This window comes from Collinsella intestinalis DSM 13280, from assembly GCF_000156175.1.
Classification (GTDB): Bacteria; Actinomycetota; Coriobacteriia; order Coriobacteriales; family Coriobacteriaceae; genus Collinsella; species Collinsella intestinalis.
The window spans coordinates 61,099-118,769 of sequence record NZ_GG692710.1 but is presented as its reverse complement, the minus strand read 5'-3'; the positions used below and the strand labels follow the sequence as shown (position 1 = coordinate 118,769).

Here is a 57,671-nt window from a genome sequence, read left to right as displayed (position 1 = left end):
GCGGCCGCGCAAACCGAACTGCTCCTTGGCGAGCACGACGATGGAACGGCCCTCGGGGGTCTCGTCGGCCAGCGAGGAAAGCTGAGCGGCATCGGCCAGCTCCGCGGGATCGACACCGTCGACCGGGATGAACTCGGCGGCCTGGCGGTTACCCAGGGTGATGGTGCCGGTCTTGTCGAGCATGAGGATGTCGACGTCGCCGGCGGCCTCGATGGCGCGGCCAGACATGGCCAGCACGTTGGCCTCGTTCAGACGGCTCATGCCGGCGATGCCGATGGCGGACAGCAACGCACCGATGGTAGTGGGAGCTAGGCACACGAGCAGCGCCACGAGCGTGGTCACGGCCGTGGGGTTGACCATGTCGTTAAGACCGGCCGAGAAGCAGGAGTAGCAATACAGGGCCAGCGTGACCAGGATAAAGACGATGGAGAGGGCCACCAGGAAGATCTCCAGAGCGATCTCGTTAGGGGTCTTCTTGCGCGCGGCGCCCTCGACCATCGCGATCATCTTGTCCAGGAAGCTCTGGCCGGGCTCACTGGAGATCTTGACGACGATCCAGTCGGACAGCACCGTGGTACCGCCGGTAACGGCAGAGCGGTCGCCACCGGCCTCGCGGACCACGGGGGCGGACTCGCCGGTGATGGCGGACTCGTCAACGGAGGCAGCGCCCTCGATGACGTCGCCGTCGCCGGGGATCTGCTCGCCGGCGCGTACGATCACCAGGTCGCCGCGCGTGAGCTCGGTGCCGGGAACGACGGTGAAGTGCTCCTTGTCCTCAACGGACTCGATGCGATGGGCCTCAACATCCTTTTTGGCCGCACGCAGGGAATCGGCCTGAGCCTTACCGCGGCCCTCGGCAAGCGCCTCGGCGAAATTCGAGAACAGGTCGGTGAGCCACAGGATGACCGCGATGGCGACCACATAGTAGGTGGGCACACCCGCGTCCTGCACACCAAAGATGGAAGCGACGGCCAGGACGGAGGTCATGACGGCGGAAAGCCACACCAGGAACATGACCGGGTTTTGAATCTGGACGCGAGGATCCAGCTTGGCAAACGAGTCGCGGACCGCGCGGCCCATCATGTCTTTTTGCATAGCCATAAATCTGCGCCCTCCTTTACGCAATCATCTGGAAGAACTCGGCAACGGGGCCAAGCGCCAGGGCCGGGAAGAAGCTCAGGGCACCGATCAGCAGAACGATGAACACGAGCAGGAATACGAACATGCCGTTGGTGGTAGACAGGGTGCCGGCGCTCTCGGCGACCTTACCCTTCTTGGCCAGCGAGCCGGCGATAGCCAGCGTGCCGATGATGGGCATGAAGCGGGCGAACAGCATCTCGAGACCGAGCATGACGTTGATCCAGGGAATGTTGCAGTTCATGCCTGCAAACGCCGAGCCGTTGTTACCGCCGCATGAGGTGAAGGCATACAGCACCTCGGAGAAGCCGTGAGCGCCGCCATTGTTGAGCTGGTCGGCAAGACCGGGCACCATGCAGGCGATGGCCGAGCACACCAGAATGGCAAACGGAGTTGCCAGGCACAGGACAACTGCCCAGCGCATCTCACCCGGCTCGATCTTCTTGCCCAGGAACTCAGGCGTGCGTCCGACCATGAGACCGGCGATGAACACCGTGAGGATGGCGAAGCCGATCATGCCGTACAGGCCGCAGCCCACGCCGCCGAAGACGACCTCGCCCAGAGCCATCTGAAGCATCTGGACAAAACCGCCCAGCGGGGTGTAGGAGTCGTGCATGGAGTTAACCGAGCCGTTGGAAGCGGCGGTGGTGTAAGCCGACCACGTGGAGGAGGCGGCGATACCGAAGCGGCTCTCCTTGCCCTCCATGTTGCCGCCGGCCTGGCCGTCGGTCATCTCGATATTGACCGCTCCGCCATCGGCCAGCTGCGGGGTACCCGCATGCTCGTTGACGGCGATGATGCCGGTGAAGATCACCAGCAAGATGAACATGGCGGCAAAGATGGCCTTGCCCTGCTTGGTGTTCTTGACGCCGATACCGAAGGTGAAGCAGCAGGCGGCCGGGATCAGCAGCAGGCTGGTCATCTCGATGATGTTGGTGAAGGCGCTGGGGTTCTCATACGGATGGGCGGAGTTCACGCCAAAGAAGCCGCCGCCGTTGGTGCCGGACTGCTTGATGGCGACCTGAGGAGCCGCGGGGCCCTGGGGCAGGAACTGCTCGGTGACCACGCGTGCGTCCTCGACGACCTTGCCATCGACCTTGACCGTGTCGCCCTCGATCTGGGCGCCGTCGATGACGCTCCAGCCGCCGTCTGCATTAGGCTGGACAGCGACGGGCTCTACGAGCTCAGCCTTCTGAGCCGGCTGGAAGTTGGAGATGACGCCACCGGCAGCCAGGCAGACGCCCAACACGAGGTTCAGCGGGATGAGCACATACAGGACGGTGCGGGTGAGGTCGACCCAGAAGGAACCCAGACCCTGCTCCTTGACCTGACGGAAGCCGCGGATCAGTGCGAACATGACCGCGATACCGGTGCCGGCGGAAACGAAGTTCTGCACGGTGAGACCCATGAACTGCACAAGGTAGGACAGGGCGGTCTCGCCGGAATAGGACTGCCAGTTGGTATTGGTGATAAAGGAGGCCGCCGTGTTGAACGACAGGTCCCAGGGCACGCTGGGCAGGTGCTGCGGGTTGCCCGGCAGGACAGCCTGGAGCATCTGGAGCACGACGAGCACCACGAGCCCGATACCCGAGAAGGCAAGGACGCTCACCAGGTAGTGCTTCCAACCCATCTGCTCATGCGAGTCAATGCGGAGCAGGCGATAGACGCCCCGCTCGACAGGTGCGAGCACGGGTGACAAAAAGGTATGCTCGCCGTCCATGACACGGGCCATGAACCGACCGAGCGGGATGGCCAAAACGACGAGCACGGCGAAGTACAGGATGTACTGAATTGCAGCGCTCATAGGTTACGAATCACTCCTCATCAAAATATAGATGTAGTAGATCAACAGGCCGATGCACGTGATGCCTATGATCGGGATCAGGACGTTCATGTAACTGCTCCTTCCGAGAATCACGGATGGCACCCTTCCCCGAGTGCCTGGTAACAGTAAACGGCGAAGCGGATTAAAACGGTGTTAGGGTGATGCCCTCCGGCCTTAAGATGCCGTAAAGATGCAGCTGAGCGGATGCGGCGCCCCGAACGGAGCCCTATACTCATCGCATGCTCGAGGCGGCCCATCCCGCCGCCGCAATCGATCCACACCGGCGAGAAAGGCCTCGCAATGTCACGCGCTGCATCCGACGTACGGGCGAACCCCGACCTCCTGCTCAGGGCGCTCGAACAGGACGCCCACACACAGGAGCGCCGCGGACGCCGAGGGCACCTCAAAATCTTCTTCGGGTACGCCGCGGGCGTGGGCAAAACCTACGCTATGCTCCAGGCCGCGCACGCCGCCAAGAGGCGCGGCGTGGACGTCGTCGCCGGCTATATCGAACCTCATGAGCGCCCCGAGACGGCGCGCCTGTCGCGGGGCATCGAGCGCATCCCGCACATGTCCATCGAGCACAACGGCATCGAACTCGCGGAATTCGACCTCGACGCCGCCCTGGCCCGTGCGCCGCGGCTAATCCTCGTCGACGAACTCGCGCATACCAATGCACCGGGCTGCCGCCATGAAAAGCGCTATCAAGATGTCGAGGAGCTCCTGCGCGCCGGCATAGACGTCTACACCACGGTCAACGTCCAGCACATCGAGAGCCTGAACGACATGGTGGCCTCCATCACGGGCGTCGTCGTGCGCGAGCGCATCCCCGACCGCGTCTTCGATGACGCCGACCAGGTCGAGCTCGTGGATATCGAGCCCGAGGACCTGCTCGAGCGCCTCAAGGCCGGACTCGTGTACCGCGCGGCGCAGGCCGACCGCGCACAGCGCAATTTCTTCAGCATCGAGAACCTCACGGCATTGCGCGAGATCGCCCTGCGCCGCTGCGCCGACCGCACGGGACGCCTCGCCGACGCCGCGCGCGTGCTCGGCAACCGCGACTACTACACCAGCGAGCGCATCCTGGTCTGCCTCTCCCCCGCCCCCACGAACCCGCGCATCGTGCGGGCGGCCGCGCGGCTGTCGAAGGCCTTCCACGGCGAGCTCGTCGCCCTGTTCGTCGAGAGTCCGCGAACCCAGACCATGGACGAGGACGAACGTGCGCGCCTCTCATCGAACAGCGCCCTCGCCGAACAGCTCGGCGCGCAGGTGGAAACGGTGTATGGGGACGACATCGCCTTTCAGATCGCCGAGTTCGCGCGACTGTCCGGCATCTCGAAGATCGTCATGGGGCGCACCGGCGAGGCGCACGGCCTGCATCACGCGCTCTTCGGACGCAAGTCGCTCGTGGAGAGGCTGATCGCCATCGCGCCGAACCTCGACATCTACATCATCCCCGATCAACCGGCGCCGGCCAGGCGGGGCCACGACCGGCAAGCTGCCTCGGGACCCCATCTGCCGAGCAGGCGGGACATGTTACTCACGCTGGGCCTATCCGCCATCGCCACGGCAGTTGGCACCGCATTCCGCGGACTCGGGTTCGCCGACTCGAGCATCATCTCCCTTTACATCCTCACGGCCCTGCTCACGGCCGTCACGACCACGGGGCGCGTCTGCACCATCGTGTCGAGCATCCTCTCGGTGGTGCTCTACAACTTCTGCTTCGTGACACCGCTGTTCTCATTCGACAGCTACGACCGAAGCTACCTCGTGACCTTCGCCATCATGTTCGCGACCGCGATGGTGGCCGCCGAACTCACCGCGCGCCTCACCGACAACGCGCGCGCCTCGGCGAAAAACGCCTTCAGGACCCGCGTGCTCCTCGAAACCAACCAGCTCCTGCAACGGGCCCAGGGACCCCAGGCGCGAGCGCGCGTCGCCATGAGCCAACTCGTGAAGCTCCTCAGGCTCGACGTCGTCTTCTACCCCGCAGACGGCGACCTGCTCGGGGAGCCGCTGTATGAGAGCGCCGGGGCCGAAGACCACCGCACGTCCCTGTTCACCGAATACGAACGCGCCGTGGCGACGTGGACTTTCAACAACAACAAGCACGCCGGGGCGAGCACTCACACCCTGCCAGAGGCGCAGTGCCTCTACCTTGCGGTACGCGCGGGCAACGAGGTGTTCGGCGTCGTGGGCATCGATCTGAAGGGACGCGTGCTCGAGGCGTTCGAGCACTCCATCGTCCTGTCGATCGTCGGCGAGTGCGCGCTCGCCCTCGAGAGCGACAAGGCGGCGCGAGAGCGGGAGGAGGCCGCCGTGCTCGCCAAAAATGAACAACTGCGCGCCAACCTGCTTAGATCCATCGGCCATGACCTGAGGACGCCCCTCACCGCGATCTCGGGGTCGGCCGCGGTGCTGCGCGATGGTGGGGAGAAACTCGAGGACGCGAAACGACTCGAGCTCGCGGACGCCATTTATAACGACTCGCTCTGGCTGATCGACACCGTCGAGAACCTCCTCGCCATCACCCGCATCGAAGATGGCGACATGCAACTCAACCTCACGTCGGAACTCATGGACGAGGTCATCGCCGCCGCACTCAGCCACGTCGCCCGCGAATCGCACGGGCACCGCGTGACCATCACGCACACGGACGAGATCCTTTTGGTGAAAATCGATGTCCACCTCATCATGCAGGTGCTCACGAACCTCATCACGAACGCGTTCAAATACACGCCGAAGGGCTCGACCGTGACGATCGGCGCGCGACGGGAGGGTTCATCCGTCGTCGTAGAGGTCGCCGATGACGGCCCGGGTGTCTCCGATCGCGACAAGCCCCGCGTCTTCGACCGCTTCTTCATCGCCGAGGGCCCTCGCCCCGTCGACTCCCATCGAAGCTTCGGCCTCGGTCTGTCGTTGTGCCGCTCCATCATCGAGGCGCACGGGGGTATCATCGAAGTCGCCGACAACAAGCCCCATGGAGCGGTCTTCCGCTTCACCCTTCCCGCCGAGGAGATCGAGATACATGAATGACGCCGCGCACTCAAGCATCCTCGTGGTCGAAGACGACCCGGCGGTCCGTAACCTCGTGACGACCGCTCTCGACCTGCACGGCTACAGCGTCGAGAAGGCGACGGACGGCGAGACCGCCATCATGGACGCGGCATCGCGCAACCCCGACCTGATCATGCTCGACCTCGGCCTGCCGGACATCGATGGCGTCGAAGTCATCAACAAGATCCGCAGTTGGTCGGCCGTTCCCATCATCGTCATCTCGGCGCGCGTCGAGGACTCGGATAAGATCGGCGCTCTCGACGCCGGCGCCGACGACTACCTGACGAAGCCGTTTTCGGTTGAGGAGATGCTCGCCCGCGTCCGCGCCAACCTGCGGCGCTCGACCATGATCACCGCCGAATCCGTCGAGGCGAGCACCTTCGACAACGGAGGCCTGCACATCGATTACGCCGCGGGATACGCCGAGCTCGACGGCGAGCGCCTCTCGCTCACACCCACCGAGTACAAGCTCCTTGTGCTTTTGGCGAAAAACGTCGACAAGGTGCTCACGCACACCTTCATCACGCACGAGATCTGGGGGACGAGCTGGGACAGCGACATCGCGAGCCTACGCGTGTTCATGCGAACCCTGCGCAAGAAGATCGAGGCCGACCCATCGCATCCCACTATGATCCAGACGCACGTCGGAGTGGGCTACCGCATGCAGCGCCTCGAGCCCCGCTAAGCCTCGTCGCCGAAGGAGATGCCGAGGGCGCGGGCCTCACGCACCAGGTCGCTGGCAGGGTCGACGTGCTTGAGCTTGCCGGCGACCTCCGCCAGCGGTACGCGGCGCATCTCGCCGTCGCGCTGGGCCACCATAAAGCCGTACTCCCCCTCCAAGCAGCCCAACGCCGCCTCGACGCCACACTGTGTGGCGAATACGCGGTCCTGCGCATCGGGCTGACCGCCGCGCTGGGTGTGCCCGGGCACCGCCACACGGGTCTCGCGCCCGCAGCGCGCCTCGACCTCACGGGCGATGTCGTAGGCGATAGACGGCGACGTGCGCGCCGCCACGAGCTTCTTGTACTCCTTCTTGGACAGCGCCGCCTCCTCGCGAGAAATGGCGCCCTCTGCGACCACGATGATGGTGAAGCGCGCACCCGACTGCATACGGCGGTCGATCGCGGCGATCACGTTATCCATCTCGTAGGGGATCTCGGGGATCAGGCACACATCCGCACCGCCGGCGACGGCGGAATACAGGGGAATCCAACCGACCTTGTGCCCCATGATCTCGATCACAAAGACACGGCCGTGGCTGCTCGCGGTGGTGTGGATGTCGTCGATGCACTTGGTCGCGATCTCGACCGCACTCGTGAAGCCGAAGGTGATGTCGGTCCCCCATGTGTCATTGTCGATGGTCTTGGGCAGCGCGATCACGTTCAGGCCCTCCTGCGCCAAGCGGTTGGCGGTCTTGGTGGAGCCGTTTCCGCCCAGCATGAACAGGCAGTCGAGGCCGAGTTCGCGATAGGTCCCCTTCATAGCGGCGACCTTGTCCACGCCGTCGGCCTCGGGAATATCGAGGCGCTTGAAGGGTGTGCGGCTCGTGCCCAAGATCGTGCCGCCGCGCGTGAGGATGCCGCTGAAGTCGGCGGGGGTCATCTTACGGAATCGCTTGTAGATGAGGCCCTGATAGCCATCTTCGAAACCGAAGATCTCGACCGGCTCTCCCGAGCGATGGTCGAGAGTCTTGACGATGCCACGCATCGTCGCGTTGAGCGCCTGGCAGTCGCCGCCGCTGGTCAAAAGGCCGATTCGAACCATAGGTACCCCTCACGTTCATGGTGCGCGCCCGCCGATGGGACGGCATCCGAGGTCTTCTCACACGTTCATCAGTGTACGCCCAACGGCGCCTCACGCGGCTCATCCGCGCCCATCGCTTACATTCACGCGAGTCTTTAACACGTTCGAAAGCAGCGTGTAAAGAGCTCATCATGACTGCGCGCTACACTCGGGTTCAGTCCGGACACGGCGATAACCTTGAGACATTCATGTGACTTCGCAGCATCATCACTTCCAGGTATCGCCGCAACACACGAGGGGGCCATCATGGGCAATGACGGACACGATAAGAAGCGCGACATGACCTACACCCAGAACCGAGAGCTCTCCTGGCTCCGATTCGACGAGCGCGTGCTCGCCGAATCGATGGATGAATCCGTGCCGCTGTTCGAGCGCCTGAAATTCATCGCCATCTTCGAGAGCAACATGCGCGAGTTCCTCATGGTCCGCATGGGCGGGCTCTCGAGCCTGGCGACCCTCAAGCGCCAACCGCGCGACAACAAGAGCGGCATGACCCCCTCCGAGCAGGTCGCCGCCGTGTTCTCCGAACTGCCGGGGCTGTTCTCCAAGGCCTCGGCATCCTTCGACGCCATCGAATCCCTCTTGCGCGTCAAGGGCATCGAACGCATCACGCCCGCGGAGCTCATTGGGACCGAGCGCGACACGGTGCGGAGCTATTTCAACCGCAACGTGCAGCCCATCTTCTCCCCGCTCATCATCGACCCGCGCCACCCGTTCCCCAACCTCCGCAACGGGGCCCTCTACGTGGTCTGCACGCTCGCGTCCGCATCCGAGGATGAGCAGGGCCTGCTCGGCATCATCGAGGTGCCGACCTCCCTTCCGCGTGTGATCGAGGTCTCCAACGAGAACGGCCTGTTGCGCTACATCCTGCTCGAAGACACCATCCTGGCATGTCTCGATTCATGCTTCGGCGCCTACGCCCCGCAGGACAGCGCCGTGATCCGCGTCACCCGCAACGCCGACCTCGATCCGGACGGCGAGGGAGTCGAGGAGGACGAGGACTACCGCCAGCACATGAAGAAGGTGCTCAAGAAGCGTCTGAGGCTGCAGCCCGTGCTGCTCGCCATTCACGGCGATCTGGGCAGAGATGCCGTCAAATCCATCCGCAAGGCGCTGCACCTGACCCAACAGGCGGTGCTTTCCGTGACTATGCCCCTCGACCTCGGCTTCATCTTCTCCCTTGAGGGAAAGCTCCCCGCAGCGGCGCGCGAGAAGCTCCTGTTCCCCCCGTTCGCACCGCAGCCGAGCCCCATGTTCTGCCCGGGCGAACCCATGCGCGAGCAGGTGCTCGCCGGCGACAAACTGCTCTTCTATCCATATGAGTCCATGAACACGCTGCTCGACCTCATCAATGAGGCGGCGCACGACGACGACTGCATCTCGCTGCGCATCACCCTCTACCGTGTGGCCCGCCAGTCGCGCTTGTGCGAATCCCTGATTTCGGCCGCCGAGCACGGCAAGGAGGTCACGGTCCTCATGGAGCTGCGCGCCCGCTTCGACGAGGAGAACAACATCGCCTGGGCGGAGCGCCTCGAAGAGGCAGGCTGCACGGTCATCTATGGCGCCGAGGGCTTCAAATGTCATTCCAAGATCTGCCAGCTCACCTATCACGACCAGGGGCGCATCGAGCGCATCACGCTCCTGGGCACGGGCAACTTCAACGAAAAGACGGCGCGCCTGTACTCCGACTTCATGCTCATGACGGCGCATGAAGGCATCGGCGAGGACGCCAATGCGTTCTTCCGCAACCTGACGCTGGGTAACCTGCACGGCGAATACCGTTATCTCGGTGTCGCGCCCGCCGGTCTCAAACCACTCGTCATGGACGGCCTCGACCGCGAGATCGCCCGTGCACGCGCCGGCATGCCCGCGCACGCCTTCTTCAAGATGAACTCTCTGACCGACCGTGAAGTAATCGACAAGATCGCCGAAGCGAGCCGCGTGGGCGTGCGCGTCGACATGATCATCCGCGGCATCTCATGCATGCTGCCGGGTATCGAGGGCAGCACCGACAACGTGCACATCCGCTCGATCGTCGGGCGCTTCCTGGAGCACGCGCGCGTCTACTCGTTCGGCGAGGAGGCGGATACGGTGTACCTGTCCAGCGCCGACATGATGACGCGCAACACCGAGCACCGTGTCGAGATCGCCTATCCCGTCCTCGACCCCACCTGCCGCGCCATGGTGCGTGACTACATGGCCGACCAGCTGCGCGACAACGTGAAGGCCCGCGAGCTCGACGCACGCGGACGCTGGGTCCCCGTTGCCCGCGCGGAGGACGAGGCGCCCTTCAACGCGCAGGAGCACTTCATGACGCAGGCCATCGAGCGCGCCCGAACCGCGGAAGAGGAACGCGCGCGGCGAGCCGACGAGGTCGAACGCGCCACGCGCGACAAGATCGTGCGCTTCGCACAAGCCCCGGCCAGCACGAACACATGCGGGCCCGCTCCCGCCAAAGGGGAGATCGTCCAGGCCGAGGCGACCATCATCGCGCCGGCGCCCCATCCCGCCGAGGGCCGCTTCAAGCGCGGCTGGCGCATGATTGTGAGTGGCGTCAAGGAGATGCTCTCCTAAGGAACCCCAATGTGTAATTGGGGACGGGTGCGTTTTACACATCCAGACGAGTGCGCGCCGAGGATTCACCCCTCGGCGCGCTCATTTTCAACCTCAAAAAAGGACTGTCCCTAAATTGAGGTCTCTAGGCGCTCGCTCGCCTCGAGCCATGCCATCTCGAGCTCGTCGAGCTCGTCGCGAGCGGCAGCGACGGCATCCTGCTGAGCGGCGAGCGCGGCAAAGTCGGTGGGATCGATGCCGAACATCCCCCGCTCCAGCTCCTCGACCTTGGCGCGACGCGTCTCCATCTTGCGCTCGAGGGAGGCGACCTCCTTTTTTAGGCGCTGACGCTCCGCATTCGAGAGCCCGTTCCGAGGACCCTGAGCGCCCGTCTGCGGGACGTTCGAAAGATTGGGGTCACCCCCCTGACCGCCGTTGAATCCGGGGGCCTGAGGACGCGCGGAGCCGCCCGCGCTCAAGCCCTCCGTCAACCGGAGATACTCATCCACGCCACCCGGCACGTGTCGCAGGGTACCGCCGATGAGCGCCCACTGCTGGTCGGTCACGCGCTCCATGAGGAAGCGGTCGTGCGTGACCAGGATGAGCGTTCCGGGCCAACTGTCCAGCAGGTCCTCCACGAGCGCGAGCATATCCGTATCCAAGTCGTTGCCGGGCTCGTCCAGGATGAGCACGTTAGGCTCCTCCAAAATAGTGAGCAGCAGAGACAGGCGGCGCTTCTGACCACCGGAAAGATCCTTGATGCGGCTCCACATCTGTTGCTGCGTGAAGCCAAGGCGCTCAAGGAGCTTCTCGGGGCTCGTTTCCTTGCCCTCCACCATCACATAGCGCTTGCCACGGGCGAGCACCTCTCGAATCGCATCGTTCTCGACGGGCTTCAGCTCATCGAGCTGCTGGGAGAGAACGCCGAAGCGCACCGTGGACCCGATCTTCACCCGACCGCGGCGAGGGCTGAGCTTGCCCTGGATGACGTTGAGCAGCGTGGTCTTGCCCGCGCCGTTCTCGCCCAACAGACCGTACCGGTCGCCGGCGCCGATGAGCCACGTCACATCCGAGAGCACGGGACGTGGGGACGCGGGAGCGCCAGACCCGTCCTCCACCGCACCGTTCTCATATCCCGCATCGACGTCGATCACATCGATGACCTGCTTGCCCAAGCGGCTCACCGCGAGGCGCTTCAGCTCGAGTTCGTTGCGCACGGGAGGAACGTCGGCAATGAGCTCGCGTGCCGCCTCGACGCGGAATTTCGGCTTGGTGCTTCGCGCCTGCGCACCGCGCGAGAGCCATGCGAGCTCCTTGCGCGCCATGTTCCGGCGGCGCTCCTCAGTCACAGCGGCCATGCGATCGCGCTCGACACGCTGCAGGATATAGGCGGAGTAGCCGCCCTCGAACGGATCGACGCAGCCGTCGTGCACCTCCCACATGGAGGTGCAGACCTCGTCGAGGAACCAGCGGTCGTGCGTGACGACGAGCATGGCGCCATTGCCGCGCTGCCAACGGGACTTGAGATGTTCGGCGAGCCAGTTGATGGTGCGCATGTCCAGATGATTGGTGGGCTCGTCCAACATCAGGACGTCATAGTCCCCGATGAGCAGGCGCGCCAGGTCCACACGGCGGCGCTGGCCACCGGACAGCTCCCCCACCAGGCCCTCCCAGGGCACATCCGCGATGAGGCCGTCCAGGATCTGACGGACGCGCGGGCTCGCGGCCCACTCGTACTCGGGAAGATCGCCCACCACGGCCCTATGCACCGTGGAGGCGCTGTCGAGCGCATCGCGCTGCCCGAGCACGCCGACCGTCACATCGCGGCGGCGCGTCACGCGCCCCGCGTCCGGCGGAACCGCCCCGGAAAGCACGCCGAGCAAGCTCGACTTGCCGTCGCCGTTCTTGCCGACGATGCCGATACGGTCGCCCTCATTGACGCCCAGGGTCACGTCCTGGGCGATCAACTTGGTAGGAAACTCCAGATGCACGCTGTCGCAGCCGAGCAGAATGGCCATATCAACGCTCCTCGCTTATCTTTGCACAGCCCTTCATCTTACCAGCCGTCCATACTACCGAGCAGCGCGTATGGGTAGAAGCTATAGCGTTGTCATCGATAGGAGGATCCCATGACCATCAACCCCGGCGAGTTCACGTTCCGCGCCGCATGCCACGAGGACCTGGACGAATTCGCCGACCTGTACTGCACGCTGTGGACCAACAGCCTCCGCAACCGCGGCGACTTTGAAGACGCCATGTTGGCCGGGCGGTACAACATCTCCATGCAGCTCAACCGCTCCCCCATCACGATCGTCGCGGAAGCGGGCGGCAAGCCGATCGCCCTGTGCTGCGTCGGCGTGTTCGACGATGGCAAGCCGCGCGTGAACGAGTATTGGCACGAGCGCTACGAGGACCTGTTGGCACAGGCGACCGCGCGCCTCGAGCAAGGCGGCGACGAGCGCCTGGCCGGCTGCCTGTTCGGCGACACGCGTGAGAAGGCCACGGCCGACCGTTTTGCCGCCACGGGCAACGAGTTCGCGCAGGCGCAGATCAACCTGCTCATCATCCGTCCCGAATTCCAGGGCAAGGGCCTGGGAGGAGAGCTGCTGCGACGCGCCCGCACCGCGATTCGGGAAGCCGGTTGCACCAAGTTCTTCCTCATGACCGACAGCGAGTCCGATTGGCATTTCTACGACCATATCGGCATGACTCGCATCGCGGAGGACCACAGCCAGGATACGGGCGACGGGTTCACGGTGTACATGTACGGCGACGAAGCGTAACGGATACCCAACAGCTCGGACAGGACTACATAAGGTCCGCTGCTCAAACAGTCCTGCGCAAGACGAAGGCCCCACCGGGGCCTTCTTTGCGTGCGGAACTCGCGACGGACCTTATATGGTCCTGTCCGAGCCGACACTCGGTTGCAGCTGGCTTCGAGCACGCGTTCATGGGCAAGCTCGTATCCCACCCCGAACGCACAACCGGACCTTTACCTGGCTGCGACTTTGAAATCAAATGAACGTAGCTCGAGGCGGGGGCATATTTCCGCAAGGCGTTTTTGTGATGCCGAAGGCGAACCACGCCTGGAGGAATTATGCCCGCCGCCTCGAGCGGACGGGCTGATTGCCCCCCTACGAGAACATACCCGTAAGGTAATCGTTCAGGCGCTTATCCTTGGGGCGCTGGAAGATCTGGTCGGTCTCGCCGCACTCAACCATGTCGCCCATGTAGAAGAAAGCGGTGCGGTTGGACACGCGGCTCGCTTGCTCCATGTTGTGCGTCACAATCACGATGGCGCGCTCTTTGACCACGCTCTGCATGAGCTCCTCGATCGCCAGGGTCGAGATCGGGTCGAGGGCCGAGCAGGGCTCGTCGAACAGGATGACGTCCGGATGCATGGCGAGCGTACGGGCGATGCACAGACGTTGCTGCTGACCACCGGAGAGCGAAAATGCACTCTGGTTCAACTTGTCCTTAACCTCGTCCCACAGGGCGGCGCCGCGCAGAGACTCCTCGACCAAGGCATCGAGATTCTCCTTGCCACGCAGGCCGTGGCGCTTGGGCGCGAACACGATGTTCTCGTAGATCGTCTTGTGGAACGGGTTCGGCTGCTGGAACACCATGCCGATCGAACGGCGCAGGTCGTAGAGGTTCTCCTCGCGCGTGTTGATGTTGCGCCCGTCGTAGATGATCTCGCCCTCGACGCGGCAACCCTTGATCTCGCGATTCATGAGGTTCAAGCTGCGCAGGAGCGTGGACTTGCCGCAGCCGGACGGGCCGATCAACGCGGTGATCTCACCCTTGTGAAACGCCAGCGAGGTATCGTGCAGCGCATGGTTCGAGCCGTAATAGACGTTGACGCCATGCGTCTCGAGCACGACCTCGGAGGTGGGGGCCATCTCGGCGGCGGCGGTGCCGATGACCACCTGGTCCATGGCGGTCTCGCCCGTAATCACTTCACTCATTCGGCGGTCATCCTTTTTGCCAGGGCCTTGCCCGCGAGGCGGGAGAGCACGTTGAACAGAAGCACGCAGATCATCAGCAAGGCGGCGGTTCCCCACACGATATGCTGGGCCTCGGGGCTGCCCTCGCCGTAGATCTTGTAGATGTGCACCGCGAGCGACTCGCCGGGGCGGAAGATGTTCCAGGCGCACGTGGGGCTGGAGAAGTTGAGCGTGAGGAAGTTCAGGCGCACCGGGCTCGACATGCCGGAGGTGAACAGCAAGGCCGCGGCCTCACCGAACACGCGGCCGGCGGAGAGCACGACGCCCGTGACGATGGCGGGCATGGCAGCCGGGATGAGCACGTGAACCGTGGCCTCCCAACGCGTAAGGCCCATGGCCAAGCATGCGTCGCGCTGGTGCTGGGGCACGTCCTCGAGCGCCTGCTGGATAACGCGCACCAGAATCGGGATATTGAACATGGTGAGCGCCACGGCACCGGAAATGATCGAGTACTTCCAACCGAAGTTCACGGAGAACACGAGGAAGCCGAACATGCCAACGACGATGGACGGCAGCGAGGACAGGGTCTCGATGGCCGTGCTCGCAATCGCGGTGATAGGGCCGTCCGGAGCGTACTCGGTGAGGAACACCGCGGCCCCAAGGCTCACCGGCACCGAGATCAGCAGCGTGATGACAAGCAGGTAGAAGGAGTCGAACAGCTGATAGGCAACGCCGCCGGCCGCGCCGTTGGAACGGCTCGGCTGCGTGAGGAAGCCCGGGGTCAGCAGGGTGGAGAGGCCCTCGTAGAGGATATAGGCCACCATCGACACGACGATGAGCATGACGAAGCACGCGATGCCGGTCAAAACGGCGGTGGCGATGCGGTCGCCGCGCTGGGCGCGCAGGATGTGGCCCTCGTCGATGGCGAGCGGGCGGGGTGCACCGGAAGCAGGTGCCTGAGTGGTGGTGCGCTTATCAGCCACGGGACTTCGCCCCCTTCTTGCCAATCATATGGATGATCAGGATAAAGATGAGCGACATGCCCATCAGCAACAGGCCAAGAGACCACAGCACGTCCTTCTGCACCGAGCCGTCGGCGTAGATCGCCATGCTGGTGGTGAGGGTCGTGGTGATGGTCGAGGCCGGAGACAGCAAAGACAGCGGCATGACCTCGGCACCACCGATAACCATGCGGACCGCGAGCGTCTCGCCGAAGGCGCGCGTCATGCCGAGAATGACCGCGGTCATGAGGGAGGGCATCGCGGACTTGATCACGACGTGGCGAATGGTCTGCCAGCGCGTGTATCCGAGCGCGAGCGAACCCTGGCGATAGCCATCGGGCACGGCGCGCAGGGCGTCCATGGAAAGTGTGGTCACCGTCGGCAAGATCATGATGGCCAGCACGACGGCGCCGGGCAGGATGCCCATGCCGGTCTGCGTGCCGAAGATGGCCTTGCAGGCGGCGACGACCACGTGGAAGCCGATGAGGCCGAACACGACGGAGGGAATACCCACGAGCAGCTCGACGAGCGGCTGGAAGATCTTCTTGCCGAAGTCCGGGCGAATCTCGACCGCAAAGATCGCCGACCCGATGGCGATGGGCAGCGCGATGGCGGTCGACAGCAGCGTGACCGCGAACGACGTGACGATGAGCGGCAACGCCCCGGTCTGCGGCAGACCGGTCTCGGGATCTATGTTGGCAAGGCTCCAATCGGTCCCGGTGAAGAAGCCGACGAGGTCCACGCCGTCCTTGAAGAAGGTGGAGAGGCCCTTTTGCGCGACCATGACGATAAGCGCGAGGACCAGCAATGTCACGAGCGCGACGCACGCGCCCGTGACACCAAAACCGACCTTCTCAAGGTTGCGCTTGGGCATCTGTTTTGCCATGACGCACCTTTCGAAAGGATATGTGAAGAGGGTCTTACTTCTCGGTGACGACGCCGTTCGCGTCCTTCACCACGGCCATCTTGGAGACCGGGATGAAGCCCTGCTCGGCAACGAGCTCGGCCTGGACGTCATCGGAGAGCATGTACTCGAGGAAAGCCTTGGTGGCGTCATCGGCGTCCTTGGCGCAGTACATGTGCTCGGTGGCCCAAATCGGGAAGGAGTTGTCGAGGACGTTCTCGCTCGCGGGCTCCACGCCGCCGACCTTGATGGCGGTGAACTTGGAGTCATCGAAGTGGGAGAAGTCGATGTAGGAGATGGCGTTGTCGGTGGAACCCATCAGGGTCTGGACGTCGCCGGACTTGTCCTGCTCGGGCTGGGCGGGCTTGTAGGTGTTCTTCTCCTCGCCGAAGACGGCGGCCTCGAAGGTGGCACGGGTGCCGGAGCCCTCCTTGCGGTTGACGACGACGATCTCGGCGTCCTCGCCACCGACCTCGCTCCAGTTGGTGATGGTGCCGCCGAAGATGCCCTTGAGCTGCTCGAGGGTCAGGTCATCGACGGTGACGTTCTTGGAGACAATCGGGCCCATACCCACGACGGCGACCTCGTGGTCGACGAGCTTGGCGGCGGCATCGGCGTCGAGCTTGGTCTCGGCGAAGACATCGGAGTTGCCGATGGTCACGGTGCCGGAGGACACGGCGGTGAGGCCGGCGCCGGAGCCGTTGCCGGAGCCGGAGATGACGCAGTCGGGGTTCTCGTTCATGAACTGCTCGGCCGCAGCCTCGACGAGGGCCTGGAAGGAGGAGGCGCCGTCGTAGGTGACCTCGCCCACGACGCCCGCGGCGGCATCGGCGGAACCAGCGGCAGGGGCCTCAGAGCCACCGCAGCCAGCCAGGCCGAGACCGGCCACGGCGGCGACACCGCCGGCAAGGCCGAGGAAGGAGCGACGAGAGCAGGAATAATCGAACATGGTTCTCCCTTCGAGAGCAACATCGGCGTGATTTCGCGCCGGACGGAAAAACTGGGGTCCATCTTCATCCCCATGAGGCGTGTTCGGGCCCCATCCGTCGTACGGCAAGCACGATACCGCGCGCTCGCCGCCCATCCGCCCTCGTTCGCCGTCTCTTACGGCACTCTGACCGAGCATTACCACGTGCTTTGACCCGCCTTACAAGCGGCTTACATCACATGGAATGTCTTTCGATTTGACCCAATTGGGCACCTCTAATTCCCATGTGCCCAACGTCCCTTCCATTCGACCAGCGCCATACGCAAGTCCCCGCATCGCCCTGATAGCCTGCTTTTCCAGTCACGGCACTAGAAGGCAAAATATCTCCTCTCGCGGAATGCTCTGTCGTATTTCGGCTTGAAATAAGCCTCCCATTACCCGGACAGTAGTTTTCTGTCCAAGAAATGGGAGGCAGTCCAAGGTCAATAACCCATTTTGTTCGGTGGTCTAAAACCTTAGGCTCTTAATCACTCCAGGAGGCACTCATATGTAACGACAAAGCTCTCCCCCGTCATCAAATTACTGAGCAAAGCTCCGGTAGCAGCTCCATAAATATCCCGCTGAGGATCGAAGGGGACGAAGTCCCAATTCGTTTCAATCATTTTCTGCTTTCCATTAAACAGCTCCTGAATCGTTTCCCCAGCTTGGGATAGCGCGCACCAGGAATTTGAAAAACTGACAAGAGGGTTCTTCTGCGCCAATTGGAACTCTCCGAACTCTATTCGAACTGCCTCTTTGCCGTTCTCCCATGAAACACCCAAGCGAATCCGATAGATTAAATCAGATGTATCATCGCTCTCTTTTACAATTTCAGAGAACTGACCCTTTGCAATATCTTCCAAACTTAGACCGCCCGTCACAACAATGCCGCACTCCGCGCGCGATTGATTGGCGCCATAGGAAAAAAGGTTCAATCCTCCAGCTTCCATCTCGGGAACGAATGTCCTGCACTCACTTGCAATCTCTTTCCCATCAGCCACATCACAGATTCTTGCAGAAAGAGCAACCCTTGGATGTTCGGCCAAAGCACGGGCTCCCGCACCGTTAACGCCACCCTTCATGACACATGACGCCACCGATGGTACGATAAGGGCAGCATTAACAAACTGTCGCCTATTGATTAGAACGTTTTTCATAATTACCTCCTCAGAATTTGGAGAACAACCTCAGGGAAGCACATACCTTGGAGTATTGAAATCCTTTGGAAGATCGTGTTCCTCTATGTAATCCTGACTCACCCCAGGCCCATTAGGGTTAAATCTATAATAATTAGCCCGCCAAATATGCCAGGCAACGAAGATCGCGATGCACATGACAAGCAGCAACACGGCGGTTCGACAACCACGCTTCATTGCAATCCTAACCCTTGTAGCAAAAAACCCCAGAATGAAAACGGTATGGGGAAACATCGTATGGAAGGATTTCCAATTCAGCATCCCATCCATCGCACACCATCAGAGCGTTATAGTTCGCGCCGGTATAGTCGTTTTTCAAAGTAAGGTATCCGACAACCGCCATTGCATGACCATTGCCATTCGACTTTAGATTTGCAGCAAATTCCGACATTTGCTTGTCGTCGACAGCCTGTTTAAAAGATGACCATCCAGGAAATTCTTTGTATGTTGCCCGCACAGACATTCCCCTGCGCTTGCAAAACTCTGTTACGGCTGTCGGCACGTTTTTGGCGTATGTCGTACCGTAAACTACCTTTTCCGTAGTGGAAGAGATCTCGGTATCCGACAGGTCCCACAACTCGATATATTGAGATTTGATATTGCTGAGGCCGCCCATGTCGACATAATAGCTACACATTGTATACATAGATGACACTTCGCAGGCATAGCGACCGGTATTCACTTCCACAAACAATTGCGTTGGATTGGAATAGCCAGACAAGGCGTTGGCGGAAGTGACCTTATATCCCTGCTTGTACAATGTGGCGTGATCTGTAAACACCTCATCAAAACTAGTAGGATCTGATGAACGCGAAGAACGATCGCTTGAGGTACTCCACACATCGGTCACCTCAGGCAGAGAGACCAATTCGCCGGAATCAACCATAACGCCAGACCCACTCGAATCAAGCAGTGCATAAGAAAGGGCATCAACCGCAACTAGACGCAATCCATCGTTGTCGGAATAGCACGAGGGCAAACCGGAAAGAAAACTAGCTCCTTCGCTGTAGGAGAACTTTGCAATACACCAGTCACGAGAAAAATCGTAAACAACGTACCCGTGAGGATGCCCATCATGCAGGGCGTTCACAACATAACCGGTCGCATACCCATCAGGACCATACAGCTTTATTGCTTCGGAAGCAACGACATTGACAGGGAAGACGCCATTAAAAAATTGCTGCGCAAGTCCAGTTGCATCTTCAGAGGTAACTTCAACCGCATCACTAGGAAGCTCACTCGCTTCCATAGACACCGGCAATCCAAAGAGCATCAAAATAAGCAGCATCAAAGTCAGAGCGAGTTTTCGTAAAGCACAAATATGCATAATGCCTCCAACAATCGAGCCATTCTGCTGCGCGCAACTTGATTTAGAACGCTATCAAATCCGATGCGGTTCGAAGATAAGACTTCAATCAAATCGGTAAACGGTGTAAATCTTCGGCTCAACAGCTCTCAGCATGACCTATAGGGGCAAATACCGATTCTCTCAGCCGAAAGCAGCTCCGAAACTCAATCAGCGTGCCATCGTGCAACCAGTGAGGACCTAACACCATCTCTCAATTATTAAGAAGACGGCGTGCCGCAAATTGCAGCCCCATCCCCCAAAGGGCACCCCACGAGTGTCCCACACATGAAAAGGCGGCGTCACGATCGACCGTGACGCCGCCTTCACTTGGGCGCTAGTGCTTCTTTTTCGGGCACTTCTTCTTGGCAGGCTGACCCGCCTTCTTGGCGCTCGGAGCATCGTGGCGCTTGCGGTACAGATGCCCGCCGAACACCATCGACACGACGATAATGGCGATATAGAAGAGCTGCTCCCAGATATTCGGGGCCTCCATGCTAGAACTCCAATTCGTTCAAGCGTACGAGCGCGATGATGTACATCTTGAGGGCGTCTCGCAGGAGCTGCTCGTTGGCGGCCTCGTTCGGGCCATGCATGCTGCCCGCCCATGCGGGGAGCTCCAGGCCGTTGTCCTCGGGACCAAACGAGACGGCGCTCTTGAAGTTGCGCGCATAGGTACCGCCGCCCATGGAGAAGGGCTCTGCGGGCTTGCCCGTGACCTCACGGTACGTGTTGAGCAAGGCGCGAACCGCCGGGCTGTCAGCGGAGACGCTGAAGGGCTCCTTGGCGCGACCCGCGATGAACTCCGCGCCAAAGCGCGACGCATGGGCTCCGCAGATCATGGTCATCTCATCGGAGGTGGTGGAGTCGGGATAACGGACGTCGATGGTCTGAAGGATGTGACCGTCCGCGACCTCAATCGTGCCAGCGTTGCAGGTGAGGGCGCCAAAGGCATCGCTCTCAGCGGTGATGCCAAGCCCCTCCCCGGCCGTGCCCTCATGCACGACGGAGAGCAGGTCCAGATAGGAGCGCTCCGCGGGATCGAACAGGTCGGGCTGAGCGTCCATGACCTCGTGCAAGTAGCCCACCACGAGCGCGATGGCGTTGATCGTGCCCTCAGGAAGAGAGGCGTGCCCGCCGATACCCTGGGCGAAGATGCGTGTGCAGCCCTCGCCGGCATCCTCGAGCGTGATACGATCGGCGTTCGCCTGCGGAGCGGGAAGCTCGGACAGGGGCACGGCGATGATGCACTCGGACTGGCTGGGGATGGCGTTGGTCGCCTCGGCGCCGCTCCAAGAGCGAATGATGCCGCTCTCGATCTTCGCGCTCTTGAACGTGCCGCCAAAGCAGCCCTTCTCGGCATTGCACACGGGGAACTCGGCATCGGGGGTAAAGAGGAACAGTGGCTGCTCATGACCGGCCAGGTAGTGCTTGACGTCGGTCATGCCCACCTCCTCGTCGCAGCCGAGCAGCGCACGGAACGTGTAGCGCGGGGTGATGCCCTCACGCAGGAAGAACGCACCGGCATAGAGCGACAGGACAGCGGGGCCCTTGTCGTCGATCACACCGCGGCCGAGCAGCCAGCCCTCGCGACGCTCCATGGAAAACGGGTCGGTATTCCAACCGGGCCCAGCGGGAACGACATCGACATGCGCGATGGTGGCGAGGTGCTCTTCACGCTCGCCCGGGATGTCTGCGATTCCAACATAGCCGTCATCGTCGGTCACCTCGTACCCCAGGCGCTCGGCGATGCCCAAGCTGCAATCAAGCGCGTCACGCACGGACCTGCCGAACGGGGCGCCCGGATCGGCCGCCGAGTCATCGGCGACGGACGGACATGCCACCAGGGAGGCGATGTCGGAAACGACATCCTCCCAGACTTCATCAACGTAGTTCTCAACGCTCTCCATCACATCCGCGCGCATGGGCGCTCCCTTCCCTCAGATGATTCAACAATGAGTAATTATGCCCAATAACTCAGGCGGCAGGCGATGGCACGGACAAATGACCGATCGCAAATACCGCCAACGGCAAGCCGCACCGGCTACCACACTCCCAAAACGCGACCCACTTCGAGCATGTCCTTGCATACGGCGACTGCGCCAGCCTCCTCGAGCTCGCAAGGGACAGCGGCGCCCGAATAGATGCCGATACAGGGAATCCCAAGCTCGGCGGCACCCCGCACGTCATACATGCGGTCTCCCACCATCACGGCGTCGGCACTAGTCGCACCCAGGGCATCGAGCGCCGCGGCGATTGACTCCGCCTTGGTCTCGCGAAAACCGGGGATGCGCCCCGCAACGGCTTCGAATTGCGTGACGCCGAGGGAATCGAGCAACTTGCACGTCGGCGCCTCGACGCGCGACGTCGCCACAGCCAAACGCTTGCCAAAGGCCACCAGCGCATCGAGAAGGTCGGCGGTATGCGGGAAAAGCGGAATATCGGCCGGCGTGACCGTGCGCTCGAACAGCGCGCGATACTCGGCGGCAACAACCTGCACCTCTTGCTCCCCCATATCCGTGACGAGCTTGATCCCGATCTCAAGCGGCGGCCCAATCAAAGGCAGCATCTGTTCTTCGCTGAGCTCGTACCCGTGATTCGAAAGGACCGATCCCACCGCGCGCATAATGGCCGGCTGGGTATCGGCGACCGTACCGTCAAAGTCGAACAGCACCACAGGCCTCTCGCGTATCGGCAAGCCGTCGAATTCATGCATGGGCTCCACTCGCACCTTTCCAAACTTCCTTTTCTTTATGAAAAAGACCCCGGCGGACACATGCCCGTCGGGGTCTGCAGCGAACCTAGGGTTCAAAGGCGATATGCCGGAGATTTACTCGGCGTCCTCGGCCTTCTCCTCACCCTCGAGCGGGGTGACCTCGATCTCGATGCCGAGGGTCTCGGCAGCGGACTTCATGGACAGGGAGATGCGACGACGGTCGAGGTCGATCTCCATGACCTTGACCTGGACCTTGGAGCCCACAGCGGTGACCTGGGCAGGCTGATCCACGTGCTTGTTGGCCATCTCGGAGATGTGCACGAGACCCTCGATGCCGTCACCGAGGTCGACGAACGCGCCAAAGGGCACGAGCTTGGTGACGGTGCCCTCGACGATGGCGCCCACGGGGTACTTCTTGACCAGGGCACGCCACGGATCCTCGGTGGTCTGCTTGAGACCGAGGGAGATGCGCTCGCGGTTCAGATCGACGTCGAGCACCTCGACCTCGACCTCCTGGCCGACCTTGACAACCTCGGAGGGGTGGTTGACGTGGTTCCAAGAAAGCTCGGAGATGTGGATGAGGCCGTCGATGCCGCCCAGATCCACGAAGGCGCCGAAGTCCACGATGGAGGAAACGGTGCCCTTGAGGCGCATGCCGCTCTTGAGCTTGGAGAGGATCTCGGAGCGCTCGGCCTTGCGGGACTCCTCGAGGACAACGCGGCGGGAGAGCACGACGTTGTTGCGGTTGCGATCCATCTCGATGACGCGAGCCTCGATGCGGGTGCCGAGGTAGGAGGTGAGATCCTTCACGCGGCGAAGGTCAACGAGGGAGGCGGGCAGGAAGCCGCGCAGGCCGATGTCGAGGATAAGACCGCCCTTGACGACCTCGATAACCTCGCCCTCGACGTTCTCGCCGGCGTTGAACTTCTCCTCGATGCGGTTCCAGGCACGCTCGTACTCGGCGCGCTTCTTGGAGAGAACCAGACGACCGTCCTTGTCCTCCTTCTGGAGCACGAGCGCCTCGATGGAGTCGCCCAGCGCCACGAGGTCGGCGGGGTTGGCATCCTTGCGGATGGAGAGCTCGCGGACGGGAATGACGCCCTCGGACTTGAAGCCGATGTCGACGAGAACCTCGTCGCGCTCGATCTTCACAACGGTGCCGTTAACCAGGTCGCCCTCATCGAAATCGGTGATGGAGTTGTCGATGAGGTTGTTCATCTCCTCGGTATCGACGTCGTCGAGGGAGAAGATGGACGAGTTCTGAATCTCACTCAAAGGTGGACCCCTTTCGAACTACGGGGCCCCGATTACCTGACCTGCAGATGGTTGCTTGCAAAGAGCGGACGAGCCGCCAGCGCGCGCGCACCGTTTGGAACAATCTCGGGGGCCGACAGATACTGACGTGAACTATAAACATTCACGGTTCATTAGAGTACGTTGAAACGCCCCCGTTTTCAAGCGTCACGTGCAAATTTTTCGGCCGGGGCGACGTTGCTGTCGCCAATGGCACATCTCGGGCATAATAGTTGAATTGAATAGATTCAGTTATTGGAGTCCTCGTGCCCACCATTCAGGAAGTCGCAAAGCGCGCAGGCGTATCCGCGGGAACGGTATCGCGCTACCTCAACGGCCATCAGCTCAAAGCGACCAACCAAAGCCGCGTCGAGGCGGCCATCGAGGAGCTCGGCTATCGCAGCAACTACCTGGCGCGCAGCCTGCGTTCCAAACAGAGCATGTCAATCGGCCTGCTCATCAACAACATGCTCAACCATTTTGCCGTGAGCGTCGTAGCGCAGGTGGAACGCGAGATGGAGCTCAACGACTATAACATCATCCTCTCGGGTTTCCGCGAGGACCGCGAGGTGTTCATCCGCAAGCTCGAAAACCTCATCGACCGTCGCGTCGATGGTCTCATCCTCTTCGAGGCGATCGAAGACGAACGGGCGTACAAGCTCATCGAGCAGAGCGGGATCCCCACGATCGCCATATCCAACCCCCTGCCCTTCCACTACGTGGACAATATGCTCGCAGCCAACCGCAAAAGCTGCCACGAGGTGACGAGTCGCATGATCGAGGGCGGGCACACGCGCATCGGGGTAATTGCCGGCATCCAGGAGGAATATGTTTCCCGCGAGCGCCTGAGCGGTGTGCTGGAGGCCTTCGACGAAGCGGGACTCCCGCGCAACAACGCCGTGGTGCGCGTGGGCGACTACTCGAGGGAATACGGGTACCGGGATATGATGGACCTCATCGAGAAGGACCGCGTCGACTGCGTCTTCGCCCTCAACTACGGACGCGGCCAGGGCGCCCAACAAGCAGTGAGCGAACTCGGCCTTCGTATCGGGGAGGACATCTCCTTCGCGTGCTACGACTATCTCGACACCAAGACATACTTCCATCCAAGCATCACGACCGTCTGCCCCCCCTCGCTCGAAATCGGCACGAACGCCGCACGCGAGATCCTCTCCATGATCAAGGACGGCCGCCTGGGCACTGGTCGCACCACCTACACCGATGAGGACATCACATGGCTGCCCTCCATCATCGGGCTCAAGGAGCACTAGCCCCTTTCGGCGATGCGCGGCACAACGAAAAAGCCCCTGCGACCATCGTTTACGGTCGCAGGGGCGACGAACTCCGTCTTCAGGCGGCGCGATGCCGCAGGGAGCATCCCCAGCTAGGCTTTCCTCTTGGCAAGGTCGATGAACTTGCCAGCCAAGATCTTGAAGGTCTCGGCGCTCATGAGCTGGTCCTCGGCGTGGATGAGGATGATGCTCGGCTCGATGTGCTCGCCGCCGGCCTCCTGGCTAATCATCTCGCCGTGCTTGGCGTGACCGGTCAAGAAGAACTGCTCGCCCTCGGCAACGCGTGCCTCGGCCTCCTCGATCTTGCCCTCCCCTGCCAAATCGATCGCCTCGATGAAGCAGCTGCGGGCCGTGCCCACGTTGGCGATGATCTCGAAGCAGGCGATTTCCATCTTGTTCATATCGTCCATGGTTACTCCTCGCTTTGTGCGGCGGCGTCCGTCACCGCACACTCGTTTTCACCGGGAAGGGACGCCTCGGCGCCGCAATCGACGTCCTCACCGGCTTCCACACCCGGGTTCTGCTTGATGTAAGTCTCCATATCGCGGAGGCGGCGCTTGATCTTGCGCTTGGCGAAGGGCCCGTAGAAAAAGCCCACCAGCTTGCCGTTCAGGTCGTTCAGGGTCTTGTCGCCGGCATACCCCTCTTCGTAGGTGATATTGACGGCGCGCTCCCCCTCCACCGGGTCAAGCTCGTAGCGCACGGTGTTCTCGCCCTTGGACGAGGCGACCGACGCGGCGTAACGGAGCGGGGGCTCGTACTCCGTGATCTTGGTCGTCACGTGCTGGGCGCCGCCAATCTTGGCGTTCAGCATCTTCTGATAGGTGAACCCGGCCTTGAGCTTTTTGGCCGGGACCTTCTTGCCGCGCGCCTGCTCGGCGTCGTAGAGCACCGAGCGCGTGATCGAGGCGAAGAACTCCTCGGCGCTGACGTTGAGCTTGACCTGCACTTTCATGACATTCCTTTCGGCGGTACGCCTGAACTAGAAGCCGTGGTTCTCGGCGAGTTGCTTGTACCAGCGGCCGCTCTTCTTGATGCGGCGCTCCTGTGTCTCAAGGTCGAGCTCCACCAAGCCGTAACGGTTCTTGTAGGCGTTGAGCCAGCTCCAGCAATCGATGAACGTCCACAGATGATACCCAATGCAGTTGGATCCCTCGTCGATGCCGCGAGCGAGCTCGGTCAGGTGCTCCTTGATGAAGTCGATGCGATAGTCGTCCTGGATGGTGCCGTCCGGCCCGCGGAACCTCTCCTCGCCCTCGACGCCCATGCCGTTCTCGGAGACGATCCACTCGATGTTGCCGTAGTTGTCGCGAAGGTTGATGGCGATGTCGTACAGCGCGTGGGGGTAGATCTCCCAGCCACGGTGCGGGTTCATGCGACGACCAGGCATGGCGTACACGTCGTAGTAGTACGTGGGCATGAACGGCGCCTCGGGGTTGGGCAGGCTCGTACGGGCACACACGCGCAGCGGCTGGTAATAGTTCACGCCCAGATAGTCGACCACGTTGTCGCGGATGACGGCGAGGTCGGCCTCGTCGACGACCGGCATGAGGCCGTGCTTCCGGATGAGCTCGACCAGCTCGGGGTCGTAGGCACCGTGCACGCTCGGGTCGAGGAAGCTCTTGTTGGCGAAGAGCTCCGCGATATGGGCGGCGCGCACGTCGGCGGGGTTGTCCGAGCGCGGATAGGCCGGCGTGAGGTTGAGCACGATGCCGATCTTGGCGTCGGGGAGGACCTCATGGCAGGTGCGGATGGCCAGGGCGCTCGCGAGCGCGGTGTGGTAGGCGACCTGGGCGGCTGCCTTGGGGTCGACCTTGCACGGATAGTGGTACTGCTGCAGATAGCCGCACTCCACGTGCACGATGGGCTCGTTGAAGGTGTACCAGCGCTTGACGACGTCACCGAACAGCTCGAAGGCGATGCGGGCGTAGCGCGCGTACAGGTCCACGACCTTACGGCTCTCCCAACCGCCGCGCTCCTGGCAGACGACCGGCATATCGAAGTGGAACAGGTTCACGAACGGCTCGATGCCTTCGGCGCGAAGCGTGGTGAACACGTTGCGGTAGAACTCGACGGCCTCGGTATTGGGCTCACCCTCCGGGTCGGGCAGCAGGCGCGACCAGCTGATCGAGGTGCGGAAGGAGTTCTGGCCCGTCTCGTGCAGCAGCGCGATGTCCCCGCGCCAATGCTCGAAGAACGTCGACGTGTCGGCCGGTCCCACACCGCCGTGGAACTTGTAGTGCTCTTCCTCGAACCACAGGTCCCAGATATCGGGGGCCTTGCGGTCGATGCCGTGGGCGCCCTCGGACTGCGGAGCGCTCGTGGCGCTGCCGAAGTAGAACCCCTGCGGGAACTTTACGTCCATCGTTTTACCTCTTCTTTCTCGTCACGAACAGGTAGATGCCACTCACGATGACGACCAGGATGCCGCCGAACAGAAGGCCGATGCTCATCGGGGAGCCCGCCTCGGCTCCAAAGTTCGACATTACGATGAAGAACAGGCCGACGCCCAATATGAACACGGCCCAAGGCGATTTGAATCCCATGAGTGGCAACCCATCCTTTCTAAAAAGCCGCCGGTGCGTCCGCAGACCACCGGCGGCCGATGAAACTAGCCTCGCACAGCCTTACCGCACGAGGTCAAGCTGTGCACAGGGCGCGCCCATGCCTTACGCGGCGGCCTCGGCGTCCTGCTTCTCCTGCTCCTTGTTCGCCATGATGACGAAGGGCAGGTAGATGATAACCGAGATGACCAGGTTCAGCAGGGCCACGGCAGCGGCCAGGAAGTTGCCGCCGGTGGCGAAGAAGGCGTAGAGGCCGGCGGGCATGATCCACGGCACCTGGATGAAGACCGGCGGGATGATGCCGGCGTAAGTAAAGCCGAGCGCGATCGCGGAGGTGATGACCGGGACGATGATCCACGGGATGAAGTAGATCGGGTTCAGCACGATCGGCATACCGAAGATGACGGGCTCGTTGATGTTGAACACGCCCATGGGGCCGGCGATCTTGGCGATGGTCTTGGAGTCCTCGCGCTTAGAGAAGAACAGGATCGCGATGATCAGGCCGAGGGTAAGGCCGGAGCCGCCCATCATGGTGAAGGCGTCAAAGGAGCCGCGGGTCCACATGTAGGGCATCTGGGAGATGTCGCGGGTGGCCTCCCAGACGGAGAGGTTCTCGAGTAGGGCCGGGGTGTACACACCCTCGATAATGGGGGCGAGGACGTTCATGCCGTGGATGCCGAAGAACCAGAACAGCTGGATCAGGAACTGGACGAGCAGGACGGAGAAGAAGCCGGAGGACATGCCAAGCAGCGGGCGCTGAATGAACTCGGAGATGAGATCATTGGGGTAGGCACCCGTGGCGACCACGCAGATCTGCGTCACGGCGGCGGAGGTGAAGATGGCGAACACGCCGGGGATCATGGCCACGAAGGCGGCGTTGACCGCGGGCGGGACGCTGTCGGGCAGCTTGATGGTGAGCTTGGCCTGGATGAGCTTGATGTAGATCATCGAGCAGATGAGGCCGAAGATGAGCGCGGTGAACAGGCCGGTGGCGCTGGTGAGCACCGTCGAGATCATGCTCGATCCGACCACGTCCAGGGTGACCGCACCGGCGTCCGTCACGTTGAGGCCGGTGAGGCCGGCGGCCTCGAGCGCCTTGACGGCGTCGGCGCCAACCTTGGGCAGGGTGTAGGCGAACTTGGGGGCGAAGTTCATCGTGGCCACGACGGAGGCGAGGGACACGGCGCCGCCGGAGATGGGCGACACGTCGTAGGCCTTGCAGAGGTGGTAGCCGAGGGTGAACGCGAAGCACAGCGCCAGAATGGAGATGGAGCCGTTGAAGACGTTCACGTTGACGTTGATGAGCTGGGTGCAGGCCTCGGTGAAGCCGTTGCCCACGCCCCACCAGGTGTTGGGCAGGTCACGGAAGAACACGTTCAGCAGCGTGGCGACCGAACCGGCCATGGTGACGGGCATGATGGAGATGAACGCGTCGCGGATGGCGACGAGGTGACGCTGGTTGCCGACCTTCTGGGCAACCGGCATGAAGTGCTTCTCCATCCAGTTCATGAAACCATCCAAGGGAGTAGCCATTGCAATCTCTCCTCATGCTTGGGGTGATGAGTAGTACTACAGCGAATGCGCGCTCCCGCGCGCGGCGCCGGAGACGTGTCCGGCGAAGGGCCTTACTCGTGGCCGATGAGCTTGATGGCCTGGTCCAGGACCTTGGGCGCATCCATCATGCCGTACGCCATCATGTCGATGACGTCGACGGGCGTGCCGCCGGCGACGGCGCGGATCTTGTCCAGCAGGAAACGCACCTGCGGGCCAAGCAGAATGACGTCGGCCTTTTCGGCGTTCGCCTCGGCCTCGGCCTCGGGAACGGCCCAGATGGTAGCCTCGATGCCACGCTCCTCGGCGTTGCTCTGCATCTTGGAGACCATGAGGCTCGTCGACATGCCGGCGGAGCAGCACAGCAAAATGTTGACCATGAACTCTCCTCCTTCCCTTCTCCCGGGTTTCCGGGAACGTAGTGTCGCGTCTTAGGTGGACGCACGATATCCTCATCACCCCGCGTACGATGATACGCCGCTGGGCGAGAATACCCGATCGGGCTTCGAGCGATGGGGCCGGGCCATTGGGGGATGTAGCCGCACGGCCCCGGCGCTCGAACGGGGCCCCGCCCGCCTTAGGCGAACTGGGGCAGATACTCCCTGTGGGCCTCCAGAAGCTCGTCGACCACGACGTTGGCGAGCGCGTCGGAGGGGCACAGCGGGTTCATCTCAAGCGCCGCGACTGCCAAGTCGCGATCGCCGGTGATGGCGGCCTCGACGACCATGCGCTCAAATCCCTTCATCATCTGGACATAGCCGGCGATGCGGGGCTTGAGCTCGCCAGTGGCGAGGGGCTTGGGGCCGTCAGCGGTGATGCGGCAGGCGACCTCGACACAGCTGCCGCTGGGCAAGCCCTCGATGCAGCCGTTGTTGCGCACGTCGACGTACTGGATGTCGCCGCGGTTGGTGTGGATGGACTCGATGAGGTTACAGGCCGCGTCGCTGTAGCGAGCGCCGCCGCGCTGCTCGAGCTGCTTGGGCTTGATGACGAGGTTCTCATCGCGGTAGATCTCGAACAGCTCGTCCTCGAGACGCGAGACAACCTCGCCGCGGACGCTGCCCTCCTCGAACTCCTTGAGCTCCTCGGTGAGCATTTCGTCGGTGTGGAAGTAATAGTTGTGGTATGGGCACGGGATCGCGCGGATACCGCGGATGAAGGACGGGGAGAACGGGATGGACATGAAGTTCTTCATGGCGAGCGCCTCGTCCTCGGAGACGTGCGCGTACTTCTCCACAGCCTCGTCGAGGACGGACACGCCGTCCACGAACACATCGGTGGCGAACACGAAGTGGTTCATGCCCTGGAGCTGGAGCTCCAGGCGGTCCTCATCGACGCCCAGGACCCGGGCGATGCCGGCATGCATGTTGATGGGCACGTTGCACAGGCCGATGGCGCGGTTGAAATCGGTGTAGTTGAGGATGGCCTCCTCGATCATGCCCGAGGGGTTGGAGAAGTTGATCATCCAGGCCTTGGGACAGAGCTCCTGGACCTCGCGCACGAAGTCGAGGATCACCGGGATGGTGCGGAAGGCCTTGAACATGCCGCCAGCGCCATTGGTCTCCTGGCCGAGCATGCCGTGGGACAGCGGGATGCGCTCGTCGAGCACGCGGGCGGGCAGGCGGCCGATGCGGACCTGGGAGGTCACGAAGTCGGCGCCGTCGAGGGCCGCGCGGCGATCGGTGGTGAGGATCACCTTGGTGGGCAGGCCAGCGTGCTTGACCATGCGCTGCGCGAGGGCGCCCACGGTCTGGAGCTTCTCCTCCCCTTCCGGGATGTCGACGAGCCACAGCTCGTCCACGGGGAGGTCCTCATAGCGCTTGATGAAACCCTCGACGAGTTCGGGGGTGTAGCTCGAGCCGCCGCCGATAGTCGCAATCTTGATGCCGTCTACCATGTGTCCTCTCCTCAATCTCGATGCGCTCGGTGCCGCGCCCCATGCGAACCGCATGATCCACACGAGCGCTAACATGCGGGCGCGGAGCGATCTGCCCTACAGCAGGACGCCGAAGCGCGACCAGGAGTCCAGGTACTCCAGGAGCATCTGCTCGTGAGCGGGCAGCGTGCCGACCACATTGCGGGTGCCGTCGTCGGGCATGTCCTGGAGCACAAGCTGCAGCTCGCCCTTGTAGCGGGGGCTGGCGTTGTTGACGACCACGACGTCGCCGCGCATAAGGTCGCGGCCTACCGGGCGCGCAGGGATGTCGAGGTCCGCAAACTCGACTCGCGACCAAGTGCTGCGCAGCAGGTACGGGCTCAAATCGCCACGAACCTTGTGCTTGGGGTAAAGGGCGACCGTGCGCTCGTTGTCGGTCAAGCCCGGATCGACGACGGGGCGGAGCTGAACGAGGGAGCGGTCGATCTCCTCGACCGAGGCGAGCTCCTCCTCGGTTGCAAAACAGTTGGAGATGATGATGTCGTCGATGAGACCCATAGCGGACAGATGACGCGCCTGGAAGTCGAGCGGCAGCCCGCGATGGCACTCGAGGGTAACGAGGCCTTCCTTGAGCGGCCAGGGACCGAAAACGTCATCGCGAGGGATGCCGATGAACGCGGCAAGGTTCACGCCAAATTCTCGAACAAGGGCGCTCTCGCGCTCGAAAAAGGCGGCGTCAAGACCGCTGAAACGCTGCGGGTAGAAGTTATGGCAGGAGATGAGGCGCGCGCGATCGGGGTCGTGCGTGAGCGTCGCGGGCAGGATGCCGTCGGCGCAGCTGGCGTTGAGCTCGATCATGAGGCCGTAGGGGTTGCGCGTCATGTCCGCCACCTGGCTGGGCTGGAAGGGCTCATCCAGACGGATTCCGTCGGCGCCGATCTCGTGGAAGAACGAAAGATTGTCGTAGGAGATACCGAGCTTGGAGAAGACACTGGGGGCCACATCGAAGATGACCTCCATGCCGTTCGCATGAGCACAAGAGGTCAGCTGTGCAGACTCGCGCTTGACCTGCTGCGGATCCCCTTCGACCGACAGCAAGCATGAGAAAATGCGGTTGAACCCGTGTGCGGCGGCACGCTCGATGTACGAGCAATCCTGCTCGACCGTAGAATGCTCGGGATACAGGGAAATGCCCCACTTCATACGAGAACGTCCTTCCTTTGCGTGTCTTCAGTCGCCGCGCACGACACATCTCGTGCGTTTGACGATTTGAATTATATCGATTCAAGTTTTGAAGACGACCGAGAGGGCACAAGGCCATTCTTGTGCAGGAACGTTATTTTTACCGTATTTCCAGCTATTTATATCGATTTAATTTTAGAAAGCCCATCTCAATGAAACCGTGAACGGTAGCAATTTTCCGGCAAACGGTGACGTATATACCAGGGACAAGCACCGCAAGAGGGAAGGCAGCGGCAACCGATTCGCAGACTTAAAGGGCTAGACAAACGCCGATGGGGTACAAGTGGTTCAATGCGAGCGCGCGATTCCCTCACGCCCGATTTGCCCCGCCCAACACAGAACAAGACCCAGGAGACGCTATGCCCCAGCTCAAAGCCGTCGTCTTCGACATGGACGACACGCTGCTCAGCATCAATCTCAGCGCCTTCATCGGCGTGTTCGCGCTCGACGAGGCGAACTTGCTCGCGCAGGTCGCCCGCAAACCCATCGTGTCGCTCTTCTCCCCCCTCGGCTCGGCCATGCTCGCCCTCAACAACGGCGATCGCGCACAGGGGGACACCCGTACCAACCGCCAGTTCTTCGCCGATGAAATCGAGCGCCGCTGCGGCATCCCCATCCTCGAGCCCGCCATCGCCGACATGCTCGACTTCTACGAGCGGGAGGTCCTGCCCAAGAAGAACGACCGGACCATCTCCGCCCGCCCTCGCGAGGGAGCCCACGAGGCGGTGCAGACCGTGCTCGACCATGGCTTGCGCATCGCGCTACTCACCAACCCGAGCTTCTCGCGCTCCTGCATCGAATGCCGTATGGGCTGGGGCGATATGCTCGACATGCCCTTCGAACTTGTGACCACGTGGGAGAACTCAACGCGTGTCAAGCCCAGCGCCGATTACTACCGCGACTCGCTCGACAAGCTCGGCCTCGCCCCCGAGGAGACCCTCATGGTGGGCAACGACCCCAAGCGTGACTTCCCCTCCCCCTCGATCGGCCTTAAAACGGCCTACGTGGGCGCCGGCTACCAACCTCATGCGTTGTGGAACGGCAGCATGGCCGATTTCGCCAAGGACTTCGACCGCATCGAAGAACGGTTCTGCAACGGCGAATAGGCCCTCGCGGGGTCCAAACTCCTTACAGCCGGGTCTCGCCCGTCATGAGCTTCAAGATCTCGACATCGGTGTCCTTCATGCCCACGCGGCCGACGTAGCCCATGCTCGCGATGGTCTCCTCCACCGTGCCCATCACGATACCCTCGCCCGCGCGGAAACCGCGACCGGCCTGAGCCATATCGGCACCGAGGATCGCGGCGTCAACAGCTGCCGAGATCTTGGCGGCGCAGCTCGCCTTGGCGCCGTCGCACACGATACCGCCCACGTTGCCGAGGGTGTTGACGATGGTGGCGCCAACCTGCTCACGCGACCCGCCGCGCATCCACTCGATGGCAGCGCCCGCACCGCATCCTGCGCACACCACGCCGCAAAACGCCGAAAGCGCACCGATGTAGCTCTTCACATGAATCGCCACCAGATCGGACAGGGCGAGCGCGCGCAACAGGCGATCGCCCTCGATGCCGAGCTCCTCGGCGTAGGTCGCCACGGGCATGGCGCACGTGATGCCCTGGTTGCCCGACCCGCACACGATCGCGACGGGCAGGGCGCAGCCGCTCATACGGGCATCGGAACCGGCCGCAGCACGGGCGCGGGCGCGGCAGGCCACATCGTCACCGCGCGTGGCGAGCAGCGTGCGGCCCACCTCGGCGCCCCACTCGTTGACAAGGCCCTCCTCCGAGATGGCCGTGTTGAGCGTGAGCTGGCGCTCGAGGGACTCGCGTGCACCGGAGATATCGCCGCCCTCCACGAAGTCCAGGATGATGTCGAGCGTGAGGCCCTCGAGGGGCTTGGCGGCAGGCGCATCGGAATCGCCGGCGGACTGCACGGCGCTCATGAGCGCACAGGTGCCGGAGCAGGAATCCTCCACGTCACCGCCGCGGGCGGCGGGGCACAGCTGGTTGGCGGGCACGCCGTCGCGCGCGCAGCGAACCACGTTCGTGTGGTGCTCGGAAATGGCGACCTCGGCCACATGGCCCAGTGCGTGCGCCTTGATCTCGATGTAGAGGTTCGGCACACCCTCGATCAGCGTCACCTCGCAGTAGCCCTCCTGGGCAAGCAGGTCGCGCGTGCGCGCTATGTCCGCCTCGCCCACGCCCTCAAGGGCCTCGAGGGCCGCCGAGGCGTCGCCGCCGACCGCGCCGAGGACCGCCGCGGCCTCGACGCCGCGCATGCCACCGGAATTGGGGACGGTGACGCTCTTGACGTTCTTGATGATGTTGCCGGAGCAACCCACCTCGAGCGATTCGGGCTCGCACCCTAGCACGAGTCGGGCAAGCGCCGCGGCATATGCGACGGCGATGGGCTCAGTGCAGCCCAGCGCGCAGATCAGCTCGGAATTCAACAGGTCGCACAGCGCGCAGTCACGCTGCTCAAGCGTCATGTTGTTCACGTTCTTGACATCCACGGCGATCCCCTTTCGATGTGTCATTCAACTGCCTCCAAGTGTAGCAGCCCCATCCGCCCTTCTCACGGAAACGCGGCTCGGCCCGCAAAGGCCGAACCGCGTTGTAGGGGGGGGCATATTGGACGGTCGTCGCACCTAGCCGAAGAAGCGCTCGATCTCGATGGCCGCGTTTTCCAGGGAATCGGAGCCGTGGATGATGTTCGCGTTCACGTCGTTGGCAAAGTCGCCGCGAATCGTGCCGGGGGCCGCGTCGAGCGGGTTGGTGGCGCCCATGAGGGTGCGCATCTTGGAGACGGCGGAGAGGCCGGACACGACCATCTTCACCACGGGGCCGCTCGTCATGAAATCGACGATGTCGCCGAAGAACGGCTTGTCGGCCAGATGAGCGTAATGCACCTTGACGAGGTCCTCGTCAAGCTCGCACTTCTCCATCTTCTCAATGGTGAGGCCGCAACGCTCGATGCGGTCGATGATGAGGCCCGTCTTGCGGTCACGGACGGCATCGGGCTTGATCATGATGAAGGTCTTCTCGATATCTGCCACGGGTTCCCCTTTCGATGGGAGGGCTGGAAACGCGCCTTGCGCGCTGTATGTTCGCTACGCCATGGTACCCAAAGCGCAAGGGCGGAAACCCACATTTCGACAAAGGGCCCAGCTGAAACGTTTCCCCACGCGAACATACACCGCTCGCCCACGAAACCACCATCATCGAGCCCTCCGATTAGGCGCCCTCCCCCATGGGAACGAGAGACGAAATCCCCTCGAGATGCGCTTCATCCGCGACGAGCGACGCCCGAACCAGGCGCATCTGCTCCCTCACGGCAGAGGGAGACGTACCGCCCATCGTCGAGCGCGCACCGACGATGGCGTCGATATCGAGAGACGAGACGATATCGGGGCCGAACAGGGGGCTCGCCTCCTGAAATACGGCAAGGGGCAGATCGTCGAGCCGACATCCGCGCTCCTCGCATACAAGCACCAGGCGCCCGACAACCTCATGCGCCTCACGGAACGGCATGCCCTTCTTGGCGAGGTAGTCGGCGACATCCGTCGCCGCGAGATGCCCGACCTCGCAGGCTGCGCGCATGACATCGGCGTTGAACGTGCAGGTGGAGATCATCCCCGCCATGACGGCGAGGCTCTGGGAGAGCGTGCGGGCGGAATCGAGCATACCGCCCTTGTCCTCTTGCAAGTCCTTGTTGTATGCCAGCGGCAACCCCTTGCACGTCACCAGCAGCTGCAGGAGATTGCCGTAGACGCGACCCGTCTTTCCCCTGATGAGCTCTGCGAAATCGGGATTCTTCTTTTGGGGCATGATCGAGGAGCCCGTGGAATATGCGTCGGAAAGGGTGATATAGCCGAACTCCGAACTGCTCCACAGCACGATCTCCTCGGCGAGGCGGGAGAGGTGCATGGCCATGGTCGAGCATGCGAAATGCAGGTCCAAAATGAAATCTCGATCAGAGACCGCATCGAGCGAGTTGCAGATGACGCGAGCGAACCCCATCTCGTACGAGGCCGCGACGCGATCGATCGGATACGTGGTCCCGGCGAGCGCTGCCGCCCCCAGCGGGGATGCATCGGCTGCTTCGAAGGCCGCGGTCAGCCGATGGAAATCGCGCTCGAACATCCAGTAGTACGCGAGCAGATGGTGCGAGAGGAGAACGGGCTGCGCGTGCTGGAGATGCGTCATGCCCGGCAAGACCACGCCCTCGTTGTCGCATGCGGCCCCGATCAGGGCCTCGCGCATATGCAAATTCGCCTGCATGAGGTCGTGGGCGAGCGCCTTCGCGGCAAGCCGTGTGTCGGTGGCGACCTGGTCGTTGCGGGAACGCCCGGTATGCAGGCGCTTACCCGCTTCGCCAATGCGGCGCGTGAGCTCCCCCTCAATCGCCATGTGGATGTCCTCGTCCTCGATATGGAAGGGGAACGACCCGGCATCGATCTCCCCCTCGATATCGTCGAGGCACCCCACTATGGCATCGCAGTCCCCCTGGGAGATGATGTGCTGCTTGGCGAGCATACGTGCATGCGCCTTCGAACCAGCGATATCCTGCTTGTACAGGTGTTTGTCGACCGGCAGCGACGCGCCGAACTCCTGCGTGGCGACAGCAACGTCCTCCTTGAACCGTCCACCCCAAAGCGCCATCCTCATCCATCCTTTCCGCGGCAACCCGTCTCGGCCGCATCCGCCGCGCGGAAAACCATCCCCCACGCGGTCCATCCCCTCACGCATCCCGTACGGGCATCAGAAGTTCACCGCGCGGCTCGCGGTGTGGGAACCGGCCGTACCATCCAAGACATCGAAAGACGTGGGCGCGGACGCGCCTTCCTGCATGTGCGCGGCCCCCTTCATCGCCCAGGTCTTGATCGAAAGCCCCTGGATATCGATGAAGCCCTTCGCCGCCTTCTGGTCGAATGCCTCGTCGTTCTCGTAGGTAGCGAGCGCCGGATCGTACAGGGCGCAGGAGCTCTTGCGACCCGCAACCACGCATCCGCCCTTGTAGAGCTTGAGTCTCACCGTGCCGGTCACGTCGTGTTGCGTAGCGGCCATAAATGCGTCGAGCGCCTGCTTGAAGGGGCTGAACCAGCGTCCGTTGTAAACCTGGTCCGCCCAAAGCTGCTCGAGCGCGAGCTTGTGATGGAGCACGTCGCGCTCCAAGCACAGATCCTCGAGCGCCTTGTGCGCCTGGATGAGTGCAAGACCGGCGGGGACCTCATAGCACTCGCGGGATTTCAGCCCGACATAGCGGTTCTCGATCATGTCGATGCGGCCGTACCCGCACGAACCGGCGATGAGATTGAGCTTGGCGATAAGTTCTGGCAGCGGCAGCTCCTCGCCGTCGAGGCTCGTGGGCACTCCCGCAGCGAACCCGACCTCGACGTAGGTCGGGACATCGGGGGCATCGAGCGGATCGACCGTCATCGTCCAGATATCCGCCGGGGGCTCCGCCCACGGGTCCTCGAGCACACCGGCCTCGATGGCGCGGCCCCACAGATTGTCGTCGATGGAATAAGGCTTCTCGATGCTCTGGGAGACCGGTACGCCATGCTTCTCCGCATATGCGATCTCGTCGGGACGCATGCCGAGATCCCATTCACGCACGGGAGCGATGACCTTGAGCGACGGATCGAGTGCCGTGATGGATGTCTCGAAGCGCACCTGATCGTTACCCTTGCCCGTGCAACCGTGGGCGACGCAGGTGGCGCCGTACTTATGGGCCGTCTCGACGAGGTGCTTCGAGATCAGCGGGCGGGAAAGCGCGGAGAGCAGGGGGTACTTGTTCTCATACATGGCGTTCGCGGCAATGGCGCAGGTGATGTAGTCGGAGGCAAACTCGTCGGTCATGTCAACGACCTCGACGGCAACGCACCCGAGCATCCGCGCCTTTTCCGCGACCTTCTCAAGACCGTCGTGCTCCTGACCCACATTGCCCAGCATGGCGATGACGTCGAGGTCCATCTCATGTTGCAGCCATTTGATGCACACGGAGGTATCCAGGCCTCCGGAGTACGCGAGCACGACCTTTTCCTTGGATTGCTGGTTGTTCATGGACTCATCCTTTCACGATGCCTTGATGCAGTGGAAATGGGTTGAGCCCAACCGATATAGAGGTGCCCGCGGTCGCACCTGTGTCTGCGCGCGTCACGAGTCGCATGCGATGCGCGCATATGAAAAATCCGCCTCTCGGCGGATGTTCCCTTGACGATATCGGTTGGACTCTGCGTGGAGGCCGGGCCCCCATGCGAACAGAGACAACGATCTATCGTCGTCGGGAGATTGCGCGCTGGCGTCGGACGGCAGCGTCGGCGGCGATCTGGCGGGGCGTGATGGCGGCAATCGCCTTCCCCTCGTATGTAGCCAGAAGCTGTGCCACGGTTGCTCGTCCCCTCTAAATCCGGCAGCGCCAATCATTGGTTTGCTATAGTAGCCTAAAGTGCTCGCCTGAACATTCGAATTTTTCGAATATTTCGGCCCTGTTTCCCATATGCATAAGAAACAGGGCCGCATGAATACAATCTCGCTAATCCGAGAGATATCTGGATAGGAATTCCCGAGTGCGGGGGCTCTCGGGCGCGGTGAATATCCGCTCGGGCGCGCCCTGCTCGGCGATGACGCCGCGGTCCATGAAGACCACGCGATCCGATACGGTGCGCGCGAACTCCATCTCATGTGTGACGACCACCATCGTCATGCCGTCGCGTGCAAGGGTACGCATGACCTCGAGTACCTCGCCCACAATCTGCGGGTCGAGCGCGCTGGTGGGCTCGTCGAACAACATAATCTTCGGGCGCATGCACAGGGCGCGCGCGATGGCGACGCGCTGCTTCTGCCCGCCCGAGAGCGTGGAGGGTGCCGCATGGGCGAAGGCCTCGAGTCCCACCGAGCGCAAGTGCCCAAGCGCCACCTCCTCGGCCTCGGCCTTCGACATCTTCTTGCGGGTGATGGGCGCCAACGTGCAGTTGGCGAGCACATCCATGTTGTTGAACAGGTTGAAGCCCTGGAACACCATGCCGATGTCCTCGCGCAGGGCGTTCACATCCACATGATCCGCGGTCAGGTCGCTCCCCTGGAACCACACGTGGCCCGCGTCGGGCGTCTCCAGCAGATTGATGCACCTCAGCAAGGTCGACTTGCCCGAACCGGAGGCGCCGATGATCGTCACGACCTCGCCGGGGGCGACGTCCAGATTGACGTCGCGCAAGACCTCCAGGTCGCCGAAGGACTTGCGCAACCCTTCGATGCGCACCAGGTATTCGCCGGCGGGCGCCGTCGCGATAGTGTCACTCGTATGCATGATTCAGCGCTCCTCGACGTTGATGGGCTGATCGGATGTGCTGCCGAGCTTCACAGACTTGACGTCGAGTCGACTTGCGAGGCGCCCTAGCAGCCACGAGGCGAACATGGTGAGGCACAGGTACATCACGCTCGTCACAAGCGCAGCCTCGAACTTGGCATAGTAGATGCCGCCCACGGTGGTGGTGGCGAACATGAGGTCGAACGTACCGATGACCGAGAGCACCGACGAGTCCTTGATGTTGATGACGAGCTCGTTGGAAAGACCGGGGATGGCGAATTTGACACCCTGCGGGAAGACGACCTTGCGCATCGCCTCCCATTGCGAGAGGCCGAGCGAGCGGGCCGCCTCCATCTGGCCGGCGTCGACCGACTCGATGCCGCCGCGCAGCACCTCCATCATGTAGGCCGTGGAGTTGAGCACGATGGTCACAAGACCGGCGGTGAACGTGCTCCAGATTGCGTTGATCTGCGTAGTGGTAAGGTCGGTCATCTTGAATAGGGAGAAAACGCCGAAGAAGATGATCATGGCCTGGACCATCATGGGCGTACCGCGCACCACGGTGCTGTACGTGCGGGCGAATCCGCTGCCCACGACCTTCCAAAAGCGCACGAAGTCGTTGTCCGAACGGTCGATGACCTGAATGCGCAAAAACACGAGGAGCAGCGCCAGGAAGAACGCGATCACAGTGCCGAACACCGCGAGGGCGACCGTGGTCTTGAGACCCGCGACAAAGATGTCGCGGCCGTTGTAGAGCATGTAGAGCATGCTCTCGAGCGTGGCGGAGGGGCGCGTCGTTGCCGTGGTCGCGACCGCCCAGGCGGAGGCGAGGCCGCAGCCCACGCGGTCGATGGCGAGGACGGCGGTCATGGCGGTGACCGCATAGGAGCCGTAACGCAGGGCGCGAACGACGCCGGGACGCGTGAACGGCGAGGCGTTCGCATAGGCCTTCCACCGCGTGAGCTTGAACACCAAGGCAATGGCGGCGATTACGAGCCAGGCGGCGAGCAGATAGTACACGGCGACCTCAAGCGCATATGCATGGGTCATGAAGCTCAAAGAGGGACGGGGCGAGGCGGACAATGCCATACCCGCGGCGGCGATGGCGCTCGTGCCCAACAGCACGTAGCGATGATCGCTGCGAATAAACGAGACCAAGCGGCCAAGCGGACCCTCGCCCGCCGATACGGTGGTCATAGATCGACTCCTTTAATTGAGTGACGTGATATGGCCGCCGAGCATGAATCGGCGGCACGGCAACATGCACATAGCCTGAGCTCGGACATATTCTCGAAGGGCGTTTTGTGAGGCGAAGCGCAACCACGCCCGAAGAGATTATGTCCGCGCTCAGGCGGCACGATCCGTTAGGCCGGCTGGCGATCCATGCAGGCGGACCACATGTCCTGGCGCTCCTCGTCGTCGATGGAGGCGATGATTTCGTTGACCTTGTCGAGCGCGGCGTCGTTTCCCTTGGCAACGCCCGCGTTATCGGGCATGAGCGAGTCCTCGAAGGCGTCCTCCATGTCGAGTACGACCAAATCGGGATAGACCTCGAGCAGCTTGGGCGCAGAGAGCATGGAATACGTGATGATGTCGCACGTGCCGTTGCGCAGGTTCTCAACAACCATGGGCTGGGTCTCGGCGGGCGTCATGTGGTTGGCGCCCTCGATTTGGGCGATAACGTCGTCGTACATGGTTGCGGCCTGGCCCAGGATGGAGGCATCCGCAAGCTCGTCGAACGTGGTGGCGCCGGCATAGGCGGAATCGGCCCTGCAGATCATGACGATGTCATCGTCGACATACGAGTCGGAAAACGCCGCGGCAGCCGCGCGTTCGGGCGTGACGGACATACCGGCGCACACTATGTCGACCTGGCCGTTGTTGAGCGCGTCGATGAGCGAGCCGAACTCGAGCTTGACCGCCACGGGCTCCATGCCAAGGCCATCGGCGATGATCTTCGCAACCTGCACGTCGTAGCCATCGGCGTAAGCGCCGGGAACGTTCTCGATGGGGATGGTGAACTCGGACTCCTCAGAGACCTGCCAGTTGTACGGAGCATAGGCGGCCTCCATGCCGACGCGCAAGGTCTTGCCATCGCCGAGCAGGGTGCCGGACGCAGAAGCACCGCCATCGGCGGCGTCGCCGCTGCCCTGGGGGGCGGGTCCGCAGCCCGCGAGGAACATCATACCTCCCACGCTCAATGCCGCCATGCCCGAGAGCTTCAAGAACTCCCTGCGCGAACGCATGACAGGTTGTACAGATACAGAGACAGTCTCGTGAGTCATGATGATACCTCCGGTTTTTGCCTGAGACCCCTTCCGCACGACGCAACCAGAGGGGGCCCATCCCCCTCTCCCTTGCAACTTAATGCGTGAAAGTTCCGCGTGCTGCAAGGCAGAATACTCCGCTTCAGTGGAGCGCATGGTGGAGGTATGCCAAGAAATACATTGGTTACAAAGAATATTCATTTTGCTGTATGCGATTATGAGGCGCGGTATGGTGCGCGATGCGCGCGTGAATCGGGTTTTTAAACATCGAAGGGGCGCTTCGGACCTCAGCGCTCTACAATAGGCGGAAATCGCACCCCGGAGCCAGCGACGGCATGCTCGGCCCGGCATCCCGAAAGGAACCCATGCTTCCCTCCTATCTCGAAGACACCGACCTGTCATCCATCAAGCTCGTTGCGACCGACATGGACCTCACCCTGCTGGCCGACGACAAATCGATGCCCGAGGGCATCGACGAGCGCATCGATGCCGTTACCGAGCACGGCATCGTCTTTTGCGCCGCGAGCGGCAGGCCGGCCCTCGCCCTGCGCCAATCCTTCCCCCGCCACCATGCCAACATGGCGATCGTGGCCGACAACGGTGCGTCCGTCTATCTGCGCGACGAGCTCATCTATCGAGACCTGCTCGACAAGGGGCTCTATCATGAGGTCCTCGCGCGGTGCGTCGATTCGGGCCGCGGCATCCCGGTGCTTTGCGCCTTCGACGACGCATACGTGCTCGAGCGCGACCGCAAGCACGAGGACGTGGTGGGGATCTATTACCGTTCCATCACCTACGTCGACTCCTTCGACGAGCTCGACGTCGACTCCAACAAGATCTCGATCTACTTCCCCGGTTGGGACAGCAAGAAGAATCTCGATGAGGTATATGCCCCCGCGTTCGGCACCCGTCTGTATCTGACGTGCGCAGGCAACGAATGGCTGGACTTCATGAACATCGGCATCAACAAGGGGTCGGGCATGCGCCATCTCGTCGAGCACCTGGGCATCGACCTCGCAGACGTGGCCGCCTTCGGCGACACGTATAACGATATCCCCATGCTGGACATCGTGGGGCACAGCTACGTGATGGGCAACGCCGCCGAGCACATGCACGCGCACGGCAAGTTCCTCGCGCCGACCAACAACGAGGCGGGCGTACTCACCGTCATCGACCGCATCGTCGAAGCTGCGAAATAACAACGCGGCCACTTCGAATGGAACCGCCCCCGACGTACGCGTCGAGGGCGGTTTTCACATATAGGGGCGATTCTGCGACGAGTTACTTAGCCTCTGCCCACGTCTCGCCGATGCTCGCGTCGGCGATGAGGGGCACGCGCAGCTCGGCGACGCCTTCCATCTCCTCGCGAACCATGGCGATGAGGCGATCGACCTCGCCCACGGGACATTCGAAGTCGAGTTCGTCGTGCACCTGCAAGATCATCTTGGCCGTAAAGCCCTCGGCGCGCAGGCGCTCGGCCACGTGCACCATGGCGATCTTGATGATATCGGCAGCGGAACCCTGCATGGGGTGGTTCATCGCCGTGCGCTCACCGAACATGCGCTGCGCGGGAATACGCAGCTCCGGGATGGGGCGGCGTCGACCGTACATGGTCTCGGCATAGCCCGTCTGCTTAGCAAAGGTGACCGTTTCGTCCAGATACGTGCGAACGCCGGGGTACGCGCGGAAATACGCGTCGATCATCTCACGCGCCTCGGCCATGGGGATATCGAGCGTCTGGGACAGGCCGTATGCCTGCTGGCCGTATACGATGCCGAAGTTCACCGCCTTGGCGCGGCTGCGCAGCTGTGGGGTGACCTCGTCCACGGGGACGCCGAAAACGCGCGCCGCCGTCTCGGCGTGGAAGTCCTCGCCCTCGTTGAAGGCGCTCACCAGGTGTTCGTCGCCAGAGAGGTGCGCCAGCAGCCTGAGCTCGATCTGCGAGTAGTCGATCGCCACGAACACCGACCCCTCCTCGACCGAGAAGGCGCGCTTGACCGCATGGCCCAGCTCGGAGCGGGTGGGGATGTTCTGCAGGTTGGGACTTGAGCTCGAAAGGCGCCCCGTCGCGGTGATGGTCTGGTTGTACGTGGTATGCACGCGCCCGTCATGGCGGCGCAACGGCCCCAGCGTGTCGAGGTACGTCGACTTGATCTTGGTTTTCTCGCGGAACTCGAGGATGAGCCGGACGATCTCATGGTTCTTCGCCAAATCCTCGAGGACCTTAGCGTTCGTGGAGTAGTATCCGCGCTGCGTCTTTTTGAGGCCGGCCGTGGGCAGGCCGAGCGTGTCGAACAGGATGCGTGAGAGTTGCATGGGGCTCGAAAGGTTGAACTCCTCGCCGCCGGCGAGCTCGCGAATACGCGCCTCGAGCGCCTGAATCTGACCGACGAGCTCATCGGACTGTGCGGCGAGGCGAGCAGGGTCGACGTACATGCCCGCGCGCTCCATGGAGGCGAGGACGCGCACGAGCGGCATCTCGATCTTGGTGAAGATGGCATCCGCCCCCTGGGCTTCGAGCGCCGCGGCGAGTGGCTCGCGCAGGGTGCGGGCGAGCCAGGCCCCACGTGCGGCGATGCTCACGGCGTCCGCAGGGGCACCGTCCTCCCCCGCCGCAGACGGCAAGGACGCATGCAAGTAGGTCTCGGCCAGGTAGGCGTCGGTGAAGTCAGAGCGCACCGAATCGAGCAGATATGCGGCGACCACGGTATCGAACAGGCGAGTGGAATCCACCGCCAGGGGGTCAAGCAGCTCGGCTTCACTCGAATCGACCGGCGACAGCTCGTGGAGCAGCGCCTTGGCATCGGAGGAAGCAACGCGCCCCTCGGTCAAGACGAGCTTGAGAACGCCCGGGATGACACCTGCGGAAAGATCGAAATCAGTCGTGAATATCGCACGGGGGCCGAGGGGCTCCTCGAACGACAGCAGGGCGCGCTCGGTGGCGACCCACAGGCGGCGCGTCATGCCGAAAAGCGCGTCGGCCTCCTTGTCGTCCTCCATGGACACACCGAGCCACTCGCCCGCCTCGAGCGCACGGGACAGCTCGTCGAAACACGCGTCCATCTCCTCGTGCTCGCGAGCGTGCTTGGCCTCATCGAGCGCCGATGACGCATCGAGGGCCACCCGCAGGACCTCAGGCATCTCGAGGCTCGCCACGGTGGGAACCGCTGCAGCGCCCTCGCCTAACAGGGCGAGGAAACGGTTCTGCATGGCCATGATGCCGATTCCGCCCAAAGCAGCGGAGACGGCAGCCGCGTCGAAGGCGGGGAACGCCACCTCGGTCAGGTCGCACTCGATGGGCGCGTCCGTCATGATCGTCGCGATCTTGCGGGAGATGAGCGCATCGTCGATGTGGGCGCGCAGATTCTCGCCCATCTTGCCCTTGACCTCGTCGGCATGGGCGATGACCTCGTCGAGGTTGCCGTACTGCGCGATGAGGGCACTCGCCTTCTTGGGGCCGATGCCGGGCACGCCGGGGATATTGTCGGAAGAGTCGCCCTTGAGGCCGTAAAAGTCGGGGACGAGCTCGGGCGTGATGCCGTGGTATAGGTCATCGACGCTCTCGGGCGTCATGATGGCGATGTCGGACAGGCCCTTGCGGGTGGACACCACGTGCACGTGGTCGGTCACGAGCTGATACATATCGCGATCACCGGTGACGAGGTACATGTCGCACCCGGCGGCCTCACCGCGGCGGGCAAGCGTCCCCAGGATGTCGTCGCCCTCCCAGCCCTCGAGTTCCACAACGGGAATGGACAGACTCGCGAGCAGCTCCTTGATCATGGGGAACTGAGCTCGCAGGTTGGTATCCATGGGCGGGCGCTGCGCCTTATACTGCGGCAGCATCTCCATGCGGACCTTCGGACGACCCTTGTCGAAGGCGCAGACCACGCCGTCCGGCGTGAACTCGTCGACCATTTTGAGGAACATGTTGAGGAAGCCGAACACCGCGTTGGTGGGGCGGCCGTCCGGCGCGTTCATGGTAGGCGGCACGGCATGGAAGGCGCGGTGCATGAGCGAGTTGCCGTCGATCACGGCGATGACGCGGCGCTCGCGGGCGGAAGTGCTATCGGTCATGGGGATAACCTCATTTCGTCGTTGAACGAAACCAGTCTACCCCACCGCATGGACCTCTTGCCGCGGGTGTGCAAAAGGGGACGGGTGCAAATTGCACATCAGACTCGATGTGTAATTTGCACCCGTCCCCAATTACACGGCAAGGCGTGAAACTAGTTGAACTTGAAGATCTTGCTCGCCAGGTGGTACATGCCGACGGTGGTCTTCTCGCCCAGCTTGCCGGGAAGGTTCGTCCCGATGCCGATCACACCGTGACGCGCCTTGCGGTACATCTTCTCGTCGTAGGCCTTAAGCTCGGCCCACAGAGCCGCGAGCTCATCCTCGATGCCGGGCTTGTCCGACAACTTGGTGAACACCGAGCAAATGGCCATCATCATAGTGAAGTAGCCCATCATGTAAGAGCGCAGTTTCTCCTGAGGAACGTCCTCATACAGGTGATACGCCTGCATCATGATGCGCGTGATGCGGAACTGCTGGTCAAGACGGCCAACCATGATCTCCTCGTTCACGCTCTGGCCCTCGCGGCCGATGAAGTAGCGATAGAGGTCGATATCGGCGTAGTACAGCGTCTCGCAATTGGGCAGCGGCACGTAAGCGTAAATGTTGTCCACGTAGAAGGTATGAGGCGGCATGGGCAGTTCATGCGCGCGCAAGACGTCCGTGCGATAGCACAGCGAGTGCATCAGCAGGTTCTGATCCGGACGGAAGCGGCCGATATCGCCCCACGTGAAGACCTTCTTGCGCGGCAGGGCCATGCGGTAGCTGATGGTGGCGTGCGTGCCCTCGTGGACTTTCTCGTACACGTAGTTGGAGATGAACAGGTCCACGCGCAGGTCGCGCTCCTCAAAGCCGCGCAGAAGCTGCAGCATCGTGGCGAGCGCATCCGCGTCGAGCCAGTCATCGGAGTCGACAACCTTGTAGTACGTGCCGCGCGCCTCGCGCAGGCCGGCACGGACGGCCATGCCGTGACCGCCGTTCTCCTGATGCACCACGCGGACGATGCCCGGATAGCGGGCCTCCCACTCGTCGGCCTTGGCGCCGGTCTCGTCCTTGGAGCCATCGTTCACGATGATGATCTCGATATCGGAGGCACACTTGGAGCCCTCGAGAATCGATGAGATGCAATGGTCCATGTCCTTGGCGGCGTTGTAGCTCGGAATACCGAAGGAAAGGACCTTGTGGCCCTCCCCCGCCGGGGTCACAGACAGCGTCTTGATGGGAAATGCGGCTCGAGCCGCCTCCACATCATAGGAAGCGGCGAGTGCGGAATAGTCGACATTAGGCATGGCAGGCGATGATTTCGTCCGAAAGGTTGAGGGCAGAGGCGGTCACGGCGTCCATATCGTAATAACGGTACTCAGCCAGGCGACCGACCGGATGGAAGTTCGTGATGTGCGAGACGCGCTCGAGATAGCTCTCGTACAGCTTGCGGTTATCGGGGTCCAGAATCGCGTAGTACGGGGTCTGGCCGCTGCCCGGCTCGTAGGCGTGGCTGTACTCCTTCATGATGGTCGTCTTGCCGGGGACCTCCTGGCCGGTCATGTTCTTGAACTCGGTGATGCGGGTGAAGTCCTCGGAAACGGTGTAGTTCACGGTGCCCACGGGCTGGAACTGATCCATGTCGAGGGTCTCGAACTTCATGTCGAGCGTGCGGTACGGCAGGGCACCCAGATCGAGGTCGAACAGCTCGTCGAGCGGGCCGGTATAGATCACCTCGCCGCCGTAGACGTTGCCGCAGACCTTCACCGTGGTGTCGGTGAGCTCGAAGATGTCACGGGCGTCCACGTCACAGAAGACGTCGATGCAATCGTGATCGAGCATGTTCTCGAACAGGGAGGTGTAGCCCTCCGCGGGCATGCCCTGGTAGGGAGCCTGCGGAAAATAGCGGTCGTCATCGCCGACGAAGATCGGCACGCGGGCAGTGACGGAGGGGTCGATCTCGTCGGGCGTCTGGCCCCACTGCTTCATCGTGTAGTGGAGGAACACGTTCTCATACACGTAGTCGGCGATCTCGGCCAGGTCGGGGTCGTTCTTCTCACGCAGCTGCAGGATGGGGACCTTCACGTCCTTGCCGAACGTCTCCACGAGCTTGGCGTACAGCTCCTCGCCGCGCTCCTCTCCGAACGCGAGCAGCAGGCTCTTGTGGTTGAAGGGAACCGGCATGAGCGTGCCGTGGACGTTGGCGAGTACCTTGTGCTGGTAATCGGTCCACTCGGTGAAGCGGGACAGGAACGTGTGCACGCGCTCGCTGAAGGTGTGGTAGATGTGCGGACCGTACATGTGAACGAGCACACCGGCCTCATCCAGGTAGTCGTAGGCGTTGCCGGCAATGTGGTTGCGGCGCTCGAGGACGGCGACGCGGAAGCCGACGGTCTCGGCGAGGCGACGGGCGCACACCGCACCCGCATAGCCCGCACCGACGACGATCATGTCGTAGGCGCTCGGGTTGAAATCCTCAGGGAGACCTGAATTGATCTGCATGACAGCTCCTTGCAGGTGGCGACGGCAAATGTTCCCTCTCGCGGCGCGCGGGGCCGTCATGAGCCGCGCATCGCGTTTTCATCCAACCGATTATAACGGTCGGGGCATATAATTACCCCTGTCACACCAATAAAGCTCATCATCAGACAAGGACGATGATGGGCGCGCATGACGAGGAGCGTTTGCATGAGTGATTTCCTGGGCCGCATGAAGGCCGCCGCCAAGGCCGACAAGAAGACCATCGTCCTGCCCGAGGGCGAGGACCCGCGCACCATCGAAGCGGCCAAGAAGATCGTCGAGGAGGACCTTGCCAACCTCGTGATCCTGGGCAACCCCGACGAGATCGACGTCCCCGGCGCCACCGTCATCGACCCCCGCAACGCCGAGAAGCACGAAGAGTACGCAAGCAAGTTCGCCGAGCTCCGCGCTAAGAAGGGCGTGACCATCGAGCAGGCCCGCGCCCAGGTCATGGACGCCACCTACTTCGGCACCATGATGGTCAAGATGGGCGACGCCGACGGCCTGGTCTCCGGCGCCTGCCACTCCACCGCCGACACCCTGCGCCCGGCCCTGCAGATCCTGAAGACGGCCCCCGGCACCAAGCTGGTCTCCGCCTTCATGATCATGTGCACTCAGACCGAGCAGTTCGGTGCCGACGGCACGCTCGTGTTCGCCGACTGCGGCCTGAACATCGCCCCCACCTCCGACGAGCTCTCCGAGATCGCCATCGCGTCGGCCAACTCCTTCAAGACCTTCATGGGCGATGTCGAGCCCAAGGTCGCCATGCTCTCCTACTCCACCATGGGCTCCGCCGGCGGCGACACCGCCAAGAAGGTCCAGGAGGCCACCGCATTCGCCAGGGAGAAGGCCCCCGAGCTCGCCATCGATGGCGACCTGCAGCTCGACGCCGCCATCGTGCCGTCCGTCGCAGAGCTCAAGGCCCCCGAGTCCAAGGTCGCCGGCCACGCCAACGTCCTGGTCTTCCCCAACCTCGAGACCGGCAACATCGGCTACAAGCTGGTACAGCGCTTCGGCGGCGCCGAGGCCTACGGCCCGATCCTGCAGGGCATTGCCAAGCCGGTGAACGACCTGTCCCGCGGCTGCTCCGCCGACGACATCGTGGGCGTCGTGGCCATCACGGCCGTCCAGGCGCAGATGGCCGAGTAGCGCAACCGCCACATATGCAATCCCTGCCCGGGGCTCCTTCAAAGAGCCCCGGGTTTTTTCTTGCGCCAAGCTCGGAGACGGGCGCCCAAACGAAAAAAGGAGCGACCCCCTTCTGGAAGCCGCTCCTTGCAAATTCACGGTATGTGACGTGAACCTACTTGGCGAGACGCTCGACGTCGCAGGCGATCATGTACTCCTCGTCGGTGGGGAGCACCATGACGGTGACGGAGGAGCCGGCGGTGGAGATCACGCCGGTCTTGCCGGAGCACATGCTCTTGTTCTTCTCGCGGTCGACGCGCACGCCCATCCACTCGAAGCACTCGCACACGGCCTGACGGGTCGCCCAGTCGTTCTCACCGATACCGCCGGTGAAGGTGATGGTGTCGACGCCGGACATGCTGGCGATCATGGCAGCACCCTGGGCGACGACCTTATAGATGAACATATCGAGCGCGAGCAGGCACTTCTCATCGCCGGCGGCGGCGCCGTCGCGGATATCGCGGACATCGCTCGTGTTCTCGGAGATGGCGAGGAAGCCGGACTGCTTGTTCATCATGGTGTCGACCTCATCGCAGGCGTAGCCGCCCTCGCGCTGGAGGTAGCACACGGTCGCCGGGTCGATGGAACCGCAGCGGGTGCCCATCATGAGGCCGTCGAGCGGGGTGAGGCCCATCGTGGTGTCGCGGACCACGCCATCCTCGATGGCGCACAGCGAGGAACCGTTGCCGAGGTGGCAGGAGAGCACGCGATGGCAGGTCTCACCCAGGAGCTCCTTGGCCGTCTGCCACTCATAGCGGTGGCTGGTGCCGTGGGCTCCGTACTTGCGGATGTGCAGCTTCTCGCGCACCTCGGTCGGCAGTGCGTAGGTGTAGGCCGCGGGCGGCATGCCCATGTGGAAGGACGTGTCGAACACGGCGACGTTCGGGAGCTCGGGGTAGGTCTCGCGGCAGTGCTCGATGACGCCGGCCTCGGCATAGTTGTGCAGCGGGGCGAGCGGGGCAACCTCGTAGATCTTGGCGAGCACCTCATCGTCGACGAGCGCGGAGTCCTCGAAGTGCCAGCCACCCTGAACGATGCGGTGGCCGAAGGCCTCCATCTCGAAGCCATGCTCGTTGATGAGCTCGATGACCTTGCGGATGGCAGTGCCGTGATCGGGGAAGTCCACGATCTCCTTGACCTTCTCGCCATCACCCTCGACATGGCCGAAGATGCCGTCGGTCAGGCCGATGCGCTCGCAATTGCCCTTGGTGAAGACCTCGCGAGTCTTGGTGTTCATCAGCTGGAATTTGAGGCTCGAGCTACCGGCGTTGAGAACGAGAACGTTCATGACACTCCTTGGTGGTTCGGTTGCCCGGTCGATCCGGGCAGATTTTACACGTATGTCTCTATCATAGCGTGAACGCGGTCCCTATGGACGGCACAGAAACGCAGCCGACGGCCGCATCCCTTAGATAAGGCCCTCTCCCAGCGGCTTGCCGCCCAGCACATGCAGGTGGAAATGCATGACGGTCTGTCCGGCGGCCTCGCCCTTGTTGGAAATGACACGGAAACCCTCGTCGAGGCCCTTGACACGCGCGACCTCGGCGACGGCATGGGTCATGGCGGCGAGCGTCTCGGCAGGCACGCCGTCGATGATGTTCTCGTGGTGCGCCTTGGGGATCACGAGCGTATGGACGGGGGCCTGGGGGTTCAGATCGTCGAACGCGATGACGAGGTCATCCTCGTACACGACGGTGGCAGGAATCTCGTGCTCTGCGATCTTGCAGAAAATGCAGTCGGACATGGGAAGGCTCCAATCGTCTTGATGTGTAAAAGGGGACGGGTGCGTTTTACACATCTGCACGCGACAAACTGCGTGCGGTGAGCGCAAGGGCGCATCGGATGTGCAAAACGCACCCGTCCCCTCTTGACACATCGTAGCGAATTTACAGGTTGAGGGCGTCGGAGTCGTCGGCCGGGGAACCCGCTACGAGCTCATCGTTGCCGTCGATATCCTTGAGAAGCACCGAGACCTTCTGCTCGGCGCCGGCAAGACGGGCGCGCAGGCTCTTGAGCAGCTCCACGCCGCGCGTGTAGCTCTCGAGCGATTCCTCGAGCTCCATGTCGCCCGACTCGAGGCTACGGATAATGAGCTCCAACTCGGTGGATGCCTCCTTGTACGTGAGCTCCTCGACGTTCTTGTACTCAGCCATGTTCTTCATCCTTTCACGTCGCCGCGCACGCGCGGCAAGATCTCATGATTCAACGTGCAGCGGCGCGCGCTATTCCCGCGGTGCCGCGACACACTCGACGGCATCGACCGTTGCCAGCACATCGCCGTCGGCCATGCGCAGACGCAAAGCATCGCCCACATGGAACGAATCGGCACGCGTGGCGACCGAGCCGCCTCCGTCATACGCGATCGAATAGCCTCGGCCCAGGACCTTGAGCGGCGAAAGCGCATCGAGCGCGGCAGCCGAGCGGCCAAGCTCGGCAACAGGGGCGCTCAACAGCTGTGCGCCTTTGGACCTCAGGCGAGAGGCCGCGAGCTCGAGGGCATGGCCCATGCGGTCCATCTGCGCCGTGCTCGAACGCAGCCGGGGCGCCAGGCGATCGAGCTCCATGGCGAAGCGACCCTGCGCGCGCTCGCACGCGGTGCAAAAGCGGTCGACGGTCTGCGCGAGCTCCACCTCGCGGCGGTCCACGATGTTCGCGGGGCTGGTTAGGCAGGGACGCGTTGCGAACGCATCCAGTGACCGGCGCTCGCGCTCGAGCCGCACGTCCATGGCCCGGCCAAGCCGGCCGCCCAGTCCGTCGCAAGCGGAGGCGGCGCGGACGATCTTGCCCTCGAACACGCGCTGCAAGCGTTGCTCGCGACCGTCCAAGGCGCTCACCAGCTCGGAGAACTCCGGAGCGACGGACTCCGCCGCCGCGGTGGGCGTGGAGCAGCGGCGATCGCTCACCATGTCGCAGATCGAGTTATCGGGTTCATGCCCGATGCCCGTGACCACCGGCACGGGGCACGCGGCCACCGCGCGCGCCAGGCCCTCGTCGTTGAAGGTCATGAGGTCCTCGAAGGAACCGCCGCCTCGCACGAGCAGGATGCAGTCGGGCGCCGGCGCAATCGCAGCGGCGCGGCGCAGGCCCTCCACGAGCTCCGCCGGAGCTCCCTCGCCCTGCACCTTGGCACCCACGCACACAACCTCGACCATGGGGTTGCGGCGGCGCAGGGTGCGCTTCACATCGTTGATGACCGCACCGGACAGCGAGGTCACGACGGCGACGCGGGTGCAGAACACGGGGATGCGGCGCTTGCGCTCGGGCTCCATGAGCCCCTCGCGACGGAGCTTCTCCGCGAGCTGCGCGACCTGTTGGCGCAGCAGCCCCTCCCCCGCCAGGGTGAAGGAGCTCGCCTTGAAGCTCATCTTGCCCGTGGGCTTGTACAGGTCGAACGTACCGGTAAACAGCACCTGCAGACCGTCGCGCAAATCGAACGCGCGCTTGTCGTAGGTGCCCTTCCACACGATGCACTCGAGCGCGGCCGACTCGTCCTTGATCTGAAAATAGCAATGGCCGCTACGGGCGTTCGGACCGCGAAACCCGGTCACCTCGCCCAAAACGGTGATCTTGGGGACGCCGTGCAGGGCGCCCGCCGCCAACTCGGCAGCTTGCGAAACCGACAGGGCATCCGAATCGGACTCGCCCATATCGGCCACCACCGGCTGGTCGGGCGTGGACCCCGTCAAACTCCAGGCACTCATGCGAACACCTCCTCTTCTCGTCTACCCAACGGCACCGTAACGCGCCGTGCGGACAAAACTAGTTATCGTCGTCACGATGCGTGCGGGCGAGGAGGTACAGCAGCTGGAGGACGCTGGAGAGCGCCGCCGCCACGTACGTGAGCGCCGCGGCGGTGAGCACCTTGCGGGCGCCGCGCACATTCACCTCGCTCATGCCAGAGCCCTCGATGTAGGCCACAGCCCGGCGGCTCGCGTTGATTTCGACGGGCAACGTGACCAGCTGGAACACCACGGAGAACGCGAACATGGCAATGGCGAGCGACGTCAGGCCCGCCATGTCCATCATGAAGCCGAGCAGGAACACGATGGTCCAGATGTTCTGGGTGAAATTGACGACGGGCACGAGGGCGTGGCGCACCTTCATCATGAAATAGCCGCTCTCACGCTGGGCCGCATGGCCCGCCTCGTGGCAGGCGACCGCAACACTGGCGACCGAGCCGCCGGAGAGGTTCTCGCGCGAGAGGTAGAGGTTGTTGTCACGCGGGTCGTAATGGTCGCTCAGATGGCCGGGGGTTCCAAGGATTCCCACGCGGCCGCAACCGGATGCGTCGAGCATACGGCGGGCAACCTGCTCACCGGTCTCCCCGTCCGAGGGAACGCGGGACCAACGACGGTACGTGGAGTTGATATAACTCTGAGCCATGAGGCCGACCACCGTCGTGACCAGCACGATGATCAGATAGAGCGGGTCGTATCCAAAGCCGTAATAGCCGTAGTAGGGCATGGGAATCCTTTCAGATGCTATGTGCACATGTGGGACCTTGTACCCAAAAAGAACGCCCCGACTTTCCAAGTCGGGGCGCCTTCGCACAGATGTGATACGCGCGGCTTTAGAAGTCCACGGCCCCCTCGCCGGCCAGCCACTCGGCCTGGAACTCGGCGTAGCGGCCATCGATGATGGCCTGGCGGGCGCGACGCATGAGGTCGAGCAGGAAATAGATGTTGTGCTGCGACAGCAGGATACCGCCGAGCATCTCCTTCTGCGTGACCATGTGGCGAATGAGCGCACGGGAGTAGCCGCCGGTGCACACCGGGCAGGTGCACTTCTCGTCGATGGGGCGCGGGTCGCGGGCGAACTTGGCGTTCTTGAGGTTCATGCGGCCGGTGCTCGAGAACGCGGTGCCCATGCGGCCGGTGCGGGTGGGCAGCACGCAGTCGAACATGTCGACGCCACAGCCAACGCCGCGCACGAGCGTGGTGGGATTGCCCACGCCCATGAGGTAACGGGGCTTGTGACGCGGCATGTGCTCGGACACAAGCGGCTCGAGGGTCTCGAACATGACCTCGTGGGGCTCGCCCACCGAGTAGCCACCGATGCCGTAGCCGGGGAAGTCGCCGATCTCCTCGAGGTGCTTGAGGGAGCGCAGGCGCAGGTCCAAATGCATGCCGCCCTGCACGATGCCGAACAACGCCTGGTCATCGCGAGTGTGGGCCTTGTAGCAACGCTCGGCCCACATGCTGGAGAGCTCGACGGCGCGCTCCACGAACTTGCACGTGGCGGGATAACCTGGGCACTGGTCGAGCTGCATGCAGATGTCGCTGCCGAGCTTCATGGCGATCTCCATGTTGTCCTCGGGCGTCCAGAACACATGGCTGCCGTCGTAATCGGTGGCGATGAAGCGCACGCCCTCATCGGTGAGCTTGACCGCGTCGGAATGGGAGAAGATCTGGAAGCCGCCCGAGTCCGTGAGGATGGGACCGTGCCAGTTCATGAAGTCGTGCAAGCCGCCGAGCTCGGCCACCGTATCGGCGCCCGGGCGCATGGCAAGGTGATAGGTGTTGGCGAGAACGATCTGGGCGCCCAGGTCCTTCACGGTCTCGGTGGGAATGCCCTTGACGTTGGCCTTGGTGCCCACGGGCATGAAGATCGGGGTCTCGATATCGCCATGCGGCGTGTGGAGAATGCCGGCGCGCGCATGCGTCTTGGGATCCTCGGCGACGATCTCGTATTTGAACAGGGATTGGTCCATGAAACGGCTCCTCGGTTATTCGGCGCCAGGCGGGCGTGGAATCAATCGGTCCAGCGCGTGGGGACTCTCCCGCGCGCAGGCCTCGCATTCACATGCCGCCGGCGCCATGCAATTTCAGCCGTTTATTGTACTATCGCGCACCGCGCCCCGCGCCATTCAGCGGGAAATGAGCTGGAATCCCACCTGGAGTACAATCGCGACGGCGGCCAAGATCCAAAACGCAACCTTCCAATGCTCCCCTGCGAAAACCATGAGGGCAAGGCACGCGACGACGCTCAGGAGTATAGACAGCTCGAAGCGATGCCGACGGAGGAAGCCCTTCTTTTGAGGCGCCGAATGGATGTTGCCAACCAGGTACTCGGCGATCTCCCGGTCGGTACTCAAATTGTGCTTGCGAAAGATCATCCCCATGCGAACTATGATCGCGACGATTCCGACAAGCAAAACCGAGTCGACCGCGGCAGCGGGAATATCCGGAGCGGGGACGTCCGACCGCTCCAGCACCATTTCCAGCGGTATGTAGAGCACGCCGATAAAAATGATGCCAAGGGTCAAAAGCAGCAGCTCTCGCTTATCGACGGAAACCCGCTTACCGAGCTCAGGAGCGACTTGATTGACCAAGTCATCCACCGTAACGCCAAAGACCTCGGCAAGATACGCCATGCTCTGGATATCCGGAAGGGTCTTGCCCGTCTCCCAGTTCGATATGGTTTGACGCGACACCATACACGCCTGGGCAAGGTCTTGCTGAGACATACCGAGCCGCTCGCGCTGTATCCGAATACCGGTGCCGATTCCAGTGCCCTCCATGGCCCCTCCCTCATAAGCGAATTGCCTGCCTTCACAGTAACGAAGAAGAGGTGGCTTGTCTGTCAAAAGTCCTTTACATCGGAGAAATACGCGACGCGCCAAACGCCGATCGACAAGATTGGCGTACGAGACCATCGAAGAAATTGCCTCGTCCCCTACTCGGCCCCGGGCAAACCGTTGCCCGCACCGCGATTGGAACGCCTGAGGGCAAGCAGCTGATCGCGCACGTCTTCGCACTGGGCAATTGCCTGGGCGACGCGCTCACGCGATTCGGCGATGCGCTGCTGGACCATGGCGTCCATGAAAACGTTGTCGAACAGCCAATCGGCGGCGAGCAGGAAGTCGCCCACGTCGGGACCGATGCCCGAGAATCCCTGGACATCGTTCAGCTCGTCCGCCAGGCGGGAAAGCGCGCGCTGCGCCGCGTTGAGGTGCTCCTGTGCGGCCTGCATCCTGCCCTGCTTGAACGCGGAAATCCAAAACCCTCCGCCGAGCATGTCGAGAAGACCCCAGTTCCGCGCGCTCTTGAGATCTCGCGCGGCAGCGTCGAGGCAATCCAGCGCATCCTCGACCGCCGCAAGGGCCTCGTCGATCTCGATCTCCCGCTGAGCCATGTCGGTCCCCCCGTCCGCTTTCGTTTGCTTCCGCGTGATTCTACCGTGAAAAGTGCACCGAGACCACCGCGCAACCGCAGCGACAGAAGCCCTATCATAAGGTAGACGAATCGGACGACCACGGGGAGGCGCACCATGTGTGACCAGGACGAATTGCAAGACCAGCCGGTAGGCGTCACCGCAGCCGAACCTCTTGCCACGCCTTCCGACGATGTCGAGGGCGCCGAGGATGAACCGTCGGGCCAAATCCCGGCATTCCTCGCCCAGAACCAGATGGCGGCCACTCATGCAGCCGAGACCCCAGACGAGTCTGCAGGTGAAAACGCTCGCGACACCGCAGACGCCGATGGCGGTGAGCCCGGGGCCACCGAGCCCACCGAGCCCGAAGGCACGGAGGCCGTCGAGACATCCGGTCCCAGCGGCCTGTTCTCCGAGGGCGTTGCGAGCATGAAGGCCATGAGCAGCGCGCGGCGCGCACATGCCGAGGCACGCGACGAACTCGAGCGACTTCAGAACACCATCGCCGCCCGCGAGGCCGAACTCGAGCACCGCCGCAATATTGAGGCGAACTACGACGAGATCATCGAACGGGAGCGCGCCCGCAAGAGCGATGCCGAGCAGGCAGCCGAAGACCTGAAAGCTCAACGAGATGCAACGGCCGACCGCGTAAGCCAGCTCAAGCGCAAGCTCGAGCAGATGCGCGAGGAGGATACGACCACGGAGAAGCGCCTCAAGGTCACCCTCGACGCCGCGACCGACAAAGAGCAATCCGCGCGAGAGTCCGGACGGCGCCTCCAGAACCGCCTCGACGACGCGAAAAGCGACCTCGAACGCCTTAACGAGGAGCGGCGCGCCAGCCTGATCGCATCCGAACAGGCCATCGCAAGCGCTGAGAAGCGTCTCGCCACACTCAACGCCGAATACGCA

The 57,671-nt window shown here is 62.7% G+C and carries 49 protein-coding genes (2 of these 49 only partly in view); 9 read left to right on the top strand and 40 right to left on the bottom strand.

All coding sequences use genetic code 11. The features are described from left to right. Both kdpB and kdpA read right to left on the bottom strand, forming a co-directional pair. Positions 1-1,101: the 5' portion of a potassium-transporting ATPase subunit KdpB gene (gene kdpB, locus COLINT_RS00455; protein WP_006722307.1), read on the bottom strand. It extends 954 nt beyond the left edge of the window; only the first 1,101 of its 2,055 coding nucleotides appear in the window; it begins with the start codon at positions 1,099-1,101; its stop codon lies off the left edge, out of view. Between the two features lie 16 nt (positions 1,102-1,117). Then, positions 1,118-2,941, bottom strand: coding sequence for a potassium-transporting ATPase subunit KdpA (kdpA, locus tag COLINT_RS00450; RefSeq protein ID WP_006722306.1), 1,824 nt, complete (start codon positions 2,939-2,941; stop codon positions 1,118-1,120). Positions 2,942-3,262: 321 nt separating this feature from the next. Here kdpA and COLINT_RS00445 point away from each other — a divergent pair, with 321 nt between their 5' ends. Then, positions 3,263-5,998 (top strand): sensor histidine kinase, encoded by a 2,736-nt coding sequence (locus COLINT_RS00445; RefSeq protein WP_006722305.1) that lies wholly within the window; start codon positions 3,263-3,265, stop codon positions 5,996-5,998. Then, entirely contained in the window at positions 5,991-6,704 is a 714-nt protein-coding gene (locus COLINT_RS00440; RefSeq protein WP_006722304.1) for a response regulator, read from the top strand. Before COLINT_RS00445 ends, COLINT_RS00440 begins: the two co-directional genes overlap by 8 nt. On the opposite strand, the gene COLINT_RS00435 is transcribed toward COLINT_RS00440, so the two are convergent. Next, positions 6,701-7,783: a 6-phosphofructokinase gene (locus tag COLINT_RS00435; protein ID WP_006722303.1), complete on the bottom strand. Its 1,083-nt coding sequence runs from the start codon at positions 7,781-7,783 to the stop codon at positions 6,701-6,703. The two genes, COLINT_RS00440 and COLINT_RS00435, sit on opposite strands and share 4 nt — an antisense overlap. A gap of 285 nt (positions 7,784-8,068) precedes the next feature. Between COLINT_RS00435 and ppk1 the strand changes: the two genes are divergently transcribed. Further along, positions 8,069-10,396: a polyphosphate kinase 1 gene (ppk1, locus tag COLINT_RS00430; protein WP_006722301.1), complete on the top strand. Its 2,328-nt coding sequence runs from the start codon at positions 8,069-8,071 to the stop codon at positions 10,394-10,396. A 110-nt stretch (positions 10,397-10,506) separates the two neighbouring features. Here the strand turns inward: ppk1 and COLINT_RS00425 are convergent, their stop codons facing one another. Continuing rightward, positions 10,507-12,393: an ABC-F family ATP-binding cassette domain-containing protein gene (locus tag COLINT_RS00425; RefSeq protein ID WP_006722300.1), complete on the bottom strand. Its 1,887-nt coding sequence runs from the start codon at positions 12,391-12,393 to the stop codon at positions 10,507-10,509. Between the two features lie 111 nt (positions 12,394-12,504). Between COLINT_RS00425 and COLINT_RS00420 the strand changes: the two genes are divergently transcribed. Next, positions 12,505-13,158: a GNAT family N-acetyltransferase gene (locus COLINT_RS00420; RefSeq protein ID WP_006722299.1), complete on the top strand. Its 654-nt coding sequence runs from the start codon at positions 12,505-12,507 to the stop codon at positions 13,156-13,158. Between the two features lie 351 nt (positions 13,159-13,509). Here the strand turns inward: COLINT_RS00420 and pstB are convergent, their stop codons facing one another. The 10 genes from pstB to rpsA all read right to left on the bottom strand — a co-directional run bounded on the left by pstB (position 13,510) and on the right by rpsA (position 23,726). After that, entirely contained in the window at positions 13,510-14,343 is an 834-nt protein-coding gene (pstB, locus tag COLINT_RS00415) for a phosphate ABC transporter ATP-binding protein PstB (RefSeq protein ID WP_006722297.1), read from the bottom strand. Then, positions 14,340-15,305, bottom strand: coding sequence for a phosphate ABC transporter permease PstA (pstA, locus tag COLINT_RS00410; RefSeq protein ID WP_006722296.1), 966 nt, complete (start codon positions 15,303-15,305; stop codon positions 14,340-14,342). Before pstA ends, pstB begins: the two co-directional genes overlap by 4 nt. Next, positions 15,298-16,209 carry a phosphate ABC transporter permease subunit PstC gene (gene pstC / locus COLINT_RS00405; protein ID WP_006722295.1) on the bottom strand — a complete coding sequence of 304 codons (912 nt, stop codon included), beginning with the start codon at positions 16,207-16,209 and terminating at the stop codon, positions 15,298-15,300. The genes pstA and pstC overlap by 8 nt, the downstream gene beginning before the upstream one ends. Before the next feature lie 34 nt (positions 16,210-16,243). Then, a complete protein-coding gene (locus tag COLINT_RS00400) occupies positions 16,244-17,176 on the bottom strand; it encodes a phosphate ABC transporter substrate-binding protein (RefSeq protein ID WP_039910185.1) in 933 nt (310 codons plus the stop codon). Between the two features lie 506 nt (positions 17,177-17,682). Further along, on the bottom strand, positions 17,683-18,351 hold the full coding sequence (locus COLINT_RS00395; RefSeq protein WP_039910184.1) for a hypothetical protein: 669 nt from the start codon (positions 18,349-18,351) through the stop codon (positions 17,683-17,685). Positions 18,352-18,574: 223 nt separating this feature from the next. After that, positions 18,575-19,717, bottom strand: a complete 1,143-nt coding sequence (locus COLINT_RS08415) for a hypothetical protein (RefSeq protein ID WP_156780280.1) — start codon at positions 19,715-19,717, stop codon at positions 18,575-18,577. A 355-nt stretch (positions 19,718-20,072) separates the two neighbouring features. Then, positions 20,073-20,231 (bottom strand): hypothetical protein, encoded by a 159-nt coding sequence (locus COLINT_RS08410; protein WP_006722290.1) that lies wholly within the window; start codon positions 20,229-20,231, stop codon positions 20,073-20,075. A 1-nt stretch (position 20,232) separates the two neighbouring features. Then, positions 20,233-21,660: a Sapep family Mn(2+)-dependent dipeptidase gene (locus COLINT_RS00380; protein ID WP_006722289.1), complete on the bottom strand. Its 1,428-nt coding sequence runs from the start codon at positions 21,658-21,660 to the stop codon at positions 20,233-20,235. Positions 21,661-21,779: 119 nt separating this feature from the next. Further along, positions 21,780-22,451: an HAD hydrolase-like protein gene (locus COLINT_RS00375; RefSeq protein ID WP_039910440.1), complete on the bottom strand. Its 672-nt coding sequence runs from the start codon at positions 22,449-22,451 to the stop codon at positions 21,780-21,782. A 114-nt stretch (positions 22,452-22,565) separates the two neighbouring features. After that, positions 22,566-23,726 carry a 30S ribosomal protein S1 gene (rpsA, locus tag COLINT_RS00370; RefSeq protein ID WP_006722287.1) on the bottom strand — a complete coding sequence of 387 codons (1,161 nt, stop codon included), beginning with the start codon at positions 23,724-23,726 and terminating at the stop codon, positions 22,566-22,568. 284 nt (positions 23,727-24,010) lie between these two features. On the opposite strand from rpsA, the gene COLINT_RS00365 reads away from it, so the two are divergent. Next, on the top strand, positions 24,011-25,015 hold the full coding sequence (locus tag COLINT_RS00365) for a LacI family DNA-binding transcriptional regulator (RefSeq protein ID WP_006722286.1): 1,005 nt from the start codon (positions 24,011-24,013) through the stop codon (positions 25,013-25,015). Between the two features lie 113 nt (positions 25,016-25,128). Here COLINT_RS00365 and COLINT_RS00360 read toward each other — a convergent pair whose 3' ends face one another. The 8 genes from COLINT_RS00360 to COLINT_RS00330 all read right to left on the bottom strand — a co-directional run bounded on the left by COLINT_RS00360 (position 25,129) and on the right by COLINT_RS00330 (position 32,230). After that, positions 25,129-25,446 (bottom strand): PTS lactose/cellobiose transporter subunit IIA, encoded by a 318-nt coding sequence (locus COLINT_RS00360; protein WP_006722285.1) that lies wholly within the window; start codon positions 25,444-25,446, stop codon positions 25,129-25,131. Between the two features lie 2 nt (positions 25,447-25,448). Further along, a complete protein-coding gene (locus COLINT_RS00355; protein WP_006722284.1) occupies positions 25,449-25,991 on the bottom strand; it encodes a DUF3284 domain-containing protein in 543 nt (180 codons plus the stop codon). A 27-nt stretch (positions 25,992-26,018) separates the two neighbouring features. After that, positions 26,019-27,401 (bottom strand): glycoside hydrolase family 1 protein, encoded by a 1,383-nt coding sequence (locus COLINT_RS00350; protein ID WP_006722283.1) that lies wholly within the window; start codon positions 27,399-27,401, stop codon positions 26,019-26,021. A 4-nt stretch (positions 27,402-27,405) separates the two neighbouring features. Then, positions 27,406-27,582: a hypothetical protein gene (locus tag COLINT_RS08405; protein ID WP_006722282.1), complete on the bottom strand. Its 177-nt coding sequence runs from the start codon at positions 27,580-27,582 to the stop codon at positions 27,406-27,408. A gap of 123 nt (positions 27,583-27,705) precedes the next feature. After that, positions 27,706-29,133, bottom strand: a complete 1,428-nt coding sequence (locus COLINT_RS00345) for a PTS sugar transporter subunit IIC (RefSeq protein ID WP_006722281.1) — start codon at positions 29,131-29,133, stop codon at positions 27,706-27,708. A 92-nt stretch (positions 29,134-29,225) separates the two neighbouring features. After that, positions 29,226-29,531 carry a PTS sugar transporter subunit IIB gene (locus COLINT_RS00340; protein ID WP_006722280.1) on the bottom strand — a complete coding sequence of 102 codons (306 nt, stop codon included), beginning with the start codon at positions 29,529-29,531 and terminating at the stop codon, positions 29,226-29,228. Positions 29,532-29,728: 197 nt separating this feature from the next. Further along, positions 29,729-31,048, bottom strand: a complete 1,320-nt coding sequence (locus COLINT_RS00335) for a 6-phospho-beta-glucosidase (RefSeq protein WP_039910182.1) — start codon at positions 31,046-31,048, stop codon at positions 29,729-29,731. A gap of 96 nt (positions 31,049-31,144) precedes the next feature. Then, positions 31,145-32,230 carry a DUF871 domain-containing protein gene (locus COLINT_RS00330; RefSeq protein WP_006722278.1) on the bottom strand — a complete coding sequence of 362 codons (1,086 nt, stop codon included), beginning with the start codon at positions 32,228-32,230 and terminating at the stop codon, positions 31,145-31,147. A 398-nt stretch (positions 32,231-32,628) separates the two neighbouring features. Between COLINT_RS00330 and COLINT_RS00325 the strand changes: the two genes are divergently transcribed. Then, entirely contained in the window at positions 32,629-33,375 is a 747-nt protein-coding gene (locus COLINT_RS00325; protein ID WP_039910181.1) for an HAD family hydrolase, read from the top strand. Between the two features lie 22 nt (positions 33,376-33,397). Here the strand turns inward: COLINT_RS00325 and COLINT_RS00320 are convergent, their stop codons facing one another. The 7 genes from COLINT_RS00320 to COLINT_RS00290 form a co-directional block, all read right to left on the bottom strand. Further along, positions 33,398-34,756, bottom strand: coding sequence for an L-cysteine desulfidase family protein (locus COLINT_RS00320; RefSeq protein WP_039910437.1), 1,359 nt, complete (start codon positions 34,754-34,756; stop codon positions 33,398-33,400). A 159-nt stretch (positions 34,757-34,915) separates the two neighbouring features. Further along, entirely contained in the window at positions 34,916-35,323 is a 408-nt protein-coding gene (gene ndk, locus COLINT_RS00315; RefSeq protein ID WP_006722274.1) for a nucleoside-diphosphate kinase, read from the bottom strand. Positions 35,324-35,501: 178 nt separating this feature from the next. Beyond that, positions 35,502-36,929 (bottom strand): argininosuccinate lyase, encoded by a 1,428-nt coding sequence (argH, locus tag COLINT_RS00310; protein WP_039910180.1) that lies wholly within the window; start codon positions 36,927-36,929, stop codon positions 35,502-35,504. 99 nt (positions 36,930-37,028) lie between these two features. Beyond that, entirely contained in the window at positions 37,029-38,333 is a 1,305-nt protein-coding gene (locus tag COLINT_RS00305; RefSeq protein ID WP_006722272.1) for an argininosuccinate synthase, read from the bottom strand. A gap of 472 nt (positions 38,334-38,805) precedes the next feature. Beyond that, complete coding sequence (locus tag COLINT_RS00300; protein WP_006722271.1) at positions 38,806-39,579, bottom strand: amino acid ABC transporter ATP-binding protein; 774 nt, start codon at positions 39,577-39,579, stop codon at positions 38,806-38,808. 3 nt (positions 39,580-39,582) lie between these two features. After that, complete coding sequence (locus tag COLINT_RS00295; RefSeq protein ID WP_006722270.1) at positions 39,583-40,776, bottom strand: amino acid ABC transporter permease; 1,194 nt, start codon at positions 40,774-40,776, stop codon at positions 39,583-39,585. A 167-nt stretch (positions 40,777-40,943) separates the two neighbouring features. Next, complete coding sequence (locus tag COLINT_RS00290) at positions 40,944-41,825, bottom strand: transporter substrate-binding domain-containing protein (protein WP_006722269.1); 882 nt, start codon at positions 41,823-41,825, stop codon at positions 40,944-40,946. A gap of 386 nt (positions 41,826-42,211) precedes the next feature. Here COLINT_RS00290 and COLINT_RS00285 point away from each other — a divergent pair, with 386 nt between their 5' ends. Continuing rightward, on the top strand, positions 42,212-43,045 hold the full coding sequence (locus COLINT_RS00285; protein ID WP_006722267.1) for an HAD family hydrolase: 834 nt from the start codon (positions 42,212-42,214) through the stop codon (positions 43,043-43,045). An 82-nt stretch (positions 43,046-43,127) separates the two neighbouring features. On the opposite strand, the gene polA is transcribed toward COLINT_RS00285, so the two are convergent. The 3 genes from polA to glf form a co-directional block, all read right to left on the bottom strand. Further along, positions 43,128-45,923 (bottom strand): DNA polymerase I, encoded by a 2,796-nt coding sequence (polA, locus tag COLINT_RS00280; protein ID WP_006722266.1) that lies wholly within the window; start codon positions 45,921-45,923, stop codon positions 43,128-43,130. 152 nt (positions 45,924-46,075) lie between these two features. Continuing rightward, entirely contained in the window at positions 46,076-47,209 is a 1,134-nt protein-coding gene (locus tag COLINT_RS00275; RefSeq protein WP_006722264.1) for a glycosyltransferase family 2 protein, read from the bottom strand. Then, the gene (gene glf / locus COLINT_RS00270; RefSeq protein ID WP_006722263.1) at positions 47,202-48,404 is read right to left on the bottom strand and encodes a UDP-galactopyranose mutase; all 1,203 of its coding nucleotides are present in this window, start codon (positions 48,402-48,404) and stop codon (positions 47,202-47,204) included. The genes COLINT_RS00275 and glf overlap by 8 nt, the downstream gene beginning before the upstream one ends. Before the next feature lie 186 nt (positions 48,405-48,590). On the opposite strand from glf, the gene pta reads away from it, so the two are divergent. After that, positions 48,591-49,571 (top strand): phosphate acetyltransferase, encoded by a 981-nt coding sequence (gene pta, locus COLINT_RS00265; protein ID WP_039910178.1) that lies wholly within the window; start codon positions 48,591-48,593, stop codon positions 49,569-49,571. Positions 49,572-49,725: 154 nt separating this feature from the next. On the opposite strand, the gene COLINT_RS00260 is transcribed toward pta, so the two are convergent. The 8 genes from COLINT_RS00260 to COLINT_RS00225 all read right to left on the bottom strand — a co-directional run bounded on the left by COLINT_RS00260 (position 49,726) and on the right by COLINT_RS00225 (position 56,744). Further along, positions 49,726-50,898, bottom strand: coding sequence for an acetate/propionate family kinase (locus COLINT_RS00260; protein ID WP_006722260.1), 1,173 nt, complete (start codon positions 50,896-50,898; stop codon positions 49,726-49,728). Between the two features lie 120 nt (positions 50,899-51,018). Then, positions 51,019-51,354: an HIT family protein gene (locus tag COLINT_RS00255; RefSeq protein WP_006722259.1), complete on the bottom strand. Its 336-nt coding sequence runs from the start codon at positions 51,352-51,354 to the stop codon at positions 51,019-51,021. A gap of 142 nt (positions 51,355-51,496) precedes the next feature. Next, positions 51,497-51,763: an exodeoxyribonuclease VII small subunit gene (gene xseB / locus COLINT_RS00250; RefSeq protein WP_039910177.1), complete on the bottom strand. Its 267-nt coding sequence runs from the start codon at positions 51,761-51,763 to the stop codon at positions 51,497-51,499. A 69-nt stretch (positions 51,764-51,832) separates the two neighbouring features. Next, a complete protein-coding gene (xseA, locus tag COLINT_RS00245; protein WP_006722257.1) occupies positions 51,833-53,311 on the bottom strand; it encodes an exodeoxyribonuclease VII large subunit in 1,479 nt (492 codons plus the stop codon). A gap of 58 nt (positions 53,312-53,369) precedes the next feature. Continuing rightward, on the bottom strand, positions 53,370-54,074 hold the full coding sequence (locus tag COLINT_RS00240; RefSeq protein ID WP_006722256.1) for a zinc metallopeptidase: 705 nt from the start codon (positions 54,072-54,074) through the stop codon (positions 53,370-53,372). A gap of 106 nt (positions 54,075-54,180) precedes the next feature. Continuing rightward, positions 54,181-55,320, bottom strand: coding sequence for a tRNA guanosine(34) transglycosylase Tgt (tgt, locus tag COLINT_RS00235; RefSeq protein ID WP_006722255.1), 1,140 nt, complete (start codon positions 55,318-55,320; stop codon positions 54,181-54,183). 156 nt (positions 55,321-55,476) lie between these two features. After that, a complete protein-coding gene (locus COLINT_RS08075) occupies positions 55,477-56,130 on the bottom strand; it encodes a helix-turn-helix domain-containing protein (RefSeq protein ID WP_006722254.1) in 654 nt (217 codons plus the stop codon). Between the two features lie 155 nt (positions 56,131-56,285). Further along, positions 56,286-56,744 carry a hypothetical protein gene (locus COLINT_RS00225; protein ID WP_006722253.1) on the bottom strand — a complete coding sequence of 153 codons (459 nt, stop codon included), beginning with the start codon at positions 56,742-56,744 and terminating at the stop codon, positions 56,286-56,288. Between the two features lie 135 nt (positions 56,745-56,879). Between COLINT_RS00225 and COLINT_RS00220 the strand changes: the two genes are divergently transcribed. Further along, on the top strand, positions 56,880-57,671 hold the 5' portion of the coding sequence (locus COLINT_RS00220) for a coiled-coil domain-containing protein (protein ID WP_006722252.1). 615 nt of this gene lie beyond the right edge of the window; only the first 792 of its 1,407 coding nucleotides appear in the window; its start codon is at positions 56,880-56,882; its stop codon lies beyond the right edge, outside the window.

Bases quoted from the DNA above. Each gene is read 5' to 3' on its own strand.
- kdpA (WP_006722306.1), bottom strand. From the start codon at position 2,941: ATGAGCGCTGCAATTCAGTACATCCTGTACTTCGCCGTGCTCGTCGTT.
- COLINT_RS00445 (WP_006722305.1), top strand. From the start codon at position 3,263: ATGTCACGCGCTGCATCCGACGTACGGGCGAACCCCGACCTCCTGCTC.
- COLINT_RS00440 (WP_006722304.1), top strand. From the start codon at position 5,991: ATGAATGACGCCGCGCACTCAAGCATCCTCGTGGTCGAAGACGACCCG.
- COLINT_RS00435 (WP_006722303.1), bottom strand. From the start codon at position 7,783: ATGGTTCGAATCGGCCTTTTGACCAGCGGCGGCGACTGCCAGGCGCTC.
- ppk1 (WP_006722301.1), top strand. From the start codon at position 8,069: ATGGGCAATGACGGACACGATAAGAAGCGCGACATGACCTACACCCAG.
- COLINT_RS00425 (WP_006722300.1), bottom strand. From the start codon at position 12,393: ATGGCCATTCTGCTCGGCTGCGACAGCGTGCATCTGGAGTTTCCTACC.
- COLINT_RS00420 (WP_006722299.1), top strand. From the start codon at position 12,505: ATGACCATCAACCCCGGCGAGTTCACGTTCCGCGCCGCATGCCACGAG.
- pstB (WP_006722297.1), bottom strand. From the start codon at position 14,343: ATGAGTGAAGTGATTACGGGCGAGACCGCCATGGACCAGGTGGTCATC.
- pstC (WP_006722295.1), bottom strand. From the start codon at position 16,209: ATGGCAAAACAGATGCCCAAGCGCAACCTTGAGAAGGTCGGTTTTGGT.
- COLINT_RS00400 (WP_039910185.1), bottom strand. From the start codon at position 17,176: ATGTTCGATTATTCCTGCTCTCGTCGCTCCTTCCTCGGCCTTGCCGGC.
- COLINT_RS00395 (WP_039910184.1), bottom strand. From the start codon at position 18,351: ATGAAAAACGTTCTAATCAATAGGCGACAGTTTGTTAATGCTGCCCTT.
- COLINT_RS08415 (WP_156780280.1), bottom strand. From the start codon at position 19,717: ATGCATATTTGTGCTTTACGAAAACTCGCTCTGACTTTGATGCTGCTT.
- COLINT_RS08410 (WP_006722290.1), bottom strand. From the start codon at position 20,231: ATGGAGGCCCCGAATATCTGGGAGCAGCTCTTCTATATCGCCATTATC.
- COLINT_RS00380 (WP_006722289.1), bottom strand. From the start codon at position 21,660: ATGCGCGCGGATGTGATGGAGAGCGTTGAGAACTACGTTGATGAAGTC.
- COLINT_RS00375 (WP_039910440.1), bottom strand. From the start codon at position 22,451: ATGCATGAATTCGACGGCTTGCCGATACGCGAGAGGCCTGTGGTGCTG.
- COLINT_RS00360 (WP_006722285.1), bottom strand. From the start codon at position 25,446: ATGGACGATATGAACAAGATGGAAATCGCCTGCTTCGAGATCATCGCC.
- COLINT_RS00355 (WP_006722284.1), bottom strand. From the start codon at position 25,991: ATGAAAGTGCAGGTCAAGCTCAACGTCAGCGCCGAGGAGTTCTTCGCC.
- COLINT_RS00350 (WP_006722283.1), bottom strand. From the start codon at position 27,401: ATGGACGTAAAGTTCCCGCAGGGGTTCTACTTCGGCAGCGCCACGAGC.
- COLINT_RS08405 (WP_006722282.1), bottom strand. From the start codon at position 27,582: ATGGGATTCAAATCGCCTTGGGCCGTGTTCATATTGGGCGTCGGCCTG.
- COLINT_RS00345 (WP_006722281.1), bottom strand. From the start codon at position 29,133: ATGGCTACTCCCTTGGATGGTTTCATGAACTGGATGGAGAAGCACTTC.
- COLINT_RS00340 (WP_006722280.1), bottom strand. From the start codon at position 29,531: ATGGTCAACATTTTGCTGTGCTGCTCCGCCGGCATGTCGACGAGCCTC.
- COLINT_RS00335 (WP_039910182.1), bottom strand. From the start codon at position 31,048: ATGGTAGACGGCATCAAGATTGCGACTATCGGCGGCGGCTCGAGCTAC.
- COLINT_RS00330 (WP_006722278.1), bottom strand. From the start codon at position 32,230: ATGAAGTGGGGCATTTCCCTGTATCCCGAGCATTCTACGGTCGAGCAG.
- COLINT_RS00325 (WP_039910181.1), top strand. From the start codon at position 32,629: ATGCCCCAGCTCAAAGCCGTCGTCTTCGACATGGACGACACGCTGCTC.
- COLINT_RS00320 (WP_039910437.1), bottom strand. From the start codon at position 34,756: ATGACGCTTGAGCAGCGTGACTGCGCGCTGTGCGACCTGTTGAATTCC.
- argH (WP_039910180.1), bottom strand. From the start codon at position 36,929: ATGGCGCTTTGGGGTGGACGGTTCAAGGAGGACGTTGCTGTCGCCACG.
- COLINT_RS00305 (WP_006722272.1), bottom strand. From the start codon at position 38,333: ATGAACAACCAGCAATCCAAGGAAAAGGTCGTGCTCGCGTACTCCGGA.
- COLINT_RS00300 (WP_006722271.1), bottom strand. From the start codon at position 39,579: ATGCATACGAGTGACACTATCGCGACGGCGCCCGCCGGCGAATACCTG.
- COLINT_RS00295 (WP_006722270.1), bottom strand. From the start codon at position 40,776: ATGACCACCGTATCGGCGGGCGAGGGTCCGCTTGGCCGCTTGGTCTCG.
- COLINT_RS00290 (WP_006722269.1), bottom strand. From the start codon at position 41,825: ATGCGTTCGCGCAGGGAGTTCTTGAAGCTCTCGGGCATGGCGGCATTG.
- COLINT_RS00285 (WP_006722267.1), top strand. From the start codon at position 42,212: ATGCTTCCCTCCTATCTCGAAGACACCGACCTGTCATCCATCAAGCTC.
- polA (WP_006722266.1), bottom strand. From the start codon at position 45,923: ATGACCGATAGCACTTCCGCCCGCGAGCGCCGCGTCATCGCCGTGATC.
- COLINT_RS00275 (WP_006722264.1), bottom strand. From the start codon at position 47,209: ATGCCTAATGTCGACTATTCCGCACTCGCCGCTTCCTATGATGTGGAG.
- glf (WP_006722263.1), bottom strand. From the start codon at position 48,404: ATGCAGATCAATTCAGGTCTCCCTGAGGATTTCAACCCGAGCGCCTAC.
- pta (WP_039910178.1), top strand. From the start codon at position 48,591: ATGAGTGATTTCCTGGGCCGCATGAAGGCCGCCGCCAAGGCCGACAAG.
- COLINT_RS00260 (WP_006722260.1), bottom strand. From the start codon at position 50,898: ATGAACGTTCTCGTTCTCAACGCCGGTAGCTCGAGCCTCAAATTCCAG.
- COLINT_RS00255 (WP_006722259.1), bottom strand. From the start codon at position 51,354: ATGTCCGACTGCATTTTCTGCAAGATCGCAGAGCACGAGATTCCTGCC.
- xseB (WP_039910177.1), bottom strand. From the start codon at position 51,763: ATGGCTGAGTACAAGAACGTCGAGGAGCTCACGTACAAGGAGGCATCC.
- xseA (WP_006722257.1), bottom strand. From the start codon at position 53,311: ATGAGTGCCTGGAGTTTGACGGGGTCCACGCCCGACCAGCCGGTGGTG.
- COLINT_RS00240 (WP_006722256.1), bottom strand. From the start codon at position 54,074: ATGCCCTACTACGGCTATTACGGCTTTGGATACGACCCGCTCTATCTG.
- tgt (WP_006722255.1), bottom strand. From the start codon at position 55,320: ATGGACCAATCCCTGTTCAAATACGAGATCGTCGCCGAGGATCCCAAG.
- COLINT_RS08075 (WP_006722254.1), bottom strand. From the start codon at position 56,130: ATGGAGGGCACTGGAATCGGCACCGGTATTCGGATACAGCGCGAGCGG.
- COLINT_RS00225 (WP_006722253.1), bottom strand. From the start codon at position 56,744: ATGGCTCAGCGGGAGATCGAGATCGACGAGGCCCTTGCGGCGGTCGAG.